Source organism: Rhizobium sp. NLR10b, from assembly GCF_019685435.1.
Lineage (GTDB): Bacteria > Pseudomonadota > Alphaproteobacteria > Rhizobiales > Rhizobiaceae > Rhizobium.
On sequence record NZ_JABDWV010000024.1, the window covers coordinates 1 to 55,834 of the forward strand.

Sequence of the window (55,834 nt, forward strand, 5' to 3'; positions counted from 1 at the left end):
GCGCCTCTTCCACCGAGATCTCGTCGAACGGGTTCATCGACATCTTCACATTGGCAAGCTCGACACCCGTGCCATCCGGCTTCACCCGGATCTTCACGTTGTAGTCGACAACCCGTTTGACGGGCACTAGAATCTTCATGGGGTCCTTCCTTCAGGGAAAACTGGCTTCAGAGACTTTTCTAGAAAATGCGCGCTCAGGCGCTGCTCCGATTGTCGAATGGCGACATGGATACGCGTTTTTCCTCCAATTTCAACGCTCGCATGACGCAGGCAGGCGATTTGACGGGCAATATATGGACGTTTACGTTCACGTCAATATCGCTATGAGCGCCGACCCCAGGGGAAGCGCTGCCCTATCCCGCCCCCCGTTCCGGCGGCGATGCTCGGAACGGCGCCGGGACTGTTTCTCACGGCCCGAGGTGTGACGATCTCCCGGTCGAAGAGCGGCACGCCGGACCGGCGCAAGACGAGGATTAAAATACCTCCGGCAATGATGCCGCCGACATGCGCGCCCCAGGAAACATCGCTTTCGGGTGTGATCGCCAGCATGACGAACTGCTGCCCGATCCACAAAAGCAGCGGCACGAAAGCCGGCAGGGGCAACGGCACACGGAAGAAGACCAGCACCCAAACCCTGACGCGCGGATGCAGCATGACATAGGCGGCAACCACGCCGGAGATCGCTCCCGATGCGCCGACCAGCGGCGCTTGCGACGTCATGCTGAACAGGCCGTGGCAGAGCGCGCCGGCGGCTGCGCAGGCGAGGTAGAACATCAGGAAGCGCAGATGCCCCATCGCATCCTCGACATTGTCGCCGAAGACCCAGAGGAAGATCATGTTACCGGCGAGATGCCAGAAGCCGGCGTGGACGAAGGCATAGGTGAGATAAGTCAGCGGTTCCGGCACGATTTCGAGCCCCGGCGCCAGCACCGCATCGCCGAAGACGATGGCCGGGATGTAACCGAGCCCGACTGTTGTCGCCTGGGCTGCCTGCTCGCTCTCTAGGCTGGTGAATAGCCAGATTGCGACATTCAGCGCGATCAGCGAGAGGGTCACCCACTGGACCTTGATATATTTCAGCGTATTGGCGTCGTGAAGTGGTATGAACATAAAGGCCCCCCGGCGATCGTCGTCGCGGCGAACCTATCGGTTTTTTCCGGGAACCCAAAGCACATCTGCTTGGCCCCGGTCATTTGCATGGCGCGCAGCGACGAAGAGGAAATCCGAGAGCCGGTTGACGTATTTCCTCGCCGACTCGCTGACGATTTCGCCGTCGGTGTGGGCAAGCGCTACCATCAGACGTTCGGCGCGCCGGGCAATCGTACGGGCAAGGTGCAGATATGCGGCAGCGGGGCTGCCGCCCGGCAGGATGAAGGATTTCAGCGGCTCGAGACCGGCGTTCAACTGATCGATATCGCTCTCGACGCGGGCGACCTGAGTCTCGATGATCCGCAGTGGTTCGTAGGCCGGCGTCTCACCGATATCCGGTGTGGCGAGATCCGCGCCGAGATCGAAGAGATCGTTCTGGATCGACATCAGCATGGCGTCGAGTTCGGGCAAGCCTGATGTGTGCAGCCGCGCCAGGCCGATCGCGGAATTGGCCTCGTCGATCGTGCCATAGGCTTCGACCCGCAGATCGTCCTTTGTCCGACGCGGGCCGGACACCAACCCGGTCGTGCCGTCATCGCCGGTTTTGGTGTAGATCTTGTTGAGTTTTACCATGTCGCACCGCCTAGCGGGAGGATTGTCGTTCCACCCCGACCTCCGTCATGCTCGGGCTTGACCCGAGCATCCAGATCGCATCGATCAGAGGCCGTGGCATAGATCCTCGGCTCAATGCCGAGGATGACGGAGAATGGAGTTGGCCCTTTCGCCAAACTTGATGCTGCGTGAAGAGACACCCCATCCGGGATCACGTCTCCTTGGTCATTCCCACTCCTCATCACACCAACCACTCCATAGTTTCCGTCAGCTCGGACGGCCGCCGCCGGTCAGCCAGAGCGTGATCATAATCAGGACGACGGCGATTGCCTGCAGCAGGACGCGAAGCTGCATCAGCTTGTTGGAAAGGTTGGCATCACCGCCCTTCATCATGTTGAAGAGGCCGCGGATCAGCACGAGGGCGACGATGCCCATGACGATGATCGCAAGGATATAGGTGGCCGTGGACATGGTATTCAGCTTTCTCGGTCAATCGGTCCAGCGCATCAGATTGTAGAAGAGGTCTGCCGGAAGCAGTCGCTTCAGGAGCATGCCCTGTTTAGCCGGAGTCGTTACAGGATAATGTGGCTTTGGTCTTTTCGAGTTCAATGCTTGTTTCAATACGGAGTAGACCGCGTCGGGGCCAAGTTTGTGGCGGTTGACCGGCCCCGATCCGTCGAGCCTCGCCAACTGTCTGGCATAATCTGCTGCGTGCGGCGAATTCTCGAGATCGATGTTTTCCCTGATCTTTGCGAGCGCGTTGGCGGTGAAACGCGTGGCGATCGGCCCAGGCTCGATCAGGCTCACATGGATGCCGCTGCCGTAAAGCTCCATACGCAGGGTGATGCTGAGCCCCTCGAGCGCAAATTTCGAGGCGGTATAGGCACCGCGATAGCGATAGGGGACCAGGCCGAGAATGGAGGAGCATTGCACGATCCGTCCGTGACCATGTTTGCGCATCGAGGGGATGAGCTGCCGCGTCAATTCGTGCCAGCCGAAGAAGTTCGCTTCGAACTGTGCGCGCAGCGCCGCCGTCGACAGATCCTCGACGGCGCCAGGCTGGCCGTAGGCACCATTGTTGAAGAGCGCGTCGATGCGGCCGCCGCTGCGGCCGAGGGCCGCGCCGACGAAGTCGGAAATCGTCTCGGCCCTGGCATAATCCATCACGAAGGCCTCGATGCCGTCGGCTTCCAGTGCCGGCAGATCATCCGCCTTGCGCACCGTCGCAAAGACACGCCAGCCATCGGCCTTCAGCGCCCGGGCGCAGTAAGCGCCGATGCCGGAGGAACAGCCGGTGACGACGATTGTGCGCTGTTCCGCCATGGAATGATTCCTGTACAAAATGAGACTCGTTTCCCATATTCGGCCAGAGGATACAATCTGGAAGCCGGGGACGGAATGCGGAAGGTGCTGCGCACGATCTACGACGTGGTCTACGACGCGATCTGTCACATGGTCGAGGATGACGGATTTGCAATGGCGAGCCACGTGGCGCTGTCGAGCCTGCTTGCGGTTTTTCCCTTCCTGATCTTCGGCACGGCGCTTGCAAGCTTCCTCGGCGCCGATCAGTTTTCCTCCACCGCCATCCATCTGATCTTCGACACCTGGCCGGAAGCGATCGCCAAGCCGCTCGCCGACCAGGTGCTGCAGGTCCTGACCATTCAGCGCGGCGGGCTGCTGACGGTCTCGGTGCTGGCGGCTGCCTATTTCGCCTCGAACGGCGTCGAAGCGCTGCGCATCTCGCTCAACCGTGCCTATCGGGTGCAGGAAACGCGGCCGTGGTATTTCACCCGCCTCGCCAGCCTCGGCTATGTGCTGATTGCCGTCATCATCTTCGCGGCGATCAGCATTCTGCTGGTGGCCGTGCCATTGGCTCTCGACTATGCCAGGAAATGGCTTCCGCTGTTTGCCGATACGCTCGACATCGTCTTCAGCTGGCGCATCTACGGCACGCTTGTCGTGCTCACCGTCGGGCTGCTCGTCATGCATCTGTGGCTGCCGGCCGGTAAGCGGCGGGTGTTCGACGTCATTCCCGGCGTGCTGCTGACGCTGCTTCTGTGGCTCGCCGGCGCGCTGGTCTTTGCCTATTATCTTGCGACCTTCGCCAATTATACGGCGACCTATGCCGGTCTCGCCTCGGTGATGATCGTGCTGATCTTCCTCTACATGGTCGGCGTCATCTTCATCATCGGCGCAGAGATCAACGCGGCGCTGATCAAGTTCCGCGTCTTCCGGATGTTCTCGCACACGCTTTCGATCGTCGGCAGAGAGCGTGCCGAACGGCGGTCAGAGCCCGACAAGGCGGCGAATATCGGCCCCTGACATGCCCTGGGCACGCAATTCGGCAAGGCCGCTGTCACCTTCGCTTTTCGAAAGCTTGCGGCCATCGGCGTCGAGGATGAGACGATGATGGTGATAGAGAGGCTGGGGCAGACCGAGCAGCACCTGCAGCAGCCGGTGGACCGACGTGGCGTGGAAGAGGTCGAGCCCACGCACGACATGGGTGACGCCCTGCAGCGCATCGTCAACGACCACCGAAAGATGATAGCTCGAGGGTGCATCCGAGCGAGACAGGATGACGTCTCCCCAGACCTCGGGTTCGGCGGCGATCTCGCCCGTCCTGCCGTCGCCGGTTTCGGTCCAGAACAGCAGTTCGCCGATCAGGTCGAGCGCCTTGCGCATATCGAGCCGCCAGGCATGTTTTTTCCCGGAGGCAAGAATATCCCGCCATTCGGCCTCGAGCCGCTCGCGATCAATCGGCGGGTAATGTGGCGTGCCATCGGGGTCGCGCGGCCAGGATTGGCCCGTTGCCTCGTAGGCGGAGACACGTGCCTTCACCTCGCCGCGCGTCAGGAAGGCGGGGTAGACCAGGCCGCGCTCGATCAATGCGTGGAGCGCCGCCTGATATTCCGGGAAATGTTCCGACTGCCGCCGCACCGGGCTTTCCCAATCGATAGCAAGCCAGTCGAGGTCCCTCAGGATGCCGGCCTCAAATTCGGGGGTGCAGCGCGCCTGGTCGATATCCTCGATGCGCAGCAGCAGGCGGCCATTTTCGGCTTCGGCCATGTCGCGGTTCAAAAAGGCCGACAGCGCATGGCCGAGATGCAGCGGTCCGTTCGGACTCGGCGCAAAACGAAAGACAGGCTTTTGACGCTCGCTCGTGGTCATGCTTTCTTCTGCCACGGATTTTGGTTTCGAACCACTGGGAGGACGCGTGCAGATCATCCGTAACGACGATGACGTCAGGCTGGGGCTCGAAGCATTGCTGCGCCTCGACCCTCGCCTTGCACCAATCGCGGCGGATGCAGGGCCTGTCCCATTGCGGTTGCGTGAACCCGGCTTTGCCGGCCTTGCCCATATCATCGTCTCGCAAATGGTCTCGCGCGCCAGCGCCGAGGCGATCTGGCGGCGGATGCTGCCGGCGGACGGGCCGTTGACGGCCGAAGGCTACGTGCTGCTTGCGCCGGAAGCATGGCGGGAATTCGGCCTGTCGCGCGCCAAGGCCGACACGCTGTCGCGGATTGCTGAAGCGGTTGTCTCCGACCGCCTCGATCTTTCCGGCCTCTGCCTGAAACCGCCGGACGAAGCGCTTGGTGAACTCACCGCCTTAAAGGGCGTCGGTCCGTGGACGGCGGAGGTCTATCTGATGTTCTGCGGCGGCCATGCCGATGTCTTTCCAGCCGGCGATGTGGCGCTGCAGAATGCCGTCGGTACCGCGCTTGGACTTGCGGCGCGGCCGCAAGCCAAGGCGCTTGCCAGGCTCTCGCAAGTCTGGTCGCCATGGCGCTCGGTGGCGGCGCGGCTTTTCTGGGCCTATTACGCCACGAAAATGCGGCGCGACATGCTGCCGATCGGCTGATCGGCAACACTCTTCAAATTGCCTTTATCCTCTGAATTTATTGGACTTCACAATCCTGTAACAACCGGCCTAATATACAGATGCAGATGCCGAATCGATCAGGAGAGTCCCTTGACGATTGCAGTCTCCCCGCAGGCCCTGCCGGCGCTCGTCCTGAACGCTGACTACCGGCCGCTGAGTTATTATCCCTTGTCGCTCTGGTCCTGGCAGGACGCGATCAAGGCGGTCTTTCTCGACCGTGTGAACATCATCGCGGAATATGAACATTCGGTTTCCTCACCGAGCTTTTCGATGCGGCTTCCGAGTGTCGTGTGCCTGAAGACTTACGTTCAGCCATCGCGCAATCCGGCTTTCACCCGGTTCAACGTCTTCCTGCGCGACCGGTTCGAGTGCCAGTATTGCGGCTCTCATGACGATCTGACGTTCGACCACGTCATCCCGCGTGCCCATGGCGGCGAGACGACCTGGGAGAATGTCGTGGCAGCCTGCTCGCCCTGCAATCTGCGCAAGGGCAGCAAGCTTCCGAAGCAGGCGGGCATGTTCCCGGCGCAAAAGCCCTACCAGCCGACGGTGCAGGATCTGCACAATAACGGCCGGCTGTTTCCGCCCAACTATCTGCATGAAAGCTGGCTCGACTATCTCTACTGGGATACCGAACTGCAGCCCTGATCGGCTCGCCTCACGCAGATTTGCGGACGCCGACGAAGGCGAAAGCTGCCAGCAGAATACCGGCTATCACGTTCCAACCTGCAAAAGACAGGCCAAGCACCCGCAGCGCTGCATCGGTGCAGGATGGACCTTTGATCGTATTGAGCTCGGTCAGCAGATCGCCGGCATTGCTCGTCATGCTGTTTGCGGTCGTCGAGCAGGTCGCCGGCCCCGGCCAGAAATGCCATTCCACGCCGGCGTGATAGACGCCCATGCCGGCCGTCACCAGCATCAGGATGCCGGCCGCAAGCAGCATTGCCCGGGAAATCCAGTTCGGCAGACCGGCAAGCTCGCATATGGCGGCGAGAATGGCGATCGGGATGGCATAATAATAGGGCTGGCGCTGCAAGAGGCAGAGTGCGCAGGGAATATAGCCGCCGATATATTGGAAGCCGAGCGCGGCGCCGACCACCGCCGCCATGCCGATAGCGAGCAATGTCGAATAGGTAAAGCCGGGGCGGACGAGCGGCGAAGAGATGGCAGTCATGGCGGAACTCCGCAAGATGGGCCTAGTGAGCGAAAGAGCGGTAGCCGACATATAGCACGATCACGGCCCCGGCACCGATGCCGACGATCTGGCCGAGGCGCTTTTCGATGAAATGCCGGATCGGCTCGCCGTAGCGGCGCAGCAGCCAGGCGAGGAACAGGAAACGCGCGCCGCGCGCAACGATCGCCGAAACGATGAAAAGACCGAGATTGACGTGGATGACGCCGGACAGGATGGTCACGATCTTGATCGGCGGCAGATGTGCGAGACCTGATGTGACGAGCAGCAACAGGATCCACTCGTAGGTGACATAGGCCTTCATCTGCTCAAAGGCATCGAGCTTGCCGTAGAATGCGAGAACCGGCCGCGCCACCGTCTCGTAGGCGTAAAAGCCGAGCGCCCAACCGGCGATGCCGCCGAGCACGGAGGCGACGGTCGCGATCAGCGCATAGCGATAGGAGCGTTCCGGCTTGGCAAGCGCCATCGGCAGAAACAGCACATCGGCGGGGACGAGAAAGACGGAGCTTTCGACGAAGGCGATGACGGCGAGCCAGACTTCGGCCGATTTGCGCGAGGCCAGAGACATGGTCCAGTCGTAAAGTCTGCGAAGCATTCCATTCCTTTCCTATTGCGGTGCAAAAAGCTTTAGGGGTCGTATGCGGCGCTGTAAATGCTCGCCCGTGTCCTTCGTGCCACCGTCGTCTAAAAATTTTGTGATGCGGAGGCGTCGCCGCCTCTCCCAAGATTTCATGGGATTGCGAATCGGCCATTCTAGGGCAAGGTTTACGTGGTCGACGTGCAGGGTGGCATGAGAATGTTCAAAGTGATTGAAGGCGGCCTTGGGCGGGCCGTGCAGATGAATGACCGGGCCGAAGCGGGTTCGGGACCGAGCCGGGAAGATGTGCGCCGGGAAGCGAACCGGCGGCTCAAGGAAAGTGGTTATCACCCGTCCCGCATTCGGGAATTTGCCACCGGCGTGCCGATGCTGGCCTCCCTGAGATACCTGTCGATGCAGATCGATTTCGCGGCCGAGACCTTGTCGCGGCTCGACCCGATCCCGGACGATTTCCGCTCTGACGGCTATTGGCCGGCGGGCTGAGACGATCGCCGCGTCAGGATAGATCCATCGACTTTTCCCATTGCTGACGCAGGACGTTCATTTCGGTGCGTTTTTGCGCCATTTCGCTGACGACGGCGCGCAAGTTGGGATGATGCGACATGAACATATTGAAATCGCGCCGCTCGAGCACCTCGAACTGACAGAAGTCGACGGCGATGACGTCTGCCGTGCGCCTTCCGCCGCTCAGCAACGCCATTTCCCCGAAGAAGGCGCCCGGTTCCAGGCGGATCGCACCGCTGGCGAGACGTACTTCGACCGCGCCTGAGGAGATGAAATACATGCTGTCGCCGCGATCGCCGCGACGGATGACGCGTTCGCCTGGTGGAGCCGACTTCGCCTTGAAGAGCAGCAGCAGCTCTTCCTGCGCATCTTCCCCGACCTGAGAGAACAGCGGAAAGGTTTCGATCAGCTGCTGCATCTTCAACTGATGCTGGCGTTCTCGTTCCTCGCCGAGCGCCCTGATTTTTTCCAGTTCTTTGCCGAGCGTCTTCTGCCTCTTTCTGCCGAAATTTTCGAAGAGCGAGGGCCATTGCGCATGGATATGTTTCTTCAGGCCCTCGGTTGCGATGATCACGATCGGGTTGAGTGTGATCGACAGGATCGCTGCGGCAAGGATCAGATCCTGGCCTTCATGCGGCAGAAGCCCGAGCGAGACGCCGAGGCCGGCAAGGATGAAGGAAAATTCGCCGATCTGGGCAAGGCCGCCGGCCAAGGTCAGCCCCATGCCGATCGGATATCGCAGCATCATGACGATGGCGAAGGTGATGACGGCCTTGCCGAGAATGACGAGCGCCAGGGCGCCGATCACGGCCAACGGTTGGCGAACCAGGATCGAGGGGTCGAAGAGCATGCCGACCGAGACGAAGAACAGCACGGAGAAGGCGTTCTGCAAGGGCAGTGAATCGGCCGCTGCTCTGTGGCTGAGCTGGGATTCGCTCATGACGACGCCGGCGAAAAAGGCGCCGAGTGCAAAGGAGACACCGAAAATCGCCGCCGAGCCGAAAGCGATGCCGAGCGCGATTGCCAGCACCGTCAGCGTGAAGAGTTCGCGCGAGCCGGTGCGGGCGATCATCGTCAGCAGCCAGGGCACGATACGGGGGCCGAGGAAGATTGCCATCGCGGCGAAGGCCAGCACCTTGAACAAGGTCAGTCCGATCGTCAACACCAGCGGCAGCTCACCGAGGCCGTGATTCGTATCAACGGCGTGGCCGCCGAGAAGCTCTGCCAGCGCCGGCAGCAGCACCAGCGCCAGCACCATCACCAGATCCTCGACAATCAGCCAGCCGACGGCCACGCGCCCGCTCGGCGCATTGACGAGATTGCGCTCCTCCAGCGCCTTCAGGAGTACGACCGTACTCGCTACCGAGAGGCTGAGCCCGAACACGACGCCGGCGCCGAGGCTCCAGCCCCAGAGCGTGCAGAGGCCGATACCCAGCAGAGTGGCCAGAATAATTCGGCCGATCGCGCCCGGCACGGCGATCCCGCGTACGGCAAGCAGGTCGGAAGCGGAAAAATGCAGGCCGACGCCGAACATCAGCAGGATGACACCCATTTCGGCAAGCTGGCCGGCAAGGGCGGTATCGGCGACGAAACCTGGTGTGAGTGGCCCGATCAGGATGCCGGCCATCAGATAGCCAACGAGCGGCGGCAGTCGCAGCCGGTCGGCGCCATAACCGAGGACCGCCGCGAAAACAAAACTGACGGCGACCGTCGCGATGAGTCCCACTTCCTGATGCACGTCTGCCCTCGCCTGATGGTAACGGCGCCACCTTGGACGAAGCGCAAGCAAAATTAAATAGTTGATTTGCGTTTTGCGGCTGCTCTCGGAAGCGTCGGCTTGGTCACGAACAATAAATTCCGCGTCCACTCCAGAATGACAGGTTTGCCGCCTATGTCGGAACCACTTCCCTTTTGCTTCGTTGGCCCTTTAGACAAGGAGAAACGACATGCGAAAGATCATTCTGAACTGTGCCGTGACGGCCCTTGCCGCCTGCTCGTTTGCAGCGCCTGTTCTCGCCGACAGCGTCTATGTCAGGGAGCGTTCGTATGACGATGACTATCGTTACGAGCGGGAGCGGCCCGGCATCACCATCAGTGAGCGCGGCGTCACTCTCGGCGCTGTGCGCGAACGTGAGCACCGCCGCTACCGACATGATGGCTGCGAAACCAGGAGCGTCACCCGTCAGACCGATGAAGGCGAAGTAACCCGGACGGTTAGGCGCTGCTATTGACGAAGATTCGCGACAAAGACGAAGCCCGGCTCCCGCAAGCCGGGTTTTCGCGTTTCGAATGGCACGCACGCGCAATACGGTGGTGGAAGTGATCAGGCGGTGTTATGGGCACCCTTTCGTTCGAAGCGCATTTTCGGCGCACAGAACCCCGCACAGGAATTTTTCAGTATGATTGAGCTTACCCCATCCCAGATCGTCGCACTTAAACTCGCCAAGGCCGGAGATCTCTATCCTCAGCCGGCAAATAAATGGACGCATCAGAACGCGACGGTGACCTACGCAAAGACCGACCGCTGGAAAGAGCGGCCGCAGAAGGTGAAATCGGTCACGGCTAAGACGCTGGGCGAGTTGAGAGAGCCGGGCTTCCTCGAGCGGCGGCATCTCGACGATGACGCATCAAAAGATGTCCACGGCATCACGATGGCCGGCAAGATGTGGCTGCTGAAGAACAAGTAGTTTCGGGCAGATGTGAATTCGTTCCGTGCTTCCGCGTCAGCTTGATGATGCGGAGGCGTGACACGATTGTATTCGGGATAATGGTGCCGCTAAGCGGAGCATAATCGAACCAGTCCGCCTTCGTTCCTGACGGAACTGCGGCGCGGCTGCATCCGCCTCAATGCTCTCTTCGGCTCGCCGACCGAAGCTCACAGAGCGGAGGCTGGTGCCCCATGCCGGGGTCAGGTTGCCGACCCGACATCAATGATTTCAACGATTTAAGCTTTCAAGCGTAATGAGCGGTGTAGCAGGTTGCTGTAGCAGGTTCAACTGCGCGGCGAGATTCGCCCGTCGTTGATAGCTGTGCAGGAACCTCTTGCCGGTTAATGTCCAATCCCAAGTTCAAACAAGTAATTGTTGCTAAACCAGTCGTTGTTAGAGTGGGGCGAAAGCAATGGGGTCGCATGTTTTCTCCTTACGACAATAAACCAAAACCTTTGTTCACTCGCCTGGAGACTGGTTCGGGTGCGGGCGATCAGGCCTATTGCGTAGGCTTCGAACTCGAGGCATGGCGTTGCGAGGCCTACGCTGATCACATGATTGAATGGATCATCGATTACGCGTTGAAATCAGATGAAATAAAAACTCTCTCTCACGGGAATACCTACCTTAAGCTGCGACAGGCAGCAGCTCGCATCTACAAGAGCGAAGCATATGAAAAGCGTGGGGAGATCGGAGAGATATCTTTACATGCAATTTGCCGCGAGTTCTTCGGGACCATCCCCTTTGCACCACGGGTGTTCTATCTCTCCGCGTCCAATGAAGTTGTGAAGTCGTTCGACATGGTTCACGTCCGATACGAGGGGGCGAGCGTAGAGCTATGGCTCGGAGAAGCCAAGTTTTTCAAAAAACGGGACAAGGCAATAGCGAGCGCGCTGGAGTCCGTGACTAAGCATATTGATCGGGGCTTCCTGAAAAACGAAAAGCTCATACTAGGACCTCAGGTCTCTACCGATATTCCGCATTTCGAAAAAATTAGGGATATATTATCTGAGGAGGTCTCGCTTGATGTGCTGTTTCAGAAAGCTATTTTCCCAATCTTAATTGCTTCCGACAGTGCCTCCACGAACTCCAACAAACAACTGGGCGAAAAATACGCTGCTGACGTCGCGGTGGAATTAGCTTCTCTATCGCAAGCTATCGCAAACTCCGGACTTAAATCGACGATCAAAATCCTGTTGATCTATATCCCGTTGGGATCGAAAGATCAGCTTGCGAAGGCGTTCGACATCCGTTTGAAGGGACTAAGCCCTTGAGCACACCCATTGCTGATTGGAAACGGTTGCCAAACCTTGAGGGTGGCGCTCTCAGGGCGGAGGTTTTCAAGGCCATCCAGAGGGCATCGCAATTAATACAGACTGGGGAGAAAGATGATCCGGCAATACTTGAAGCCGTGCCCCGATTAGTTGAATTGCTGAGCATGAGGTCTGATGAACTCGCAAGCTTTAAAGAGGTTGTAAGCGGATTGGCTAGAGCTAGTGGGCTCTGGAATTACATCGACAAAGACAACGCGGACACACCCGACACGTTAGTAGCTGAAGCTGTTACGTCCGATGAGCTTGGCGGCATCACCTTCCATCGAGAACAAGTCGTCGCGTTAAATACGATCTTAAGCGGTAAAAATCTTATCCTCAGCGCGCCGACAAGCTTCGGTAAGAGCTTACTCATTGATGCCTTACTAATCACCGGGCGGTATAGACGTGTTGCGATTGTATTGCCGACGATTGCACTGTTGGATGAATTTCGCCGGCGTTTGCTGAGTCGTTTTCGCAACAGCTTTCAACTTATAATGCACCCGTCGGAAGCGCCCGGAGGGGGGCCAGTCGTCTTTCTGGGAACGCAGGAACGCCTTATACATCGCGAGGACCTCGGGCAGCTCGATCTCGTGGTTGTGGACGAGTTTTATAAGCTTGATCCGCTGCGGAAAGATGAGCGTAGCGTGGCTCTAAATGCTGCCGTCTATCGATTGCTCCGGCGATCAAAGCAGTTCTTTTTCTTAGGCCCCAACATTGACAATGTAGCAATTTCTGACAATGCGCGATGGCGTTTTGAATTTTTGAAGACCAGGTTTTCGACCGTCGCCGTTGATACTTTTGATCTCCAAGCTGTCCCGAACAAGCGGCAGCGTCTGTTTGACGAAATTGGCGAAGAGGATAATTGGCCTGCGCTCGTCTTCGTTTCGTCGCCCGACAGGGCCAACAGCTTAGCCTCGGAGCTGGCCGATGAAATGGCCGTTTCAGACCTGAGCTCGGAGTTTGCTGAGTGGCTCTCCAACAATCTGGGGCCGAATGGACTGCTTAGCCGGTCCGTTCATTTCGGGTTCGGCGTCCATCATGGCAGAGTGCCTAGAGCTGTGGCTGCCAAGATGGTCAGGATGTTCAATGAGCAGAAGCTGCCCGTTCTATTTTGTACCTCGACCCTCATCGAAGGAGTAAATACCGCAGCAAAGACGGTGATGATCTACGATAAGAAGATAAACCGAGCAGACTACGATTTTTTCACGTTCGCTAACATCCGGGGGCGAGCTGGGCGGCTGGGCCAACATCACATCGGTCGCGTTCTTGTCTTTAATGAGGTCCCTGCACAGGAAGCCCTGGAGGTCGCGCCGACGGTCTTCAACGAGGACGAGGAACTGCCAGATGAGTATATTGTTTACATGGAGGATAGAGAGGCGGCGTCTCGATCTGAGGAGCGTGTCCGAGACCTTCGGCGGCAACTTGAACTTGATGATGCCGAGCTTCGGTTGTTATCGCCGATAGGGCTTGAGAGCGCCCTTGAACTAAAAGCGTACACCAGGACGGCACTCGAAGACGGAGACGACCTAGTTTGGACAGGCGTGCCGCTTTATAGGCAAATTGAAGCGTGCCTGAGTGTTATTAACCGCGTTCAAAAGCCACAAGCTTTTGGTGCTTGGTCGACTGCTCAGCTCACTTTCTATATTGACCAGCTTCGTCGATCACGGTCGATGCGTGCTTTCTTGTTGGCACGCGACCGCGACTACAAAGGCAAACCTGAGGGACACGACTCAATCTTCAAGTTTATGCGGGCCTGCGAGTATGGCCTTCCTCAGTACTTTACTGCCCTTGAAATTTTCGTCAGGCAAATACAGCCACTCGCGGATTACAGCTTGTTTATTGGCTCTCTAAGCAGCTGGTTCCGTCCTGAGGTATTGAAGGAACTGGATGAGGAAGGTGTTCCAATTCAAATTGCAGAGCGCTTCTACCTGCACGATGATAGCAAGACAGCACTCACCAGCAGGTTAGAAACAGCTATTGCTGCCAGCGATGAGCGGCTCTCTCCGTTCGAGAGGCAATGGTTATCCGACGTTCTGATCGCGCGCTGAACGTGCGCGGCGGGACGAACTAGGTGCCCGATGTAGATCTCGGCTCTACATTCGTCTCGCTTGATGGGCTGCGAAGTTTGTCGTCAATCGAGTGGGTCTTTGTCAGGAGGCACTAGCCATTGTTCACCAGCAGCCTTCCGAGCCTCGAACCCTGATCTGGTCCGCAGGTCAATCAGCTTTGATTCCACCCGTCCGCAGCGTCAGCCTAAACGATGGACTTGCGTTTCGGGTTGTAGCACTTCTTGTGAACCATCGGTTTTCGGTACTCGGCCCTTGCGCTGGGTAGGCGTACTGGCGTCCATAAGGTTTCTTTTGAGGGGGGCGTTGGGCCGCAGCCGAAAAACAACATAATCAGGGTAAGACAAACGGGCGTCAGATATTATGACCATGTCTGAGCCGATACGCGCTTCGCCAGCCGAGCCAGCGTAGAGCGTGAGCAGCCCGTGGCGGCAACGATGGTGTTCCAGCTCATGCCGTTTTCTAGCATCTTGACGATGCCGGCGTTACGCTCTTCGTCTTCGGGACGACCCTTGTAAGCTCCTCGCGCCTTGGCGGTAACAATGCCCTGAGCCTGCCGCCGTCTGCGGTCCTCGTAGTCTTTTCGGGCAATGGCTGCCAGCATGTCGAGCATCATTCCATTGATGGCATCGAGCATGCGGCTCTGGATACCGTCCTTGTCAACCGTGGCCATCATCCAAGAGGTGGGGAGGTCGAGTGCAACCACCTTCACCCTGCGGCTCTGTATCGCGGTCTTGAGGCGTTCCCAGTCCTCAGCATTCAAGCGGCTGAGACGGTCTACCTGCTCCACGAGAAGGACATCGCCGGGATGGCAGTCGTTCAGGAGGCGGAAAAGCTCAGGGCGTTTCAGCGAGGCACCGCTTTCATTCTCCACGTAGCTGGCAGCAATCTTCAGCCCACGCTCCTCAGCGAACCTGAAAAGGTCATCTCTGGCGCGGTTGGCATCTTGGTCTTTGGTGCTGGCACGAAGGTAAGCGCGGACATGCATTGAAACCACCTCAGTTCGTTTAGGGTGGTTCGCTTATCAATGGTTCGATTTAGGTTGTCAACTCATATTAATCGAACCGCCGTGATGATGGTTCGCAAGAGGTACACTCAATTGATACCGCCATCGTGTACCTGCCCGAGCGTCGCAACTCGATTAGCCAGCGCGACGCCTGCAGGCGTCAAGCGCAGCCCTGCCTGACGAGAGTCGAAAGGGTCACGCACTTGGGCAATCAAGCCGAGCCCAGGCTTCCCATGCCTGTTTACATCCCCCAGCGCCATTACATTTCGCGAGACACCTGCCTGACTGGTTCCCATTAATTTCAGCAATTCCCTTTGCGAAATGCCGGGTTTCATCGCGATTATGAGGAAGATCGAAATCGTCTGCATGGGAACGTCCGGGAAGAGTTCGCGTAGCTTTTCGACGAACCGGAATAGTTTGATGAGAATGGGCCGAGGATCGTCCGCGACGGTAGCTTTATTCATCTGTGGTTTCCTGATGTGGGTTTGGTATCAGGAGCTTCAACAGGTCGGTTGAAACTCCGCCGCGACAGGCACAACAGCCAAGTCATCAGTCGGTCCGAATCGTATCGAGCCAGCGAGTCAGCTGCAACTATTTGGAATCAAACGACAATTTTTCAGTGACATCAGCGATCGGCCTGTGGAATTACAGGGTGCAGCGGGGGGAACTGCCGGTTCCCAATATCTGATTTGATCTCAGAAATTTTTGCTGCGGATATTTCGCCCTTCGGCCTGCCTCTGGATAACCCGATGACCATGGACGATGGTTGCTGTGAGGGTAGGCAGGCCGAGGAGAAAGTGCGTGTCCCCAACGTTTCCTTAGTGTTGTTTCTGGTTCTTAGCGGCTTCGGCCCTAAGACGCGCTGCACCCTGTTCAGTAATCAGCGCGACGGGGCCGAAGGTGTTGCCTCGGTCGTGCACCAAAGAATCGATGAACGGGACGCCGAGCGCTGCGAGCGTCGACCGGAAGTCGCCATCTTCCTCCGGCTGAAGGCCTGCGTATTCGGCTATGTCCTTGGCAATGAAATGGGAAGCGCGGTCGATCTCCACGAAGCGGAGACGCATTGGCGGAATCGTCTCGTCGTGTGAGACGATAAACATGGCATTGATGCGGGGATGTTGCATAAGATTACTCGTTGCTGTGGTGAGCTGCGATGGAGTTCAGCGGCGCGGAAGAGCGTCTCGCCGTAGTTTCTTGTCGTACTGGTCGATGCCTTCGCCCATGATCCTGAGACCAGCATCGAAGAAGGACGGCTTGGCTGCTCGCTGGACCGAGTTGATGCGATCCTCTGCGTTCGAGCGGATGCCCTTCATTTCGTTGTTGAGCTGGGCCAGGGTCCAATCGGTGTTCTGGTCGATGCGGTTGTTCGCGGTCGCGGCGCGGCCATCAAACTCGGCCAGCAGGGCGTCGACCGATAGGCCCGACACACCGCCCTCGCCGGCTGCGACAGCCGCTGTTGCTTTGGCCTTGTTGGCCTCGCGGTAATTGTCAGCCTTCTCAGCGCCGGCCTTCTCCTGCTCCTGCAGCATGCGCTGCTGGGTCTGGAACATCTGATCCCTGGCGGTCTGGTTGGCCCGCTTGGCGTTATCGGCGTAGAGCCGGTTCTGCTCGTTCGCGGCCTGAGACTGCGCCTGAAAGCTGACGACTTGCTGAGCTGCGCCGATGGCTAACCCGATCATGGAGACGGGGTCACACATTGCTTATCCTCACAAATTCGTAGAAGGGCAGGTTTCCCGGCCCCAGTGCGTTGACAGTCCTCAGGAACTTGAAGCCGAGCCAGCGGAGCCACAGGAGGTGGACCGTATTGCGCTGATCGACGAAGTTGGTGAGGACCGGAAAATCTTGGTGAAGGGTCTCAAGCCACCGCTTGGAGTGGCGGAGAAACCGTATCTTGTTGGGTTTGATCTCGTCACTACCGAGGAGCCAGACATATCCCACCTCGATCTCGGAGGACGGGCAGACGCCAAACATGGCAACAGGCCTGTCGTCGTCGTTGATGATCGTGATGCAGTCCTTCGAGAGCCTGAGGCCGTCCTTAAGGGACTGCTCAGCGCCAGCAGAGCCAGCAGCCTGCAGTTCCCTCAGGTCAGCTTCACGAAGCCTCGGGGCTAGATAGGTCACGTCCTCAGGAAGCGAGCGACGTGTTTCCAGCATCACAGCCTCTTTGAACGGATGAGGCCTGGGAAGTTATCGACGATAGAACACACCAAGCCTTGGAAACGCTATGCAATACCAGCCAGAGCAGCTTATCGAGGCCGTCTATGGAGACCATGTGGACTGTCGACGCTTCTCGTGAGGCATTGGGCACCCGTGCGGTCATCTTCTGATCGTTGGGCACAGCCCTGATATGCTTCGAACCACCGTAACGAGGGTTGAGAACACCAAGCGCTCGGCAGACGTCAACGGCGGCAAACCAAGGTTGGCCATCGATCATGGCAATGCGTATGGGAGTGGATTGGTAGGAAAGTATATGGACGTTGTTCAACGGTAGGGGGCTGCCGTGGCCGCTAATCGCGGGCGGTTCGCTGTGCATGGTTGGTTCTCATGGTTTGTGGTGTGTATTCAGCGCGGTGTGGTTGAAGACCGGCCCTCTTGCCAGCAGGACAATGCGAAAAGAGGACCGGTGGCCACCACAGCCACGAGAACGAATGGCTCAGCTCCTGTCTGAGCCGAGTCAGCGCACTCTCAGGTGTCGAGGGTCCACGGATGGACTGCGCTGGGAATCGATAACTTAGGCTTCCCTTACAGGTTCACCTTAAGGTCTCTTTAGGGTGGGGTTCTGGTGCGTAAGGGTTCTATCCACTTCCATCCATCATAAAGATCATTCGGAGAGAGACCTCTTTTCATCAGCCCCCTCTCCTCATCCTTTATTCTTGGTCTTCCCCTCTCGGGGTTCTCCTTAAGGGAGGGGTAATTGAATAGGGTCATGGGGTTCTCCTTAAGTGGGGGGTAATTGATTTGCCCTCAGGCGGTCTTGGATACCCCACCTCTACCGGCGGCTGCCCAGTCCACTAGATGGACCCGCGAGACTCCGCTATCGTCCCCGCGTTGCTCTCGCCGGCCCGCTTATCGCGGCGATTGAGGGAAATGGCCAAATAGCATCGCCCGATCCAGAACTGATGGTCGCTGCCTTCACTAAGGCGGTCATAGAAGCGGTCGAGGATGCGCCTCTCTTCGATCTCGAAGTACGCCTCGAACCACCGTGTCCGTTTGAAGTACCGCATTTTCATGGTGTTGCACTATGCCCCAGTTGTTCTTTGTCCCGAACGGAACGACACCGTTAGACTCCCCGCCCGAACTGTCGTCAAGAGAAAAAGAACGATTAATTTCAAGCATTTAATCCACTGGTGCATTGATCGAGACAGGAAGGGGCTACTATCAATGTGTTAGCGGTGGCACCGGTGGATTGGTCGATGAGAAGATTCTTTAGGTGGCTTCCTCACCTCAACAGCCGTCGTAATTTTTGTTGCCACAGGCGGTGATCGTGTAGGTCCCGCCTCTCGGGACAACGAAGCACTGATCTGAGCTTCGGGTCCTTGCGATTCCGCGCATAGGCGCAGAGGGTTTTGAATTGTATCTTGCTGCACTGGCGCGCAAAGTTTGCCCGAACGTTTTCAATCCATGCGCCGTTTCACTGAACATCATTGCAATGTTCTTCTGCTAATCAGCCTGCATCGTGGTGAACGGGCCGCCCAGCTCTCGCTAGACGACCCGCGGTGCGGGATTGTATCGAGCGGCTACAGCGATGACCCAACATCATCATCGGTCTCGTCGTCAAGTTTTAGACGGCGGCCATACGTCTTTACGGCAAGTAGGTGGCTATTAGGTTCCTCGCACTCCAATGGCGCCTATTGTGATCCAGCCTGTCCTACTTGGAACTTGTCATGCTGCCGCTTTAAACTCCCGCACCTATTGGTATCCCGCCAAGAGCATTGGTTTGAACACTAATTTCCTGCCAATTCCGCCGGCGCTTGGTAGCCTCCGCCTTTGGTGAGCAGCGCCCACACAACTCTCGCAGTCTTGCTGGCGAGCGCGACTGCGACCACTCTGAGTGGGCGCCTGTCCATAAGCCTCCGCAGCCATCCAGAGCGTGTGCCGAACCGGCGAGCCGCGCTAAGCACAGCCATAGCGCCAATATAAAGAAGTGAGCGTAGCTCACCGTTCCCCATCCTCGAGATTTTGCCCAATCTCAGCCTTTCGCCGCTCGAATTCTGCCTTGGCGTCAGGCCGAGCCACGCCGAAAAGTGGCGAGCGGATTTGAAGCAGCCAGGATCAGGCACGTAGGCTTGAATAGCGGATGCTGTCAGTGTTCCAACACCAGGAATGGTCGTCAGCCGGCGATGATCCTCATCCTGCTTTGCATGTGCTGCGATCTGATCGTCAATGCGCTGAATTCGCGCTGTAAGTGTCTCGATCTCTGCTAGGATTTCGTCGAGCATGAGGCGCACCGCCGGAGGAATGCGAGCGTCGCCTCGTTCGGGAAGTGCAGCAACAAGTTTGCCGAAGTTCGCAATGCCGCCATCTGCAACGAGGCCGAACTCTGCCATATGACTGCGCAGCGCGTTGACCGCATTTGCTCTTTGTCGGACAAAGAAGGTCCGCGTGCGCAGAACCATTGTCGCCCCTTGCTGCGCTGCCGTCTTCACCGGAACGGAGCGGATATCAGGTCGTTTCATCGTCTGAGTGATGGCTATCGCGTCGCCCGCATCTGTTTTCCCGCGGGTAACAAACGGCTTCACATACTGCGCCGGCAGTATTCTGACCTGATGTCCTAAAGCGCTGATCTCTCTGGCCCAGTGGTGAGCACTTCCGCACGCCTCCATTCCCACGATGCAAGGAGGAAGTTTCTCGAAAAACGGAAGCACCTCGGCGCGACGAAGTTTCCGATTGAACAGTGTTGTCCCTTGTGCGTCCGCGCCGTGGGCCTGGAATACCTGCTTGGCGAGGTCCAATCCGATAGTTGCGATTTCACTCATTGAGTGTTCTCCTGCTGATGTTGCGGCAGGAATATGTGCTCACGCCATGTACGCTATGTGACCGATCGTGCGCCGCGTCGTAAAGACACGGGCTCAAGCAGGCCACTGCTGTAAATGCTGCAAATGCTGTAAATGCTGTAAGCTGTAAGTGCGGTAAATCAGAACTACTTCGCTTGTGGCCTCGGCCTGAAATTGGAGATTTCCGATGCCTTCCCTTATGGTTACAAAGAAAGGAGAACTCACGCTGGGACGCGATTTGTTGGCGCACCTTGGTGTCAGGCCGGGGGAGCAGATTGAAGTGGAAAAGCTTCCGGGCGGCGAACTGCGGATGAGGGCCGCTCCGCCAACTGGCACCATCGATGATTTCATCGGGCGGCATGCTGGCAAGACGAGTGAGCCGTTGACCATTGAAGAGATGAACGAAATCTCGGCCGCGAGCTGGACGGCCGCCAAGAAGGATGTCGGCCAATGACCAATGTTGATGCATGCTCGAAGGCGCGCAGCCTAGAGCGGAGCAGCCACTCGCGTAAACTCGCTGAAATTCTTACGAAGGTGGCGGATATCTTCGCATCCCATGCTGAGGCCGAGCAATGGCTGGAGCGCCCAGCCATCGGGCTCGACCAGCGCCGCCCAATCGATCTTCTCGGGACGCCCGGCGGCGTCGAATTAGTTGAAGATCAACTCGTTCGTCTCGAATACTGCGTCTATGCATGACCCATTGCCGATCGGCAATATTCGGTCGTCGCTCCCTCGGAGAATGCCTCATCTCAATCGGCTCCGCCTGGGCATCTCTGGCGCTGGCGGAAAGGTCATCTTCATCTCAGGCATAATTTCAGCGCTGGCCGACTGCGTGAGCATCGTAGTTCTCCAGTACTAAAGCTTTCAGGGCGGCCGCTCGTCGATGTTCTTTAGGCCCGCCGTGAGCCACTGATCATTCTTAGTAAATTACCTTCTAAGTCGTTGCTGATGAGCTATCGGCATGACAACGCCGCCTCGCAAGCCTGCCAAGCCGCTGCTCGGTGATGCCGACGCGCCGCCTCGCAGCCGCTGAAATCGGCAGCCAGACCCCGCCCAGCCGCAACTTCCCTTCGACCCGATGCCCTAACGTGTCGAGCCGTGCTTGGCGCTGCTGAAGCAGAAACCGCCAAAAGGACCGGAATGGCTTTTCGAGGTGAAATGGGACGGCTATCGCGTCCATGTGCAGATCGAACGTGGCCACGTGCGAATACTTAGGCGCGGTGGGCATGACTGGACTCACCGCTTCCCTGTAATTGAAGCGGCTGCCAAAGTTCTCCCTTGGCCTGCGTAGACGACCTGGAAGGCATCATCGCGAAGGATCGCAACACCTTGGTCCTCGGCTTAGAATAAAGAGGCCCGCGGTTGAATACGAGAGCGGATACAAGACGTTGTTCGGCTCCAAGCCGCCCTAGTTGCTGAATCGAATAAATCGGCTGGACGGTTGAAGGAAAGCTTCGTCACGCGGCCTACAAAGGTTGAGAATGGAGGAGGACAATGCAGCAGTTTATGAGGCCGGTTAAGTTCAACTGCCCATTTGCCATTGACTAGACGATTACCTCAATATGTTCCGCAAGAGCTTTATCCTGTACAGACGTCCATCCCGTGACATCCTTGTCCATTACGAAAAGAAGACGCCTTTCTCTTTCAATTCTAAAGCTATTGGGCTTCGTAAAGACCGAGGCGGCCTCCGTAGCTTCGATCAGCTCGTCGAGGTGATTTACTGCGATAGCCTCCAGGGTGGCCTTTTTCAGATCGCCCGATCCATGTACGCCAAGGAATGTATCGGGAAAATGACTCACGCCTTTGACCACCTTGAGGTCTGAATAATTGACGTCTCGAACCGCGAATCGCTTCGCCCCGATACGCGATGCGATCTTTTGGGCAAACTCAGTCACCCGATTGATCCGCAGCAGCCTGCTGCCAAACTTTTTATGACGGATGGCTCGTTCGCTTTTGCGGGCGTCGGATGATGCGCATATTACGAGGGAATTGAAGCCCGACCCCGATAACAATTCAGCGAATCGAGCGGGCGAATCAAGGTGGACCATCCCCAGGCCTTCGCGAACGTCCATTGCATTCACATTTTCAATATTATGATAGAACTGAAGAGGGTTGAGCCGGATGCTTCCATCGATCCAGAACTTCACTGCGCTATCGTCTGTGAACTTGTACGCTACGTCCGCCTCGGCAATCGGAGGAGCTTCTGTAGGCGTTATGGATACCCGTTTGTTAGGAAGATAGCCGCGCTCGTTGATATCGTCGTCATATCCAAAAAATGCCTCTGCGCCCTGCAGAATTTGCCTGTCAGTCAGAAATGCGTTGTCTTTGCCGATAATGATAGACTTCAGGAGGAGTGACCGCCCTGCGTTTGAGAGCTTAAAACCGCGGTCCGCTATAAATTCTACCGTCATCTATTCTCACTCAGGTCTTGTGTTGACGACATCAGCAGCTTGTGGCCGCCCGCGGCCGTAAACAGAAGGACCGCAGTGGAATGACTGCGGCCCCGTTCTCTCACCCGCTAGCGAAAGGGGCGGTGAGGCTCCTTACAGCTCACTGGGAACGGGCTGTACAGGGACCTTAGTGTGGCTAAGCAAACCTGCAAGGTGCCGATTCTGACTGCATCTGTGGATTGCTGTGGAGGAGACCATCGTGGACTATTGCTCAAGGGCAGGCCGCACGTCTGCCCCGGGCGTTTGGTCTATCCCGAATGCCTTCTCCATCGCCCGCTTCAACCTAACGCGCTTCACAACGTCTGAACCGTAGTGCTTCTCGCTCGCCCCCATGTTTAGATGCCCCAGTATGGCTGCCTTGTCCGTAGGATGAACGCCTGCAAGGTCGCATTTATCCGCCATGTTGTGGCGTAGCGAGTGTACAGCGTGAAGAGTCTCGGTACTGACTTTCCGCAGCCACTTCATTAAGGACTGTGAGGCTGTGTTTGGTCCCACAGCGCCTGCGTACCGTGGAAACGCGAATTGGCTAGCCCCTGCGCTCGCGATCACGTCACGCGCCGCTGCGAGAGCGTCGCCCACCAAAGGAACGTCTCGCTTCGAGGAGGCGTTCTTGAGCTGCCTCCCCGAGTGCGCAATGATCTTGATATGAGGCGTGTCTCCGTCCACAACGATGTCAGACACCCTTAGACCGGTGATCTCAGCAAGGCGACATCCTGTACCCTCCAGCAATCGCCATATGGCTTTGAGGTCGGGATTGGCCTTATCAAGAATGAGCTTTCGCGTTCCGGCCACAACGCTTGCAGGCAGAGGGTCGCGTACCTCCTTGTCCGACACAAGGCTCTTGGGCAGCTCAATACCAGCGAACGGGTTATCCATGCTCCTCAGTTTTTTGTCCTTGTAGAGCGAAAACACACCCTTCAAGTCGTTTAAGTCACGCCGCACCGTGGACGGCTTGATGCCTTCCTTCGACAAGAGGTAATCGCGGACTTTGTAGGCGTGATCAATGGTCCAATCTGGAAGTGCAGGTATCTCGCCACTGAGAGCCGCCTTCACCTGCCGCATCATGGCCTCTAGGCGTGTCTTGCGCTTCTTCTGCGCAAACTCACTGCCTGAAACTCTTTCCCTGATGTAAAATAGCTTCGCGTCCTCAAGCGTCGGCTTTTCCTTCAAAGCGGGTTTTGCGGCTGCTGGCGCGGCTTTTGGGATCTCCACCACAGCGCCTGTGTTCCGCTGGCGACGAACCTCATCAGCTTTGATACGAGCTTTGTAGATTTCCCTGACCACCTTGGCCCAGCTCGGAGAACTTTCGCTAAGGCGAAAATCGACGTTGCTCCACGTTAAAACCTCTGAGGCCTCGTCCAGCATGAACTGCGAAATTCTTCCACGTGCAAAGTCATGCCGGTTGTCCGCGTCCAAGGCTTCTAACCAATCAGCATCATCATCAAAGTCTCGCCCCTCAAAACCGCCTTCACGGGTCTCATCATCCTCCTCCAGAAGGTGAACGAAATAGGCATCGTAGATGGATTTGAGCTGTCCTTCACTAAGCACTTCGAGAGGCGGTTCCAGCGTCTTTGCCTGCCGTCGCCTTGCTGCCTCGAACATGTCTGTGATCTCAGCACTCTCCTGCCGCAGCCGGTCAACGGCAGTACGCCTGTCCTGAGTGCGGAGAGATTTCCAGATTTCAGCCTTGCCAAGCGACTCACGCAGGTCTGCGGGTACCGGTGCGCGGAGATAATAAGTCCTACCCCTAAGGGTCATCCAAGGATAAATAGTCACGTCTTCCATGCCTCGCGCTGTAGCAGTTTGCTGTAGCAGATGGAAGCTCAAGCCGTTGAAATCAAAGCAAGTAATTGATGTCCTTGCTGATTTTTGGTGCCCCATGCCGGGGTCGAACCAGCACTTCTTTCGAAACTCGATTTTGAGTCGAGCGCGTCTACCAATTCCGCCAATGGGGCAACGGATACGGACGGGCGGCTGTCTAACATGCGAGCGCCCGCGCGCGCAAGACGGGCCGGCGAAGTTATCGCAATGAAGCGTTGGAAGATCCGGCCTGGTCTCGAGGCCGGATCCTGTTTCATATCAGTGGGCGGCGGCAGGGGCCGGGTTGGTCAGGCCGGACTTCTTCAGTGTGATCGCCAGGATCGAAGCCAAGAGGCAGAAGGCGCCGGCGACGAAGAAGGCGGGCAGGTAGCTCGACAGCTCCGTGCGCGACAGGCCGGCGCCATAGGCGGCGGTGGCGGCGCCCAGCTGATGGCCGGCAAAGACCCAGCCGAAGACGAGGCCGGCCTTTTCGCGGCCGAAGCGGTCGGCGGCAATCTTGACGGTCGGCGGCACGGTGGCGATCCAGTCGAGACCGTAGAAGATCGCGAAGATCGAGAGGCCATAGAAGCTGAAATCGCTGAAGGGCAGGTAGAGCAGCGAGAGACCGCGTAGGCCGTAATACCAGAACAGCAGCCAACGATTATCGAAGCGGTCGGAGAGCCAGCCGGAGCCGATGGTGCCGAAGAAATCGAAGATGCCCATGACGGCAAGCACGCTGGCGGCTGCCACCGGCACGATGCCGAAATCGCCGCAGAGGGTGACGAAATGGGTCTGGATCAGGCCGTTGGTGCTGAGGCCGCAGATGAAGAAGGTCGCAAACAGGATCCAGAAGGTCGAGGTCGTCGATATTTCGCGGAGCGTGGTGATCGGCGTCATCAGCGCAGCGCCGAGCGTCGTGCGGGCCGGCGCTGGCGCGACATGGGCTTCTCCCAGCGACGGCAGGTTCACGTCCGACGGGCGGTCACGCATGAAGAGAAGGACGAGAAGCGCGGCAACCATGATCATGGCGCAGACGAAGAACACGGTGGCACGCCAGCCGTAGCGTTCGGTGAGTTCCGCCATCAGCGGCAGGAAGACGAGCTGGCCGGTTGCCGAACTCGCCGAGAGCATGCCGACGACAAGGCCGCGGTGCTTGACAAACCAGCGCGTCGAAACCGTTGCCGCCAGCACCATGGCCGTCAGGCCGGTGCCGAAGCCGACGACGATGCCCCACAGCGCCAGCAGATGCCAAAGCCTGGTCATGAACAGCGAACCGATGAAGCCCGCGCCAATCAGCGCCAGTGCAAAGACGATGACCTTTCGCACGCCGAAATAATTCATGAAGGCGGCGGCGAACGGACCTATGAAACCGAAAAGGATCAAGCGGATCGCCAGAGCGGAGGAAATCTGCGACGTTTCCCAGCCGAACTCATCCTGGAGCGGCTTGATGAGGACGCCGGGGGCGCCCATGGCGCCTGCCGTCACCAGCATGGTCAGGAAGGTCACGGCAACGACGACCCAACCGTAGTGAATGTTGCGCCGCGCAAGGGAGGAGGCAAGAACTGCTGAAACCATGAGGGGATTCCATTCGAATTCAGGTGGAGAAGATACAGAGCCGATTTACATGATGATCATCATATTTCTTGCTTATTGATGATGGACATCATATATTTTGTCAAGCGACGATTTCTGGAGATGAAGATGCGGGTCAGCCGCGAAAAATTTGCCGAGAACCGCGAGAAGATACTCAGTGTTGCCGGCGTGCTCTTTCGCGAGAACGGTTTCGACGGCGTCGGTGTCGTCGATATCATGAAGGCGGCGGGGCTGACGCATGGCGGCTTCTACGGCCACTTCAGTTCGAAGGACGAGTTGGCGCTTGAGGTCAGCCGCAAGCTGATCGACAAGGTCGAGAGGCGCTGGAAGGAACATATTGCCGAGTCTCCCGACCGGCCGCTGCAGGCACTTCTCGACCATTATATTCACTGGCGCACGGTTGACGATCCGGGCGGCAGCTGTGTTTTCGCGACTTTGATTCAGGAGGTGAGCCGCAGCCACGGCGCGATGCGCGCCGTCTTCAGCGACGGGCTGTCCGTATTGGTCGACACACTTGCCGATATCGTTCCCGGAAAGACCGACGACGAGCGCCGCGCCAATGCAGCGACGACGCTCTCATCGATGATGGGGGCCGTTATTCTCGCCCGCGCCGTCGAGGACAGGGCGCTTGCCGAGCAGTTTCTGGTGACGATGCGTCGGCAGCTCGATCCCGCCGGCGGTTACTTGAAGCCGGCGACGGCGTGCGGGACATAGGGGGCTTCCAGGGCCGCGATTTCCTCGGCGGTGAGTTTGACCGAGAGCGAGGCAACGGCATCGGTCAGGTGGTTCGGTTTGGATGCGCCGATGATCGGCGCGGTCACCACGCTCTTCTGCAGGATCCAGGCGGTGGCGACCTGGGCGCGGGAGATGCTGCGGGCTCTGGCGATTTCGGCGACGGCATCGACGATCTTGCGGTCGGCATCGATGGACTGCGTGTAGAGCGTCTTGCCGAATTCGTCGGTTTCGCTACGCGCCGTCGTCTCGTCCCAGTCGCGGGTCAGACGGCCGCGGGCCAGCGGGCTCCAGGGAATGACGGCGATCTTCTGGTCTGCGCAGAAGGGCAGCATTTCGCGCTCTTCCTCGCGGTAGAGCAGGTTCAGGTGGTCCTGCATGCTGACGAACTCGGTCCAGCCGTTCAGCCGGGAGACGTAGAGCGCCTTGGTGAATTGCCAGGCATACATGGATGAGGCGCCGATATAACGTGCCTTGCCCGATTTGACGACGTCATGCAGCGCTTCCAGCGTTTCCTCGATCGGCGTCGTATAGTCGAAACGATGAATCTGGTAGAGATCGACATAGTCGGTGCCGAGGCGCCGCAGGCTATTGTCGATCTCGTCGAAGATCGCTTTGCGCGACAGACCGGCACCGTTCGGGCCCGGCCGCATGCGGTTGAACACCTTGGTCGCAAGCACGATGTCTTCGCGCTTGGCGAAGTCTTTGATGGCACGGCCGACGATCTCCTCCGAAGAGCCGTTGGAATAGGTGTTGGCGGTGTCGAGGAAATTGATTCCGAGGTCGATCGCCTGCTTGATTATCGTCCGGCTTTCCTCTTCCCGCAGGCTCCAGGCATGATTGCCGCGGCCGGGATCACCGAAGGTCATGCAGCCGAGGCAGACTTTCGAAACTTCGAGCCCGGTCTTTCCGAATTTGACGTATTCCATGAAACGCTCCAAGACTTGAGATAACCCCGCGCGGCGTTTCATGATCTAGTGCGCAACTGCGAAAGTCGCAGGGGCTGAATGAACAATCTGCGGACTACGCATACAATGGTGTGTGATCGGCTCGTTTTTCTCTGCAGCTTGCGTATCCGCGCCGCACGGTGTTAGCTGCCGCAGCATTCACCGGAACTCGACTATGCGACTGCCGTCCCTTGATCGTTATGACGATCTCTGCCGTGATTTTTCCTGGCGGATTCCGGAGGATTTCAATATCGGCCGCGCCGTCAGCGACGAATGGGCGGTGCGAGATCCGGGACGCGTCTGTCTGGAGCATTTCAGCCCGGACGGCGACGATCTTTCGCTGACCTATGGTGAACTTTCCGCGGCCTCTTCGATGTTCGCCAATGCGCTGGCATCGCTCGGCATCAAGCGTGGCGATCGCGTCGCTCTGCTGGTGCCCCAGTCCTTCGAGACCGTGATTGCGCACGTCGCAATCTATAAGATGGGCGCGATCGCCCTGCCGCTGGCGCTGCTGTTCGGCGTCGAGGCGCTTGAATATCGGCTCAGAATCTCAGGCGCGGCGGCAATTATCACCAATGATTTCGGCCTTGATCGGGTCCGGCAAATCCGCGATCGCCTGCCGGAACTGCGACATGTGATCAGTGTCAGCGGCGCTCGCGACGCCCTCTCCTTTGCCGATCTGACCGCCTCGCATGCGCCGGTCTTCGAGGGAGAGAAGACAACGCCCGACGATCCGGCGCTGATGATCTTCACCTCGGGCACGACAGGGCCGCCCAAGGGCGCATTGCATGGCCACCGTGTTCTGCCCGGGCATATTCCCGGCATGCAGTTCGCCCATGAAGGGTTTCCCAAGGCGGGCGACAAGGTCTGGACCCCGTCCGACTGGGCCTGGGCCGGCGGTCTTCTCAACGCGTTGCTGCCGAGCCTTCTGCTCGGCGTTCCCGTCGTCTCGTCGCCGGCGCAGAAATTCGATGCCAACACGGCCTATCGGATCATGGCGGAGATGAAGGTGCGCAATGCCTTCATCCCGCCGACGGCGCTGCGGCTGATGCGGTCGGTTTCCGATCCGCGGTCGAAATATGATCTGGTGTTGCGCACCATCGGCTCGGCGGGAGAAGCGCTCGGCCGCGAGACCTATGACTGGGCGCGGCGCACGCTCGACATCACCGTCAACGAATTCTACGGCCAGACGGAATGCAATTTCGTGCTGTCGTCGAGTGCTGCCTTTGGCGTCACCAAGGCGGGCGCCATCGGACGCGCGGTGCCCGGCCATCGCGTCGCGATCGTCAGCGAGGCCGGTGACGAACTGCCGGCGGGCGAATCCGGTCAGATCGCCATCGCGAGTCCCGATCCCGTGATGTTCCTCGGCTATTGGAACGATGCGGCGGCGACCGCGCGAAAATTTCTTCACGGCTGGCTGCTTACCGGTGACATCGGCCGGCAGGACGAAGACGGCTACGTCACCTTTGAAGGCCGTGACGACGACGTCATCACCTCGTCCGGGTATCGCATCGGCCCGGCCGAGATCGAGGATTGCCTGATCGGCCATCCCGCCGTGCAGCTTGCCGCGGCCGTCGGCAAACCCGATGCGGTGCGCACCGAGATCGTCAAGGCCTACATCGTGCTATCACCCGGTCATTCGCCGAGCGAGTCGCTGGCCGCCGAAATCAGGGAATGGGTGAAGATGCGGCTTTCGATGCACGAATATCCGCGCGAGGTGGAATTCGTCGAGTCATTGCCGCTGACGACAACCGGCAAGGTCATCCGCCGGCTGCTGCGAGAGAAAGCTGCGGCTGAGGGCTGAGCGCCGCCCGGAGATGCTTTAGCCTCGGCCGGTGAGCGACATGATCTTCTCGCGCAGCATCTTCGCCATGTTGCGCGTGCTGCGGTACATGTGGAGCTGGGCGGCGGCCTGGCGCATGTCGCGGTCGCCGTTCTGGGTCAGGCCGATGACCAAAGTTCCCATCTCCTCGCGCTCCTGCCACAAGCGACTCATGATCGGATGGTCGGAGACGGCACAGGAATCGGAGCGCACGATATTGGCGTCATCGAGATGCCATTCCGTGAGTTCGCTCATCAAGAGCTTGCCCGGCGAATAGCGGGCATAGTTCTCATCATAGGCGGTCTTCCAGGTATAGGCCTCGCCGCCCATCATCAACACCACGATGGCAGCGATCGCTTTGCCGTTGAGATCGATCGTGTGGATACGCACGGCGTCGACGGCGGCAAGGTTCGACACGGCCTCGCGCGCGAATGCGGTATGGTAGCGATCGGTGACGAGAGCGCTTCGCCGTTTGCCCTTCCAGCCGCCAGCCTCCATCGCCAAGAATTCCTCGAAACGGACGTGGACGTCGCGCGGCTGGCGGGCGACGGCATAGACCGCCGTTCCCTGTTCCTCCAGCAGGCGCCACTGGCGGCGCATCTCACGCATGTGCGACGAGGAGATGGTTTTGCCGAGATAGGCGGGCGCCTCTTCCTCACTCTGCAGCATCGGGCGCTGATAGGGATTGGTCACGGTGAGCGGAAGGTTGCGGCCGAGCGCCACGGCCTTGAGCATGCGCACGAAAATGCCGTTCAATCTCAGGTCCGGCAAGACCAGTGTGCTCGGCAGGTTGAGATCGGGAGCGATCAGCCCTTCGAAGAAATTGTCGAGGGTTTCGGCCGCATCTTCGCTGTCGACGAGCGGTGTGCCGAGCGGACCGAAGCTGTTCGACCAGCCGCGGATGATCGAGGGGCCGACGGCAAAGCCCGGTCTGTCGACCGAAAACGGCAGGAGGAAGCGCATGCGGCTGCGGCCGGCGCTGTAATCGCGGATCAGGGCGAAATTTACTTGCCGGTCTTCGATCCGCGGCATGGCGGGCGCAAGGAAGCGGCCGGAGAAAAAGACGTTCGGTTCCATCGCTCGGTTGGAAAGGAAGTCGAGCTCGTCCTGAAGTTCGTAGCCGAGCTTGCCGGGATAGAGGCAGAGCTCGCGCCCCGGCCGGCCGATCTCGGCGCGGGCCTCGGCCTGCGGCGCTTCAAAATGCAGCGCCGCGAGCTCATGGATCATGCGGTTGCTGATGCTGTCGGTGCTTTCGGTGACGGGTGGTAGGCGCACCATCTATCGAACTCTCATTTCTGGCGTTGCGGCGGAGGGGCTGGCGAAGGCGAAGAGGACGATGCCGAGCGTGCGGCGCACGGCGACATGCAGGAGGATAGCCTCGACTGCCATGGCCGAGGCGGTGGCGACGGCGGTGCCTTCGATGCCGTAGTGCGGGATCAAAGCAAGGTTGAGGCTGACATTGGCGGCCAATGCGCCGGCATAGAGAGCCACACAGAGGTTCTGCTTGCCCGCCATCATCAGCAGCGTTTCGGCCGGGCCGACCAGTGACTTGGCAAGGATGCCGGCGAGCAGGATCGCCATGACAAGATAACCTGACGTGAAGGCGCCGCCGAACAGCGACAGCAGCAGGTGGCCGGCCGCGAGCACGACGAGGCCGACTCCGAACGCCGGCCAGAAGGTCCAGCGGGCGGCGTCGGCGGCGGCCGCCGCCAGTTGAGCGTGGTCGCCTTCGGCAATAATCGAGGAAAAGCGCGGGCCGGAAGCGGCCTTGACGGAGAAATTGATGAAATGCACCAGCGCCATGGTCTTGGCGGCGGCGAAATAGATAGCGACGTCGTGCGGTTCAAGGAAAATGCCGACGACGACGACATCTGAATTGGTGAGCAGGAAACTCACGCCTTCGATCAGGAAGATCGGGAAGGCTACACTGAGCCAGGCGAGGAAATCGATCTTGCGCGGACCTTCGTCATAGTGCCGGCGAAGACGATAGAGTGTCGCGCCATATTGGCCAAGCGCGGTGACGAAGGTGGCGGCAAGCGCCGCCTGCATGGCCGTGACGGCCGTATGCTCTGCGCCCATCGCAATCGCGATCAGCATGAAGGCGATGATGAGGACCGGCCGGACGATATAGACCGGGCTCAGCGCCATCACCGGCCAATGGTTCGCCCGCGACGTGCCTTCCAGAATATCGCCAAGCGCGATCATCGGCATGGCAAGCAGGCCGAGGAAGATCGGGATGAGGTAATAGGCTTCGATCCTATCGCCGAAGAAATGCAGCCCGATCATGCCGGCGGCGAGCATCACTGTGCCGGAAAGCATCGCAAAGATGCGTGCCGTGCCGGTCAGGCCGCGGATTTCGTCGAAGGCGCCCGCCGCCTTGTACTGCGGCAGAAAGCGGACGATCGCGGTGTGGAAGCCAAGGCAGGAGAGATCGCCGAAGACGACGATCAGCACCCAGACGAAAACGAAGATGCCATATTCATATTCGCCCATCAGCCGTGCGAGCACGATCTGGGAGATAAAGGCGAGCGCGGCGCTGAGGATACGGATCGAGAAGGCCGTCAGCGCCATCCGCCGGGCGGCCGCTTTTTCGCCGCCTTCGGTGAGCATGGCGGCAAACATGCGCAGCGTGCGGCCGCCGATCGGGCGCAGGCCCGCGGGCAGCAGTTTCTCCGCTGTTTCTATGACCGCCATGATGAACACGCAAAACTCTAAAGGTCAGGCAAATCGCCCCCGAAGTCTTGACAGAACAGGGTTAAGAAACGGTTCCGGATCGGGCTGCCATCAAGCTATGAAGATCGGGTTCTCGGCGCTGCCGCAGAAAAGAAAAATGCCGCCCGAAGGCGGCATTCCAGCTTTTCGCGATTTGCCTCAGACCTGCTCGAAGGCACCGTGGCAATGCTTGTATTTCTTGCCGGAACCGCAAGGGCAGGCCTCGTTGCGCCCGACCTTGCCCCAGGTGGCGGGGTCGTCCGGATTGCGGTTCTCGGGTGAGACGATGACTTCAGAGGCCTGGTAGATCGGGGCGAAATCGTCCTCTCCGGTCGTCGGATCGAGATGATGGGCCTGCATCAGCGGCGGTTCCGGCTCAGCGGGCGCCTGCTGCACCAGCTCGACGCGCATCAGCTGGGCGGTGACCGCCTCGCGCAGATTATTGAGGAGGCCGGTGAAGAGTTCGAAGGCTTCGGACTTGTATTCCTGCAGCGGATCGCGCTGGGCATAGCCGCGGAAACCGATGACGGAGCGTAGATGGTCGAGGTTGACGATGTGCTCGCGCCAGAGATGATCGAGCGTCTGCATGACGATCGAGCGTTCGACATAATGCATGATGTCGTCGCCGAAGCGCTCGGCCTTTTCGGTAAAGGCGGCATTGGCGGCTTGCGTCAGGCGCTCGCGAATGTCGTCCTCGCCGATGCCTTCTTCCTTGAACCACTCCTCGATCGGCAGATCGAGGTTCAGGATATTGGCAACGCCGGCCTTCAGGCCGACGGCATCCCACTGTTCGGCATAGGCGCGCTCGGGGATATGCTTCTCAACCAGATCCTCTATCACTTCGCGGCGCATGTCGGAGACGGTCTCGGAAATATTGGTCGATTCCATCAGTTCGAGGCGCTGCTCGAAGATCACCTTGCGCTGATCGTTGAGAACGTCGTCATACTTCAGCAAATTCTTGCGGATATCGAAGTTGCGGGCTTCGACCTTCTTCTGCGCGCGCTCGAGCGCCTTGTTGATCCACGGGTGGACGATCGCCTCGCCTTCCTTGAGGCCGAGCTTGGTCAGCATGCTGTCCATGCGATCGGAGCCGAAGATGCGCATCAGATCGTCCTGGAGCGAAAGGTAGAATTTCGAGCGGCCGGGGTCGCCCTGACGGCCAGAGCGGCCGCGCAGCTGGTTGTCGATGCGACGGCTCTCGTGGCGTTCGGTGGCGATGACGTAGAGACCGCCGGCGGCGAGCGCCTTCTGCTTGAGCTCCTTGATCTCCTCGACGATCGCCTGGATCCTGGCGTCGCGCTCCGGACCGGCTTCGAGTTCGCCGAGCTCGCGCTCGATGCGCATATCCAGGTTGCCGCCGAGCTGAATGTCGGTGCCGCGGCCGGCCATGTTGGTGGCGATCGTAACGGCGCCCGGCACGCCGGCCTGGGCGACGATATAGGCTTCCTGCTCGTGATAGCGGGCGTTCAGCACCTGGAAATTGTCGAAGCCCTGCTTGCGCATGCGCTCGGCGAGCAGCTCCGACTTCTCGATCGAGGTCGTACCGACGAGCACCGGCTGGCCGCGCTTGTGGGCATCGAGGATTTCGTCGATGATCGCCTTGAACTTCTCGTCGAAGGTCCGATAGACCTCGTCGTCCTCATCGATACGCTTGATCGGCAGGTTGGTCGGGACTTCGATAACGTCAAGATTGTAGATATTGCCGAATTCCTCCGCTTCCGTCTGCGCCGTGCCGGTCATGCCGGCGAGCTTGTCGTACATGCGGAAGTAGTTCTGGAAAGTGATCGATGCCAACGTCTGGTTTTCCGGCTGGATCTGCACCTTTTCCTTGGCTTCGAGTGCCTGGTGCTGGCCTTCCGAATAACGCCGGCCCGGCATCATGCGGCCGGTGAATTCATCGATGATGACGACTTCGTCGTTGCGGACGATATAGTCCTTGTCGCGCTGGAAGAGCTTGTGGGCCTTCAGCGCATTGTTGATGTGGTGGACGATTGCGACGTTCTCGATGTCGTAGAGCGCGTTACCCTTCAAGAGGCCGGCCTGACGCAGCAGGTTTTCCAGCTTCTCGGTGCCCTCTTCGGAGAAGTTGGCGGAACGCTGCTTCTCGTCGATCTCGTAATCGCTGGGCGCGAGCAGCGGAATGAAGGCGTCGATCGTATTGTAGAGTTCCGAGCGGTCGTCGAGCGGACCGGAGATGATCAGCGGCGTGCGCGCTTCGTCGACGAGGATTGAGTCGACTTCGTCGACGATCGCGAAATTGTGGCCGCGCTGGACCATCTGGTTCTTCTCGTACTTCATGTTATCGCGCAGATAATCGAAGCCGAGCTCGTTGTTGGTGGCATAGGTGATGTCGCAGGCATAAGCCGCGCGGCGCTCCTCGTCGGAAAGGCCATGAACGATGACGCCTGTGGTCATGCCGAGGAAGCCGTAGACACGGCCCATGGTCGCGGCATCGCGCTGGGCGAGATAATCGTTGACGGTGACAACGTGCACGCCCTTGCCGGAAAGCGCGTTCAGATAGACCGGCAGGGTGGCGACGAGGGTCTTGCCTTCGCCGGTCTTCATCTCGGCGATCGCATTCGAATGCAGGATCATGCCGCCGATCAGCTGTACGTCAAAAGGTCGCAGGCCGAGAACGCGGCGTGACGCCTCGCGCACGACCGCAAAGGCGGGAATCAGAATGTCGTCGAGCGTCTTGCCCTCGGCGAGAAGAGCGCGGAATTCGACGGTCTTTGCCGCGAGCTGCTCGTCCGTCAGCGCCTTCGTCTTCTCTTCGATGGAGTTGATCGCGGCGACGTTCGGCTGGTAGGACCGCACGCGGCGATCATTGGACGACCCAAATAACTTGCGGGCTATACCGCCAAAGCTGACCATGTGACTGGTCCTTTCTCAATATTCATCCGCGACGTTTCTTGTCCGCGGCCCAGCCGAAAATCAGGCGCACGCCTTGAAACGCCCGGAAACTGTTCTGGACGCGAGGTTGCGTGACAGATAAGAGGGGGGTCGAATGATGTCAACGGATTTGGCGGATACAGAAAGGCCACAATCCGGTGTTGATGGCTATTTTGAGCTGGAACAGGCGATGCTGAAGCCGGCGATGTAACTGTGAAGGGTTATTTGATGTTGAGCACCAATAAATTCGCCGTGCTGGCGTTTGCAACTTTTGTTGCATTCCAGGCTCCGGCCCATGCAGAGGACGCTGTTGTCGCCAAGGTCGGCAATCTGGAGATCCACCAGTCTGAGCTCGATCTCGCCGTCGCCAACCTCGATCCGCAGCTGGCGCAGCTTCCGGACGACCAGAAGAAGGTCGCAGCCCTGTCCGCCGCCATCGATGTGAAGCTGCTTGCGGCCGGCGCGACGACGGAGAAGCTCGACCAGACCGACGAATTCAAGAAGCGCATGCAGTACCTCGCTGATCGCGAGCTTCACAATGCCTATTTCAAGAAGCACGTCGTCGACACCGTAACCCCTGACGAAATCAAGGCTCGTTACGACAAGGAAGTCGCAGCCCTGCCGAAGCAGGAGGAAGTCCACGCCCGCCACATCCTGGTCAAGACCGAGGACGAAGCCAAGGACATCATCAAGCAGCTCGACGCCGGCAAGGATTTCGCCGAACTCGCCAAGGAAAAATCCACTGATCCGAACAAGTCGGAAGGCGGCGATCTCGGCTATTTCTCGCGCGGCCGTATGGTGAAGGAATTCGAGGACGCGGCCTTCGCGCTCGAGAAGGGCGCCTATTCGAAAACGCCCGTCAAGACCGATTTCGGCTATCATGTCATCAAGGTCGAGGACAAACGTGACGCTCCGCCGCCGCCTTTCGACCAGGTGCAGGATCAGGTTCGTCAGCTCGTCATGCGCGACAAGTATCTTGCCCTCCTCAATGAGGCCAAGTCGTCTGCCAAGATCGAAATTTCGGACGAGACGCTGCGCAAGGGTTACGACGAGGCCAACAAGCAGCCGGAGCCGGGCAGCGAGCCCGCCCAGCCGGCGCCGAAGCAGTAATATTCGCATCAGGGCCCGGTTCTTCCGGGCCCTTCCTTATCGTTGTTGTCGCATTTCCGGACGGCGAGCCGGTTCGTTCAGTCGCCGGGGAATGCCCATTGGCAGGTTTCATCATGTCCGGTTCCGTTTCGCCGCTCGCCCCGAAATCCTTCGTTCCGATGCCTTCGCTGCGCGGCGTGCGCATGGCGACGGCGTCGGCCGGCATCAAGTACAAGAACCGCACCGACGTGCTGATGATGGTCTTCGATAAACCGGCATCGGTCGCGGGCGTCTTCACCCGTTCCAAATGCCCCTCCGCGCCAGTCGATTTCTGCCGCGCGAACCTGCCGCACGGCACTGCGCGCGCCGTCGTCGTCAATTCAGGCAACGCCAATGCCTTTACCGGCATGAAAGGCCGCCAGGCGACCGCGCTGACGGCGAAGTCGGCTGCGGCGGCCGTCGGCTGCCGCGAAAACGAGATCTATCTGGCATCGACCGGCGTCATCGGCGAGCCGCTCGATGCCACCAAATTCGCCGGCGTCCTTGACAGGATGCAGGCCGAGGCGACCGGCGATTTCTGGTTCGAAGCCGCCAAGGCGATCATGACGACCGATACCTATCCCAAGGTTTCGACCCGCAGCGCCGAGATCGGCGGCGTGGCCGTGACGATCAACGGCATTGCCAAAGGCGCCGGCATGATTGCGCCCGACATGGCGACCATGCTCTCCTTCGTCGTCACTGATGCCGATATCGCGTCCGAAGCGCTGCAGGCGCTTCTGTCCGACGGCGTCGGACCGACCTTCAATTCCATGACCGTCGACAGCGACACGTCCACCTCCGATACGCTGATGCTGTTTGCGACGGGGGCTGCGGCTGCGGACGGCCAGCCCCGCATCGAACGCGCCGACGATCCGCGCCTTGCCGCTTTCCGGGCCGCCCTCAACGAAGTGCTGAAGGACTTGTCGCTGCAGGTGGTGCGCGACGGCGAAGGCGCCACCAAGATGCTCGAAATCACCGTAACGGGCGCCGAGAGCGATGCCGCCGCCAAGCGCATCGCACTGTCGATCGCCAATTCGCCGCTGGTCAAGACGGCGGCCGCCGGCGAAGACGCCAATTGGGGCCGTATCGTCATGGCTGTCGGCAAATCCGGGGAGATGGCGGATCGCGACCGGCTCGCCATCTGGTTCGGGGATATCAGGGTCGCCGTCAACGGCGAGCGGGACCCGGATTATTCCGAGGCAGCCGCCTCAAACGTGATGAAAGCGCAGGATATCCCCGTTAAAGTCGATATCGGCCTCGGCACGGGGTCGGCAACCGTCTGGACCTGCGACCTCACCAAAGAATATGTTGCAATCAATGGCGACTATCGGAGCTGATCGTCCATTGGTCCAGGCATCCATATCTTCAAAGAATCTGCCCTTGGTCCGCAGGCTGGAGGCCGTCGGCTTTCGCGCCTGGCCGGCGGCGTCCGTGCAATATGACGGCAGCTGGCAGGTGCGGCTGACGGCGGGCCACCCGTCTAACCGGCTGAATTCCATCGTGCCGCTCGACCCCTCGGACCATCGCGATGTCGAGATCCGTCTGGAAAAGGCGAGCCGGAAGTTCGAGGCCTATGGTCGCGCCGCCGTGGTCCGCCAGACGCCGCTCGCCTCGCCGGTGCTGATCGAGCTTCTCAGCGCCCAGAACTGGACACGGTTCGACGAGACCGTGGTGATGACCTGCGATCTCGCCGGGGCCGAGTTGCCGGATACGCTCGATCATCTGCCGACCCATGATGTCGGCCGTTTCGTCGATGCCAACCTGGCGGTCGACAGGGCGCCGCTGAGCCTGAAGCCGGCGCTTGCCGAAATCATTTCGGCGATCAAGCCGCCGTCGGGTCTGTTCATGATCGAGAACGCCGTGGAGGGACCGCTCGCGACCGTGCTCTGCGTCCAGGACAACGATCTTGCCGGCATCATGTCGCTTTCAGTTTGCGAAACCAGGCGGCGCGAGGGACTCGGCACTGAAATCTTGACCTCGGCATTGCGCTGGGCGCGGATGCGCAGCGCCCGCTCGGCCTGGCTGCAGGTCAGGCTTTCCAATCGCCCGGCCATCGCGCTCTACGAGCGCCTCGGTTTTCGCGACGCCTATCATTATTGCTATTGGCAGCGAGAGTCGCGATGAGCGAGGCAGGCCGAAAAATATTGCTGGTCGCCGCCTGTGCGCTGATCGATGCCGACAGGCGTATCCTATTGGCACAGCGTCCGGAGGGAAAGTCATTGGCGGGGCTCTGGGAGTTTCCCGGAGGGAAAGTCGAGCCCGGCGAGACTCCGGAGGAGACGCTGGTGCGCGAGCTCGAGGAAGAGCTTGGAATCAAGACTAAGATCGCCTGCCTGGCGCCGCTCACCTTTGCCAGCCATTCCTACGAGACGTTCCACCTGTTGATGCCGCTCTATATCTGCCGGCGCTATGAGGGGATTGCTGAGGGCCGTGAGGGGCAGTCTTTGAAATGGGTGCGTGCGCAGGCGCTGCGCGACTACCCCATGCCGCCCGCCGACGAGCCGCTTATCCCGATGCTGCAGGATTTTCTTTAAAGCGAGTCCCGTTGAATTTGATCGGTGCGATGCGCTTTGGATTTTATCCATTGCATATCGTCATCCTGGAACCGCTGCACGCTTCCAAGCAACATGCATTAGCATTAGCTGATTATTATTGCGCCGCGGCGTTTTCGGCTGTGGATATTAATGGATCGTTTAACACCTTCTGCCAAAGATCGGCCTCAATCAAGCATCTGGCGTGCGTGTATTAAAAGGCTTGACGTCATGGACGATGATTTCTGGAAAGCTGTCCGGGAAAAGGAACGGGCTTCGTCTGCCTCGCGCAGGACGGGGGCGCTCAATATCGCCCTTCTGTTCGGCACGGCTGTGGTCGCGCTGACGCTGATTCTGACACCCATGCTTGCGGATTCCTCGAAGAAAAGCGTCTTTGCCAGCGCACCGGTCGATTTCGACACAATCACGACCGGATCGATTCCGAAGAACGAAAGCGGCAAGCACTATACGATTCGTCGTAGCGTCCTTCAGGATACGCCCGGCTCGGTCTGCGTCGTCCAAGGCTACGGCGTCGGCGCCGGTTGCTGAAGCCGGTTGCTTGGAATGGCGGTCATCGCCCGGTGGTCGTGGAGTTGATGGTTGCAGGCGGTTCACGCAGAAGGTTGGGTAATGCGTCTTTGGAAAGCATTTCTTGCAGATGACACAGGCGCGACGGCGGTCGAATACGGCCTGATCGCCGCCATCATTTGCACAGCACTTGTCTCGGGTCTCGGCATCTTCACCGGCAGCCTGCAGAACGTCTTCAACGTGGTCACCAACAATATCACCGTCAATTGACGAAGCTGTCGACGATCACTGCCTGAGCTTGTGTTCGTCCACTTTCAGAGCGTCGGCAAGACGTGCTTTGGCCGAGCCCGGCTGGAGCGGTTTCTGCTGGCTCTCGTGCGGAGCCCATCCGGAGACATAGATGATCGAGAATGTCGCGCGAATGCGTCCGTCGGGATCGGAATGGCGCTCGGCGTAGATCTCTGCGGCGCGCAGGAAGAAGGCGCGCGTCAGCGGCATGCGACTGCGGGCTGCTAGCGGATTGTTCATGCCCATCGCCCTGAGATCGCGCATCAGCGGGAAGAGCGAGTCATATCGGACCGTATAGTTCTCAGCGTCGATCACCGGAAGGGTGAAGCCGGCGCGCTGCAACAGACTGCCGATATCGCGCACATCGGCGAAAGGGATGACGCGCGGGCTTGCGCCGCCCGTCATCTCGACCTCGGTTGCCAAGAGTACGTCGCGCAGTTCCTGCAGCGTGCCGGCGCCGGGAATGGCCGCCAGGAACAGGCCGTCCGGCTTCAGGGCACGACGAATCTGGACGAAAACGCCGGGCGTATCGTTGGTCAGATGAAGGTTGAGCGGCGCGAGGATGAGATTGACTGATTGCGGCGCAAGCGGCACCTCCTCGAGCGTCGCCTCGACAAAAGTTTCGCCCGGGCCCGCATAGGCCTTCTCGCTCTCGACGCGGATCATCGTGCCGATCTTGCCCGTCGCCATTGCCGCGCGGGCGGGTGCACCGGTCGTGCCATGCAATTCAACGGCGGTTTCGAAGCGCCGCTCGACGACATCAAGTCTCTCCGCCATTTCCTCCGCCGCGATGTCGAGCAGGAAAGCGGCTTTCAGGTCGTTGTTAACAAGCGCGCGATGGCGATGTGCGGCGATCAGGGCTCTGTCGAAGATCGTTTCCATGGGGATGTCCATAGTCCCGGCTCGCTGCAGCGGCAAGGCGATTTTCCTTTCGAAGAGAACAGGCTAGTCTCGACCCTATGAAACGGATCCATTCCGAATGGACGACAGATTTGCTCCGGGCGCATCTCCTGCGACCGTTTTCGGCGCTTGCCGATTTTCTCTATCCGCCCGCATGTTCCGTCTGCGGCATTTCGACCGGCGGCCATCGCGGACTGTGTGCGAAATGTTGGTCCGGCATCCGCTTTATCGAGCGGCCCTATTGCGAAGTGCTCGGCATTCCCTTCTCGCATGATCTCGGCGCCGGCATCCTCAGCGCCGAGGCGATCGCCAATCCGCCGCCTTTCGACCGGTTGCGGTCAGCGGCGACACATGACCACGCCGTCCGAGATCTCGTTCACGGATTGAAATATCGCGATCGCACCGATCTGGCGCCGATGATGGCCGGCTGGATGCTGCGTGCCTCCGACGGCGCGGTAGAGAGCTGCGATGCGCTGATCCCGGTGCCGTTGCACCGCACCCGTATGCTATCCCGTAAATTCAACCAGGCTGCCGAACTTGCCCGCCATGTGGCGAGCCTATCGGGCAAACCGCTGCTTGCCGCAACGCTCATCCGCGTCAAGCGCACCAGTCAGCAGGTCGGCCTCGGCGCCAAGGCGCGCGAGGACAATGTCAGAGGTGCTTTCGCGATTGCCAAAGGCTGCGAGAACGACGTCTTCGGCAAGCGTATTGTGCTTGTCGATGATGTCTACACGACAGGCGCGACAGTCGCCGCCGCCTGCCGGACGCTGCGGAAGGCGGGTGCGGCCGAGATAACGGTTTTGACCTTTGCAAGGGCTCTCTCCGAGCCTATATGACAGAAAATACCCGGCATCCGTCTGGAGATATCATGGTACCCGTCACGATCTATACACGGCAGTTCTGCGGCTATTGCAGCCGCGCCAAGTCCCTTCTCGAACATAAGGGTGTCGACTATGTCGAGCACGACGCGACCTATTCGCCGGATCTTCGCCAGGAGATGATCGGCAAGGCGAACGGGCGCACGACGTTCCCGCAGATCTTCATCGGCGCCGAACATGTCGGTGGCTGCGACGACCTCTTCGCACTTGACCGGGCCGGCAAGCTCGATCCGATGCTGGCGGCTTGAGGAAGAACCGATGAGCTTCAAGGCCGCCGCCGTTCAGATGTGCTCCGGGGTCGATCCGGTGAGGAACGCTGCAGCGATGGCGCGGCTGGTGCGCGAGGCTGCGGCCCGAGGCGCCACCTATGTGCAGACGCCGGAAATGACCGGCATGCTGCAGCGTGACCGCGCGGCGGCACGCGCCGTGCTTGCCGACGAGACGCGCGATATTATCGTCAAGACGGGCTCCGAGCTTGCCAGCGAACTCGGCATCTACATGCATGTCGGCTCCACCGCAATCGCGCTTACCGATGGCAAGATCGCCAATCGCGGCTTCCTCTTCGGTCCTGACGGGCGGATTCTCAATCGCTACGACAAGATCCATATGTTCGACGTCGATCTCGACAATGGTGAGAGCTGGCGCGAAAGCGCGTTCTATACCGCCGGCTCGGAAGCCCGCGTTCTGTCGCTGCCCTTTGCGGAAATGGGTTTTGCTATCTGCTACGACGTCCGCTTCCCCGCACTTTTCCGCGCTCAGGCCGTTGCCGGCGCCGAGGTAATGACGGTTCCTGCCGTGTTCACCAAGCAGACCGGCGAGGCGCATTGGGAAATCCTGCTGAGAGCGCGGGCGATCGAGAATGGCGTTTTCGTCGTTGCCGCGGCGCAGGCCGGCCGGCACGAGGATGGGCGGCACGAGGACGGCCGGGAGACCTTCGGCCACTCGATGATCATTGATCCCTGGGGGACGGTGCTGGCCTCGGGCGGCGCAACCGGCGAGGCGGTCATCGTCGCCGAGATCGATCCAGGCGCGGTCAAGGCCGCCCACGACAAGATCCCGAACTTGAGGAATGGCCGGGAATTCTCTGTCGAGAAGATCGCGGGGGCAGTCGCAGGAGGCGTCGCCGCTTGATCCGTTATTCCCTTACCTGTGACAATGCCCATGAATTCGAAGGCTGGTTTTCAGAAAGCGCCGATTTCGACCGTCAGGTCGCGAGCGGGTTCCTGACCTGCCCAGTCTGCCATTCTGCCGCCGTTTCCAAGCTCCTGATGGCGCCTTCGGTGTCGACCGCGCGCAAGAAGGATGAGAGGCAGACGCTGGCGATGGACGCCATGCGCCGGGAGGCCCTGGAAAAGCTGAAAGAGGCGGTCGCGGCCGTCAAGGCCAATTCCGAAGACGTCGGCGCGAAGTTCCCCGAGGAAGCCCGCAAGATCCACTATGGTGAGGCGGATGCTCGCGGCATCATCGGCCAGGCGACAGTCGACGAGGCACAGGCTCTTGTGGAGGAGGGTATCGAGATCGCCGCCATTCCGGTGCTGCCTGAGGACGTAAATTGAAACAAAGTCAGGACACCTGGTCTTCTTGAATGTTGGCGGGAGCGGCCGCTGACATGTAAACGGCGTATTGCCTGCGGGAACTATGCGGGCCGCTTCGCCAGCAACATATAGTTCACATCCATATCTTTGGACAGGTTCCACTGGTTGGACAGCGGATTGAAGAAGACGCCGGTGCGGTCGGTAATCTCAAGGCCGCTTGCCGTGAGCGGCTTTTCCAGCTCTTCCGGGCGCACCAGCTTCTCATATTGATGGGTGCCACGCGGCAGCCAGCGCAGGATGTTTTCGGCGGCGAAGATGGCAAGTGCTGCTGCCTTCATCGTGCGGTTGATGGTGGCGACGAAGATCAGGCCGCCGGGGCGGACCATCTTTGCGCAGGTCGTCATGAAGAGTTCGACGTCGGCGACGTGTTCGACCACTTCCATGTTCAAGACGATATCGAAAGTCTCGCCGGCGTCGGCAAGTTCCTCGGCGGTGATGGCGCGATAGTCGACCGAAACCCCGGAAGCCTTCGCGTGGGTCGAGGCGATGCCGATATTCTTCTCGGAAGGATCGGCGCCGACGACGGAGGCACCCATGCGGGCGACCGGTTCGGACAGTAGACCGCCGCCGCAGCCGATATCGAGCGCACGCAGGCCTTCGAGCGGGCGGGCGCTTTTCGGATCACGGCCGAAATTCTCGCAGGCCTTGTCTCTTATGTAGGCGAGGCGGACGGGGTTGAATTTGTGCAGCGGCTTGAACTTGCCGGTCGGGCTCCACCATTCCGCCGCCATCGCCGAGAAGCGGTCCACTTCGCCCTGGTCGATCGTGCTCCTGGCGCCTTCCGTCATCGTCCTCTCCTTCGTTCGTGAAATGTGAAGTCGGACGATCGGGGGCATAAGTCAAGGGGCGGAGGTCAGGAGGCAGACAGGCGCGGGACCGCACGGCAATTGCTTTTATCGCGCGCGCTTGCCTCACCCCGCCAAACTCGCTAAGAGACGCCGCAACTTGAGGCCTTTGGGGGCCTGGCTTTTGGAGCGGTTCCAGAATGGGATCTGGCTCTCTCGCTAACCGGTCACCCCTGGGTCTCGTTATGCCGGGTCCGATTTTCCGCTTCCCGGCGCCAGACGTGGTAGAGGCATATGGCACGCATCGTAATGAAATTCGGCGGCACGTCCGTCGCTGACCTGGATCGCATCAAGAACGTTGCCCGCCACGTGAAACGCGAAGTCGATGCCGGCCACGAGGTCGCAGTGGTGGTCTCGGCCATGTCCGGCAAGACCAATGAGCTGGTCGGCTGGGTGCAGGGCATGCCGAAGGTGATCGGCGCCAATTCTCCCTTTTACGATGCGCGCGAATACGACGCGGTGGTCGCTTCCGGCGAGCAGGTAACGTCTGGGCTGCTTGCGATCGCATTGCAGGCGATGGATATCAATGCGCGCTCCTGGCAGGGGTGGCAGATCCCGATCCGAACCGATAATGCGCATGGCGCGGCCCGGATTCTGGAAATCGACGGCTCCGATATCATCAAGCGGATGGGCGAGGGACAGGTCGCCGTCATCGCCGGCTTCCAGGGATTGGGGCCTGACAACCGCCTCGCCACTCTCGGGCGCGGCGGGTCGGACACGTCAGCCGTCGCCATTGCCGCGGCTGTCAAAGCGGATCGCTGCGATATCTATACCGATGTCGACGGGGTCTACACGACCGATCCGCGTATCGTGCCGCAGGCGCGCAGGCTAAAGAAGATCGCCTTCGAGGAAATGCTTGAGATGGCCTCGCTCGGCGCCAAGGTGCTGCAGGTGCGTTCGGTCGAGCTTGCCATGGTGCACAAGGTGCGTACCTTCGTGCGCTCGTCTTTCGAAGATCCCGATGCTCCGGGCATGGGCGATCTGTTGAACCCGCCCGGAACGCTGATTTGTGACGAGGATGAAATCGTGGAACAGGAAGTAGTCACCGGCATCGCCTATGCCAAGGATGAGGCTCAGATCTCGCTTCGCCGTCTTGCCGACCGGCCGGGCGTCTCCGCCGCGATCTTCGGGCCGCTTGCCGAATCTCATATCAATGTCGACATGATCGTCCAGAATATTTCCGAGGACGGATCGAAGACCGACATGACCTTCACCGTGCCGTCAGGTGACGTCGAGAAGGCGATCAAGGTGCTCGGCGACCATAAGGAGAAGATCGGCTACGATGTCGTGCAGAACGAATCGGGGCTGGTGAAAGTCTCGGTCATCGGCATCGGCATGCGCAGCCATGCGGGCGTCGCTGCCACCGCGTTTCGCGCTCTTGCCGAAAAAGGCATCAACATCAAGGCGATCACCACCTCCGAGATCAAGATTTCCATCCTGATAGACGGTCCCTATGCAGAACTCGCTGTCAGGACTTTGCATTCCTGCTACGGTCTGGATAAGAATTGATTCCCAGTGGGCGGCCTGCCCCTTCAGGTTGAGGAGACGAGGGCCAGCCTGCCGGGACTGAGTGCGTTGTTTCGGGAGCTTGAGACGCCATGAGAGACCTTTCCGGCGGTCCGCGCGTGCTGCTCAGGCGGCTGCGCGAGTTGATGGCAGAGCCGCTGGAGCCGCAGGATCGCCTCGACCGGATCGTCCGCCAGATTGCCAGCAACATGGTGGCGGAAGTCTGCTCCGTCTATGTGCTGCGCGCCGACGGCGTGCTCGAACTCTACGCGACCGAAGGCCTCAACCGCGAGGCGGTGCACCTGGCGCAGCTGAAGATGGGGCAGGGCCTCGTCGGCACGATCGCGGCCTCGGCGCAGCCGCTGAACCTTTCCGACGCGCAGTCGCATCCGGCTTTCCGCTACCTGCCGGAGACGGGCGAAGAAATCTACCATTCCTTCCTCGGTGTGCCGATCCTGAGAACCGGGCGCTCGCTCGGTGTTCTCGTCGTCCAGAACAAGGCGAGCCGCAACTATCGCGACGAGGAAGTGGAAGCACTCGAAACGACGGCGATGGTGCTTGCCGAGATGATCGCCACCGGCGAGCTCAAGAAGATCACCAAACCGGGCCTTGAACTCGACCTGACGCGTTCGGTGACGATTGACGGCGACACCTATAATGACGGCATCGGCCTCGGCTATGTCGTCTTGCACGAGCCGCGTATCGTCGTCACCAACCTGCTGAACGAGGATGCGGAGAAGGAAATCCGCCGGCTGGCGGAGGCCATGGGGTCGCTGCGGATCTCGATCGACGACATGCTGTCTCGCCGCGACGTGTCGATGGAAGGCGAGCATCGCGAGGTGCTCGAAACCTATCGCATGTTCGCGCACGACCAGGGCTGGGTGCGCAAGCTCGAGGAAGCGATCCGCAACGGCCTGACGGCGGAAGCGGCGGTCGAAAAGGTGCAGAGCGACACCAAGGCGCGAATGATGCGGCTGACCGACCCTTATCTGCGCGAACGCATGCATGATTTCGAAGATCTGGCGAACCGGCTGCTCAGGCAGTTGACGGGTTATACCGGGCGCACGACCGCCGAAGGTTTCCCCAATGATGCGGTCATCCTGGCGCGCGCCATGGGGGCGGCCGAGCTGCTCGATTACCCTCGCGCCAATGTCCGTGGACTGGTGCTGGAAGAGGGGGCGGTGACGAGCCATGTGGTGATCGTCGCCCGCGCCATGGGCATTCCCGTCATCGGCCAGGCAGCGGGTGTTGTCGCGCTCGCCGAGAATGGCGATGCCGTGATCATCGACGCCGACGAAGGGCATGTGCACCTCCGGCCGATGGCCGATCACCGGCGCTCCTACGAGGAAAAGGTGCGTTTTCGCGCGCGGCGGCAGGAGCAGTTCCGGGCGCTGCGCGCCATCGAGCCGGTCACCAAGGATGGCCAGCGGATTTCGCTGATGATGAATGCCGGCCTGTTGGTCGACTTGCCGCAGCTCTCGGAATCGGGTGCGGAGGGCATCGGTCTCTTCCGCACCGAGCTGCAGTTCATGATCGCCTCGACCATGCCGAAGGCGGAAGAGCAGGAGCAGTTCTACCGCAATGTGATCAAACAGGCGGCAGGCCGCGTCGTCACCTTCCGCACGCTCGATATCGGCGGCGACAAGGTGGTGCCTTATTTCCGAGGCCACGAGGAGGAAAATCCCGCACTCGGGTGGCGCGCCATCCGGCTGTCGCTCGACCGGCCGGGATTGTTGCGCACCCAGCTGCGCGCCATGCTGAAGGCATCGGCCGGCACCGAGCTGAAGCTGATGGTGCCGATGGTGACCGAGGTTTCCGAGCTGAAGATGGTGCGCGAACTCCTGCAGAAGGAAGTGCAGCATCTGTCGCGCTTCGGGCACGGGTTGCCGCGCAAGCTGCAATTCGGAGCGATGCTGGAGGTGCCCGCGCTGCTCTGGCAGCTCGACGAGCTGATGGAGGCGGTCGATTTCGTGTCGGTCGGTTCCAACGACCTTTTCCAGTTTGCCATGGCGGTCGATCGTGGCAATGCGCGGGTGTCTGATCGCTTCGACCCACTCGGCAAGCCGTTTTTGCGGATCCTGCGCGATGTCGTGCGCGGGGCGGATCGGAACAAGACGCCGGTGACGCTTTGCGGCGAGCTTGCCGGCAAGCCGCTTTCGGCAATGGCGCTTCTCGGCATCGGCTTTCGGTCGATCTCGATGTCGCCCGCCTCTATCGGCCCGGTGAAGGCGATGTTGCTCGGGCTTGATGTCGGGGCCCTGGCAAAGGTGATGGACGAAGTGCTGGACGATCATCGCAGCACGGTGCCGATGCGCGAGGTGCTTGCCCGCTTCGCCGAGAGCCACAATATTCCCCTTTAGGGAAATACAAGAAGAATCGGAGTGCAGGGTGGCAAAGCTTCCCGTTGAAAAAATGCGCGAGCTTGAACGCCGTTTCGGCGAGATCGAGGCGCGCATGTCGGCCGGTCCGGCCGCCGATGTCTATGTGAAGCTCGCATCCGAATATTCCGAGCTGCAGCCGGTCGTGACGAAGATCCGCGCCTATGAGAAGGCTGGCGCCGAGCTTGCCGATCTCGAAACGCTGCTCGAGGATAAATCGGTCGATCGCGAGATGCGCGATCTTGCCGAACTCGAATTGCCCGAAGTGAAAGCGCGGATCGAGGCGCTGGAGCAGGAAATGCAGATCCTGCTTCTGCCGAAGGACGCAGCCGACGAAAAAAGCGCGATCCTGGAAATCCGCGCTGGCACCGGCGGCTCGGAAGCTGCCCTTTTTGCCGGTGATCTTTTCCGGATGTACGAGCGTTTCGCGTCGGAAAAGGGCTGGAAGGTAGAGGTGCTCTCGGCAAGCGAGGGTGAAGCCGGTGGCTACAAGGAAATCATCGCGACGATCACAGGCCGAGGGGTCTTCGCCAAGTTGAAGTTCGAATCCGGTGTGCACCGGGTGCAGCGCGTACCGGAGACCGAAGCAGGCGGGCGCATCCATACTTCGGCCGCGACGGTGGCGGTGCTGCCGGAAGCCGAGGAGATCGACATCGACATCCGGCCGGAAGACATCCGCATCGATACGATGCGCTCGTCGGGCGCAGGCGGCCAACACGTCAATACGACGGATTCGGCGGTGCGCATCACCCATCTGCCGACCGGCATCGTCGTCACCAGCTCGGAAAAATCACAGCATCAGAACCGCGCCAAGGCGATGCAGGTCTTGCGCTCCAGGCTTTACGATGCCGAGCGGCAGCGGGCCGATAGCGAGCGCTCGGCCGATCGCAAGAGCCAAGTCGGCTCCGGCGATCGATCGGAACGCATCCGTACCTACAATTTCCCCCAGGGGCGCGTCACGGACCATCGCATCAATCTGACGCTTTACAAGCTCGACCGGATGATGGAAGGCGAGATTGAAGAGGTCGTCGACGCGCTGATGGCCGATTATCAGGCAAGCCAGCTGGCGCAGCTCGGCGAACAACTATGAGTGCTACGGTCGCCGATATGCTTGCCGAAGCGCGCCGTCGTTTCACAGAGGCGGGCATTGTCGATCCGGTGACTGATGCGCGGCTGCTTGTCGCTGGCCTTTTGAAACTGTCGTCGACGGAGCTTTTGACGCGGTCGACTGAGAGGCTTTCTTCCGATCAGTCGGAGACAATTTCGAGGGCCCTGGAACGCCGGCTCGGCCATGAGCCGGTGCATCGTATTCTAGGCGAGCGGGAATTTTATGGCCTGCCGCTTGGCTTGTCGGCGGAAACTTTGGAGCCGCGTCCGGATACGGAAATCCTGGTCGATACGGTGCTTCCTTATCTGAAGGATCTTGCAAAGCCGCAACGCCATCTCCATATTCTTGATATCGGAACCGGGAGTGGAGCGATATGCCTCGCGCTCTTGAGCGAATGTCCCGAGGCGTCAGGTATCGGCAGCGACATATCGGCTGATGCACTTAGGACGGCGAAGTCAAATGCAGAAAGAAACGGGTTGCAGGATCGTTTTCAGGCCGTGCAGTCGAAATGGTTCGAGAACATCCAGGGCTCATTTCACGCGATTGTCTCAAATCCGCCCTATATTGCCTCCAATGTCATTCACGATCTCGCTCCCGAAGTGACGAAATTTGATCCGGTTGCAGCGCTGGATGGCGGCCCGGATGGGCTTGACGCTTACAAAGCCATAGCCAAGGATGCGGCAAGGTTCATGAGGCCCGACGGGGTTCTCGGACTGGAAATCGGCTACGATCAGCGAAACGATGTGACGGCGCTCTTCGAAGCGAAAGGTTTCAGGTGCCTCAAATCTGTGAAGGATTATGGTCAGAACGACAGGGCGCTCGTTTTCGCGCTCGCGTAAAAGGCGATAATTGCGGCATCGGGGCGGACATTATTGCTATTGCGAAGAAAAGGCTTGGATTTCCGAGGGAAGCAATATAGGTTGCGGGCACGTGTTGGGCAGATAGGAATGAACGAGATTCGTTCGGTACTTGGTTTGCCTCGGGGGTCCGCTCTTTTAAACGAGAGTTTCAACGGTTAAACACGACCCAACGCGTGAATCAGTCAAACTGACTTGAGAACCAAGCGGCAGGTCGGCGCAAAGGCGCAGTATGCTCGCGGCACAAAGGTCCTGACCCGGTTTTCCGGTCATGGCGGTTGGTGCCATGTATCCATCACAAACAGAGAATTCAGGTGAACGATCTATGAGGCCAGGACAGCAAAACAAGCGCGGTCGAGGGCGTGGTAACAACAATAACAATGGCGGCGGCGGCGGAAATAACAATAACAACAATTTCAACCGCAAGGGCGGCAACCCGCTGACCCGGACCTATGACAGCTCCGGCCCCGATGTGAAGATTCGCGGTACTGCACAGCATATCGCCGAGAAATATGCGCAGCTTGCCCGTGATGCCCAGAGCTCCGGCGACCGTGTGATAGCCGAGAATTATCTTCAGCACGCCGAACATTACAATCGGATCATCGCCAGCGCTCAGGCGCAGATGCAGGAGCGGTTCCAGCGCGACGATCGCAGCGACTACAATGACCGCGACGCGGCGGATCGCGACAGCGACGACATCGATACCAGCGACAATGATGGCGACGATGTCGTCGTCGTCCAGCCGCCGCAGAGCAGGCAGCATCAACCGCAGGCACAGCCAAAGCCAGCGCCGGCACCCGTTGCGGCGCCTGCCCCGGCACCCCAGCCCGAAATCATCGACGGAACCGGCCCGCAGCCGGAGATCGAAGGCATTCCCGCCGAGGTCGCCATGGACGAGGAAGGCTCTGCCGGCCAGTCACGCGAACGCCAGCCCCGTCGTCGCAGCCCCGGCAATCGTCCCCGTCGCCCGCGTCGGGGCGCAGACGGCGATGCAGCCTCCGAAGGCGAGGGGGCTTCCGCCGAGGCGCCGGTTCTGGCGGACGCCGCATCGGAATAAGGATCTGGCCGCTCCCTTCGGAGAGAGCCGGGTGCTCTGCCATCTGTTCGGATTTCCTTGGAAATCCCCGGCCTTCGTGCCGGGGATTTTCGTCTTACGGGGTCTTTAAACTCCCGGAACAGCGTACCATATTCTCCTCGACTGCTTCGCCCAAATCCCAGACGGGCCAAGCGCGGCCTGCCTTTTCAGGGGGTCGATCTCAATCATCGGTCTGCGCCTCGTAAGGGCAGGGCGATCAATGGAGGTAGAATATGAATATCGAGAAATATTCCGAGCGGGTGCGCGGTTTCATCCAGTCGGCCCAGACCTATGCGCTGGCGCAGGGTCATCAGCAATTTTCACCCGAACATGTGCTCAAAGTTCTGCTCGATGACGATCAGGGCATGGCGGCCTCGCTGATCGAGCGTGCCGGCGGCGATGCCAAGGCTGCTCGCCTTGCCAATGACGCGGTTCTTGCCAAGTTGCCGAAGATATCAGGCGGCAACGGCAACATCTATCTGGCGCAGCCGCTCGCCAAGGTGCTTTCGACCGCCGAGGAGGTGGCCAAGAAAGCCGGCGATAGTTTTGTCACGGTCGAACGTCTGCTGCAGGCGCTGGCGATCGAATCCTCGGCTTCGACCTATTCGACGCTGAAGAATGCGGGCGTGACAGCCCAAGGCCTCAACCAGGTCATCAACGATATCCGCAAGGGCCGGACGGCGGATTCCGCCAGTGCCGAGCAGGGCTTCGATTCACTGAAGAAATTCGCCCGCGACCTCACTGGCGAAGCCCGCGAGGGCAAGCTCGATCCGGTGATCGGCCGCGACGACGAGATCCGCCGCACCATCCAGGTCCTGTCGCGCCGCACCAAGAATAATCCGGTGCTGATCGGCGAGCCGGGCGTCGGCAAGACGGCGATCGTCGAAGGTCTGGCGCTGCGCATTGTCAACGGCGACGTGCCGGAATCGCTCAAGGACAAGAAGCTGATGGCGCTCGACATGGGCGCCCTGATTGCCGGCGCGAAATACCGCGGCGAATTCGAAGAGCGGCTGAAAGCGGTCCTCAATGAGGTCCAGGCGGAAAACGGCGAGATCATCCTGTTCATTGACGAGATGCACACGCTGGTCGGCGCCGGCAAGGCGGACGGAGCGATGGATGCCTCCAATCTTTTAAAGCCTGCCCTTGCCCGTGGCGAACTGCATTGCGTCGGCGCAACCACGCTCGACGAATATCGCAAACATGTCGAGAAGGATCCGGCGCTTGCCCGCCGCTTCCAGCCCGTTGTCGTCGACGAACCGACGGTCGAAGATACGATCTCGATCCTGCGCGGACTCAAGGAAAAATACGAGCAGCATCACAAGGTTCGCATCGCCGATGCGGCGCTGGTTGCGGCCGCGACGCTGTCCAACCGCTATATCACGGATCGCTTCCTGCCCGACAAGGCGATCGATCTGATGGATGAGGCCGCCGCGCGACTGCGCATGCAGGTGGATTCCAAGCCGGAAGAGCTCGATGAACTCGACCGCCGGATCATTCAGATGAAGATCGAGCGCGAGGCGCTGAAGAAGGAAACCGACGTTGCTTCCGCCGACCGGCTGAAGCGGCTGGAGACTGAACTCACCGCGCTTGAAGAGGAGGCCGATGCGCTGACGGCCCGCTGGCAGGCGGAAAAGCAGAAGCTCGGCCTTGCCGCCGATCTCAAGAAGCAGCTCGATGACGCCCGCAACGAACTGGCGATTGCCCAGCGCAAGGGTGAATTCCAGCGCGCCGGCGAGCTCACCTACGGCGTCATTCCCGATCTCGAAAAGCAGCTGGTCGAAGCCGAGAAGCAGGACGGCGAGCGCGGCGCGATGGTGCAGGAGGTGGTCAGCCCCGACAATATCGCCCATGTCGTTTCCCGCTGGACCGGCATTCCGGTCGACAAGATGCTGGAGGGGGAACGCGACAAGCTGCTTCGGATGGAAGACGAGCTGGCGAGATCGGTGATCGGCCAGGGCGATGCGGTTCAGGCCGTGTCGCGCGCCGTCCGCCGCGCCCGCGCCGGCCTGCAAGATCCGAACCGGCCGATCGGCTCGTTCATCTTCCTCGGCCCGACCGGCGTCGGCAAGACGGAGCTTACCAAGGCGCTCGCCCGCTTCCTCTTTGATGACGAAACGGCGATGGTGCGCATGGACATGTCGGAATATATGGAAAAACACTCCGTCGCCCGGCTGATCGGTGCACCTCCCGGCTATGTCGGCTATGACGAAGGCGGGGCGTTGACGGAAGCCGTGCGTCGTAGGCCCTATCAGGTCGTGCTGTTCGACGAGATCGAAAAGGCGCATCCCGACGTCTTCAACATCCTGCTGCAGGTGCTTGACGATGGGCGGCTGACGGACGGTCAGGGGCGGACGGTCGACTTCCGCAACACGATGATCATCATGACCTCGAACCTCGGGGCCGAATATCTGACCCAGCTCAGGGACGGCGACGATAGCGATACGGTTCGCGAGCAGGTGATGGACGTCGTGCGTGGGCATTTCCGGCCGGAATTCCTGAACCGCATCGATGAGATCATCCTCTTCCATCGTTTGAAGCGTGAAGAGATGGGTGCGATCGTCGACATTCAGTTGAAGCGGCTGGTGGCCTTGCTCTCCGAACGCAAGATCGTCATCGATCTCGACGAGGAAGCCCGGCACTGGCTGGCGAACAAGGGTTACGACCCGATTTACGGCGCAAGGCCGCTGAAGCGGGTGATCCAGAAGTTCGTGCAGGACCCGCTGGCCGAGCAGATCCTGTCGGGTCAGGTGCCGGACGGATCGACTGTCAAGGTGACGAACGGTTCGGACCGGTTGCAGTTCACAACGCGGCAGACGGTAAGCCAAGCGGCTTAAATTGGTTACAGGGAAATAAAATGGCGGCTTTGGCCGCCATTTTCGTCTTGAGATTACTTGCTCGCCACCTGATCCGGCGTCTGGTTGTTCAGCAGCGTATCGATACGCTTTCGCTCGTCTTCGAATTTCGCCAGCGGCTCGCCCTGCAGCGATTTGCCGCCCGGCAGGCGGATGCGCAGCGGATCTACCTTGGTGCCGTTGACGATCAGCTCGTAATGCAGGTGCGGGCCAGTGGATTCACCCGTCGTGCCGACCCAGCCGATCACCTGGCCCTGACGTATTTTCGCGCCGGGAACGACGCCTTTGGCGATGGCGCTCTGGTGATTGTAGGAGGATTCATAGCCGTTGGCATGGCGGATGATCGTCTGGTTGCCGTAGCCGCCGGAATCCCAGCCGGCTTTTTCGACCGTGCCGTTGCCGGCGGCGATGATCGCTGTGCCACGCGGTGCCGCCCAATCGACGCCGGTATGCATTCGGGCGAAACCGAGGATCGGGTGGCGGCGCATGCCGAAGCCCGATTTGAAAATGCCGTTCGGAACCGGATTGCGCAGCAGGAACTGGCGGATGCTCTTGCCGTTCTCGTCGAAATAATCGACCGTACCGTCGTCGGGATCCTGGAAACGATAGAAGCGCGTCTGCGTATCGCCGAAACGGGCGTTGACGTAGAGCAGTTCGGAATCCTCGGTCGCCTGGCCGGTGCTGTCGGCGACGGAGAAGAAGGCTTCCAGCTTATCGGTCGGTCTCAGCTGCGCCTGGAAATCGACATTGCTTGCGAGCAGCTTGATGATCAGCGCGGTCATGTCCTTGGTCATGCCATAGGAAAGGGCGGCACGATAGATGCCGTCATAGACGCGCGGCAGGTTCTGTCCGGGCGGCGGAGCGAAGGTATTGTCATCGAAGGCCGTGGCGATCGCATCCAGCATCGGCGGCTCGCTACCGGGCACATACTTGCCCTTGTCGTCGAGAGCCACGGTGACGAGATGGCGCGTGCCGCGGTAGACGCTAGCCCGGATGATCTTTGCCTGTTCGCCCTTCTGGATGATGCCGATGCGCAGCACGTCACCCTTTTCGAGATCGCTGGCGCCGAGTTGCTGCGAGATATAGTTGGCAATGCCATCGGCATATTGCTGTGGGTAGCCTGAATCCGTCAGCGCCTTGGCGATCGGTGTATCCGCGCGCACCGGAAGGACGTCGTCGGCGAATTCTTCGGTCTGCGGCGTGATTGATTCCGGCGCAGAGACCGTCATGTTCTGCTCGAGCACGCGGGCGGACAGGCCCGCGGTCAGATCGACATCGGTTTCCTCGTTGGAGAAACGACGTGGATCGACGTAGTAGAGGGCCGCGAGCTGCGTATTGCCGTCGGTCAGCACGGAGCCGTTGGAGCGGACGTTTTCCTCTACCTCCTCGAGCGACAGGCCAGAGGCCATTTTCATACCGGTCTTGGCGGTCGGGAAGGGAACGGTCTTCAGGCTGACTTCGGATTCAACGTCGGAGCCATAGAGTGCGCCGGTGCGGCTCTGCGGAGCGGGCTGCGGTTCGTCGGCGGAAAATATCGCCAGGGGATCGAAATCGGGGTAGTCCTCTGTCGTCACATGGTTGGCGGCCAGCGTCATCTTCACATGGGCGAAGGGCTGGCGGCGCACGACTTCCTTCTCGCCGTCATGGACGACGGTCGATACTTCCATGATCGCCCGGTCCGAAGGTTTCGCGGCGATCGCAGGAGCGATCAGCCGGCCGCCGCGGACCACGGTCGTGTCTACATGGGCCTCTGCGGCAGCACTCGCATAGGCCTCTGCAGGGATCGCCAGCTGCTGACGGCCATCAAGTGCGGCAAATAGCGCGACGCCCATCAGAACAGACGATGTGATACCGGTGAGGAACGTGCCCGAGAGCCAGCGCAGGGAAACTTCGCGCTTGTCCGGCGCACGCCTGCCGTCGGCCAGAAGCGGAGGCTCGTTGCCCAACGAGCGGATCATCATTTTCTCCGTCATCATGGCAGTTGGGTCCGCGTCCTTACATTTGACGTCTCTGGGAGCATGTCTCGGCCATCCTGGCTGGGGCAAAAGATGTGCATATTTTGGGCACTGAAGTCAAATCGTGCACTGGAAAGGCAGCCTAACTGCGTTTGCCTGTGTGAATCATGTGTCCGTACAGACCAGCAGATTGTGATCATGTCGGGGCGCGAGAGACGAAAGAGCACTCTTTCCACGAAAAGTCGACGAATGTTTACTTCTCCGGCTCGGTGGAGGCGGCTCAGAATCCGGGAAATGATCGCACTGACAGGCTCCACAGAAACTTCGCCTGAAAAAACAATGACTTGAAAGAAAAATGATTTTTTTCGAAAAGGGCAGTTGACTTAGAAAAGGGGAAGGTTCTATAAGCCCACTCACTGAACGAGGGCGGCGGCGCTGCTGGCGACGAAGTCTTTCGTTCTAAAGAAACTCAAGCGGATTGGCGATTGCTGGTTTGTGTT

Annotated in this window: 52 protein-coding genes, 1 tRNA gene and 3 pseudogenes; 30 read left to right on the forward strand and 26 right to left on the reverse strand. The window is 59.7% G+C overall.

Annotated features, from left to right (window positions below; translation table 11 throughout):
• The 5 genes and pseudogenes from HJB91_RS28165 to HJB91_RS28185 form a co-directional block, all read right to left on the reverse strand.
• Window positions 1-139, reverse strand: a pseudogene (locus tag HJB91_RS28165) (electron transfer flavoprotein subunit beta/FixA family protein); the annotation flags it as partial.
• 182 nt (window positions 140-321) lie between these two features.
• On the reverse strand, window positions 322-1,110 hold the full coding sequence (locus HJB91_RS28170) for a rhomboid family intramembrane serine protease (RefSeq protein WP_210632873.1): 789 nt from the start codon (window positions 1,108-1,110) through the stop codon (window positions 322-324).
• Window positions 1,111-1,143: 33 nt separating this feature from the next.
• On the reverse strand, window positions 1,144-1,722 hold the full coding sequence (locus tag HJB91_RS28175) for a cob(I)yrinic acid a,c-diamide adenosyltransferase (protein ID WP_210632872.1): 579 nt from the start codon (window positions 1,720-1,722) through the stop codon (window positions 1,144-1,146).
• Window positions 1,723-1,968: 246 nt separating this feature from the next.
• Complete coding sequence (locus HJB91_RS28180) at window positions 1,969-2,172, reverse strand: twin transmembrane helix small protein (protein ID WP_210632871.1); 204 nt, start codon at window positions 2,170-2,172, stop codon at window positions 1,969-1,971.
• An 18-nt stretch (window positions 2,173-2,190) separates the two neighbouring features.
• Window positions 2,191-3,024, reverse strand: coding sequence for an SDR family oxidoreductase (locus tag HJB91_RS28185; RefSeq protein ID WP_221156582.1), 834 nt, complete (start codon window positions 3,022-3,024; stop codon window positions 2,191-2,193).
• Window positions 3,025-3,099: 75 nt separating this feature from the next.
• On the opposite strand from HJB91_RS28185, the gene HJB91_RS28190 reads away from it, so the two are divergent.
• On the forward strand, window positions 3,100-4,023 hold the full coding sequence (locus HJB91_RS28190; protein WP_210632869.1) for a YihY/virulence factor BrkB family protein: 924 nt from the start codon (window positions 3,100-3,102) through the stop codon (window positions 4,021-4,023).
• On the opposite strand, the gene gluQRS is transcribed toward HJB91_RS28190, so the two are convergent.
• The gene (gene gluQRS, locus HJB91_RS28195; RefSeq protein ID WP_210632868.1) at window positions 3,988-4,869 is read right to left on the reverse strand and encodes a tRNA glutamyl-Q(34) synthetase GluQRS; all 882 of its coding nucleotides are present in this window, start codon (window positions 4,867-4,869) and stop codon (window positions 3,988-3,990) included. The two genes, HJB91_RS28190 and gluQRS, sit on opposite strands and share 36 nt — an antisense overlap.
• On the opposite strand from gluQRS, the gene HJB91_RS28200 reads away from it, so the two are divergent.
• Both HJB91_RS28200 and HJB91_RS28205 read left to right on the forward strand, forming a co-directional pair.
• Window positions 4,868-5,560, forward strand: a complete 693-nt coding sequence (locus HJB91_RS28200) for a DNA-3-methyladenine glycosylase (RefSeq protein ID WP_210632867.1) — start codon at window positions 4,868-4,870, stop codon at window positions 5,558-5,560. The two genes, gluQRS and HJB91_RS28200, sit on opposite strands and share 2 nt — an antisense overlap.
• Before the next feature lie 111 nt (window positions 5,561-5,671).
• Entirely contained in the window at window positions 5,672-6,229 is a 558-nt protein-coding gene (locus HJB91_RS28205; protein WP_064710619.1) for an HNH endonuclease, read from the forward strand.
• A 10-nt stretch (window positions 6,230-6,239) separates the two neighbouring features.
• On the opposite strand, the gene HJB91_RS28210 is transcribed toward HJB91_RS28205, so the two are convergent.
• Both HJB91_RS28210 and HJB91_RS28215 read right to left on the reverse strand, forming a co-directional pair.
• Window positions 6,240-6,755, reverse strand: coding sequence for a disulfide bond formation protein B (locus HJB91_RS28210; protein ID WP_221156583.1), 516 nt, complete (start codon window positions 6,753-6,755; stop codon window positions 6,240-6,242).
• Between the two features lie 22 nt (window positions 6,756-6,777).
• The gene (locus HJB91_RS28215) at window positions 6,778-7,368 is read right to left on the reverse strand and encodes a YqaA family protein (protein ID WP_210632865.1); all 591 of its coding nucleotides are present in this window, start codon (window positions 7,366-7,368) and stop codon (window positions 6,778-6,780) included.
• Between the two features lie 195 nt (window positions 7,369-7,563).
• Here HJB91_RS28215 and HJB91_RS28220 point away from each other — a divergent pair, with 195 nt between their 5' ends.
• A complete protein-coding gene (locus HJB91_RS28220; RefSeq protein WP_210633038.1) occupies window positions 7,564-7,854 on the forward strand; it encodes a hypothetical protein in 291 nt (96 codons plus the stop codon).
• Between the two features lie 13 nt (window positions 7,855-7,867).
• On the opposite strand, the gene HJB91_RS28225 is transcribed toward HJB91_RS28220, so the two are convergent.
• Complete coding sequence (locus HJB91_RS28225; protein WP_210632864.1) at window positions 7,868-9,613, reverse strand: cation:proton antiporter; 1,746 nt, start codon at window positions 9,611-9,613, stop codon at window positions 7,868-7,870.
• Window positions 9,614-9,821: 208 nt separating this feature from the next.
• On the opposite strand from HJB91_RS28225, the gene HJB91_RS28230 reads away from it, so the two are divergent.
• From HJB91_RS28230 to HJB91_RS28245, 4 genes are all read left to right on the forward strand, one after another.
• Window positions 9,822-10,106: a hypothetical protein gene (locus tag HJB91_RS28230; protein ID WP_210632863.1), complete on the forward strand. Its 285-nt coding sequence runs from the start codon at window positions 9,822-9,824 to the stop codon at window positions 10,104-10,106.
• Window positions 10,107-10,274: 168 nt separating this feature from the next.
• Window positions 10,275-10,562 carry a hypothetical protein gene (locus HJB91_RS28235; protein ID WP_221156584.1) on the forward strand — a complete coding sequence of 96 codons (288 nt, stop codon included), beginning with the start codon at window positions 10,275-10,277 and terminating at the stop codon, window positions 10,560-10,562.
• Window positions 10,563-10,927: 365 nt separating this feature from the next.
• Window positions 10,928-11,857 carry a DUF1837 domain-containing protein gene (locus HJB91_RS28240; protein WP_221156585.1) on the forward strand — a complete coding sequence of 310 codons (930 nt, stop codon included), beginning with the start codon at window positions 10,928-10,930 and terminating at the stop codon, window positions 11,855-11,857.
• Complete coding sequence (locus tag HJB91_RS28245) at window positions 11,854-13,944, forward strand: DEAD/DEAH box helicase (RefSeq protein ID WP_221156587.1); 2,091 nt, start codon at window positions 11,854-11,856, stop codon at window positions 13,942-13,944. The genes HJB91_RS28240 and HJB91_RS28245 overlap by 4 nt, the downstream gene beginning before the upstream one ends.
• 379 nt (window positions 13,945-14,323) lie before the next feature.
• On the opposite strand, the gene HJB91_RS28250 is transcribed toward HJB91_RS28245, so the two are convergent.
• Complete coding sequence (locus HJB91_RS28250; protein ID WP_221156589.1) at window positions 14,324-14,950, reverse strand: recombinase family protein; 627 nt, start codon at window positions 14,948-14,950, stop codon at window positions 14,324-14,326.
• 107 nt (window positions 14,951-15,057) lie between these two features.
• Window positions 15,058-15,432, reverse strand: a complete 375-nt coding sequence (locus HJB91_RS28255) for a MarR family winged helix-turn-helix transcriptional regulator (protein ID WP_221156591.1) — start codon at window positions 15,430-15,432, stop codon at window positions 15,058-15,060.
• 285 nt (window positions 15,433-15,717) lie between these two features.
• Here HJB91_RS28255 and HJB91_RS28260 point away from each other — a divergent pair, with 285 nt between their 5' ends.
• Complete coding sequence (locus tag HJB91_RS28260) at window positions 15,718-16,056, forward strand: hypothetical protein (protein WP_221156594.1); 339 nt, start codon at window positions 15,718-15,720, stop codon at window positions 16,054-16,056.
• Between the two features lie 72 nt (window positions 16,057-16,128).
• Here the strand turns inward: HJB91_RS28260 and HJB91_RS28265 are convergent, their stop codons facing one another.
• The 4 genes from HJB91_RS28265 to HJB91_RS28280 all read right to left on the reverse strand — a co-directional run bounded on the left by HJB91_RS28265 (window position 16,129) and on the right by HJB91_RS28280 (window position 19,944).
• Window positions 16,129-16,665 (reverse strand): hypothetical protein, encoded by a 537-nt coding sequence (locus HJB91_RS28265; RefSeq protein WP_221156595.1) that lies wholly within the window; start codon window positions 16,663-16,665, stop codon window positions 16,129-16,131.
• A complete protein-coding gene (locus HJB91_RS28270; protein ID WP_221156597.1) occupies window positions 16,658-17,122 on the reverse strand; it encodes a hypothetical protein in 465 nt (154 codons plus the stop codon). Before HJB91_RS28270 ends, HJB91_RS28265 begins: the two co-directional genes overlap by 8 nt.
• Window positions 17,094-17,501: a BRO family protein gene (locus HJB91_RS31310; protein WP_221156599.1), complete on the reverse strand. Its 408-nt coding sequence runs from the start codon at window positions 17,499-17,501 to the stop codon at window positions 17,094-17,096. The genes HJB91_RS28270 and HJB91_RS31310 overlap by 29 nt, the downstream gene beginning before the upstream one ends.
• Before the next feature lie 1,411 nt (window positions 17,502-18,912).
• Entirely contained in the window at window positions 18,913-19,944 is a 1,032-nt protein-coding gene (locus HJB91_RS28280) for an IS110 family transposase (RefSeq protein ID WP_221156601.1), read from the reverse strand.
• 205 nt (window positions 19,945-20,149) lie between these two features.
• On the opposite strand from HJB91_RS28280, the gene HJB91_RS28285 reads away from it, so the two are divergent.
• From HJB91_RS28285 to HJB91_RS28295, 3 genes and pseudogenes are all read left to right on the forward strand, one after another.
• Window positions 20,150-20,416 carry an AbrB/MazE/SpoVT family DNA-binding domain-containing protein gene (locus tag HJB91_RS28285; protein WP_221156603.1) on the forward strand — a complete coding sequence of 89 codons (267 nt, stop codon included), beginning with the start codon at window positions 20,150-20,152 and terminating at the stop codon, window positions 20,414-20,416.
• 8 nt (window positions 20,417-20,424) lie between these two features.
• Window positions 20,425-20,658 (forward strand): annotated as a pseudogene (locus HJB91_RS28290) (antitoxin Xre/MbcA/ParS toxin-binding domain-containing protein); the annotation flags it as partial.
• Window positions 20,659-20,923: 265 nt separating this feature from the next.
• Window positions 20,924-21,241: pseudogene (locus tag HJB91_RS28295) on the forward strand (ATP-dependent DNA ligase); the annotation flags it as partial.
• A 265-nt stretch (window positions 21,242-21,506) separates the two neighbouring features.
• Here the strand turns inward: HJB91_RS28295 and HJB91_RS28300 are convergent.
• From HJB91_RS28300 to HJB91_RS28315, 4 genes are all read right to left on the reverse strand, one after another.
• The gene (locus HJB91_RS28300; protein ID WP_221156607.1) at window positions 21,507-22,373 is read right to left on the reverse strand and encodes a hypothetical protein; all 867 of its coding nucleotides are present in this window, start codon (window positions 22,371-22,373) and stop codon (window positions 21,507-21,509) included.
• 243 nt (window positions 22,374-22,616) lie between these two features.
• Entirely contained in the window at window positions 22,617-24,197 is a 1,581-nt protein-coding gene (locus HJB91_RS28305) for a DUF6538 domain-containing protein (protein WP_221156609.1), read from the reverse strand.
• A gap of 85 nt (window positions 24,198-24,282) precedes the next feature.
• Window positions 24,283-24,367 (reverse strand) — tRNA-Leu (locus HJB91_RS28310).
• Between the two features lie 124 nt (window positions 24,368-24,491).
• Window positions 24,492-25,787: an MFS transporter gene (locus HJB91_RS28315; protein ID WP_221156611.1), complete on the reverse strand. Its 1,296-nt coding sequence runs from the start codon at window positions 25,785-25,787 to the stop codon at window positions 24,492-24,494.
• A 126-nt stretch (window positions 25,788-25,913) separates the two neighbouring features.
• Between HJB91_RS28315 and HJB91_RS28320 the strand changes: the two genes are divergently transcribed.
• Window positions 25,914-26,519, forward strand: a complete 606-nt coding sequence (locus tag HJB91_RS28320; protein WP_210632860.1) for a TetR/AcrR family transcriptional regulator — start codon at window positions 25,914-25,916, stop codon at window positions 26,517-26,519.
• On the opposite strand, the gene HJB91_RS28325 is transcribed toward HJB91_RS28320, so the two are convergent.
• Window positions 26,486-27,466: an aldo/keto reductase gene (locus HJB91_RS28325; protein WP_210632859.1), complete on the reverse strand. Its 981-nt coding sequence runs from the start codon at window positions 27,464-27,466 to the stop codon at window positions 26,486-26,488. The genes HJB91_RS28320 and HJB91_RS28325 overlap by 34 nt on opposite strands.
• Window positions 27,467-27,659: 193 nt before the next feature.
• Between HJB91_RS28325 and HJB91_RS28330 the strand changes: the two genes are divergently transcribed.
• Window positions 27,660-29,288, forward strand: a complete 1,629-nt coding sequence (locus tag HJB91_RS28330) for an AMP-binding protein (RefSeq protein WP_210632858.1) — start codon at window positions 27,660-27,662, stop codon at window positions 29,286-29,288.
• An 18-nt stretch (window positions 29,289-29,306) separates the two neighbouring features.
• Here the strand turns inward: HJB91_RS28330 and HJB91_RS28335 are convergent, their stop codons facing one another.
• The 3 genes from HJB91_RS28335 to secA form a co-directional block, all read right to left on the reverse strand.
• Window positions 29,307-30,584, reverse strand: coding sequence for a GNAT family N-acetyltransferase (locus HJB91_RS28335; protein WP_210632857.1), 1,278 nt, complete (start codon window positions 30,582-30,584; stop codon window positions 29,307-29,309).
• On the reverse strand, window positions 30,585-32,000 hold the full coding sequence (locus HJB91_RS28340) for a lipopolysaccharide biosynthesis protein (RefSeq protein WP_210632856.1): 1,416 nt from the start codon (window positions 31,998-32,000) through the stop codon (window positions 30,585-30,587).
• Between the two features lie 177 nt (window positions 32,001-32,177).
• Window positions 32,178-34,892, reverse strand: a complete 2,715-nt coding sequence (secA, locus tag HJB91_RS28345; protein ID WP_221103912.1) for a preprotein translocase subunit SecA — start codon at window positions 34,890-34,892, stop codon at window positions 32,178-32,180.
• A 246-nt stretch (window positions 34,893-35,138) separates the two neighbouring features.
• Between secA and HJB91_RS28350 the strand changes: the two genes are divergently transcribed.
• From HJB91_RS28350 to HJB91_RS28375, 6 genes are all read left to right on the forward strand, one after another.
• Complete coding sequence (locus HJB91_RS28350) at window positions 35,139-36,020, forward strand: peptidylprolyl isomerase (RefSeq protein WP_210632854.1); 882 nt, start codon at window positions 35,139-35,141, stop codon at window positions 36,018-36,020.
• A gap of 113 nt (window positions 36,021-36,133) precedes the next feature.
• Window positions 36,134-37,375: a bifunctional glutamate N-acetyltransferase/amino-acid acetyltransferase ArgJ gene (argJ, locus tag HJB91_RS28355; protein WP_221147780.1), complete on the forward strand. Its 1,242-nt coding sequence runs from the start codon at window positions 36,134-36,136 to the stop codon at window positions 37,373-37,375.
• Window positions 37,356-38,162: an N-acetyltransferase gene (locus HJB91_RS28360; RefSeq protein WP_221156614.1), complete on the forward strand. Its 807-nt coding sequence runs from the start codon at window positions 37,356-37,358 to the stop codon at window positions 38,160-38,162. Before argJ ends, HJB91_RS28360 begins: the two co-directional genes overlap by 20 nt.
• Window positions 38,159-38,572: an 8-oxo-dGTP diphosphatase MutT gene (gene mutT / locus HJB91_RS28365; protein WP_221156615.1), complete on the forward strand. Its 414-nt coding sequence runs from the start codon at window positions 38,159-38,161 to the stop codon at window positions 38,570-38,572. The genes HJB91_RS28360 and mutT overlap by 4 nt, the downstream gene beginning before the upstream one ends.
• A gap of 228 nt (window positions 38,573-38,800) precedes the next feature.
• Complete coding sequence (locus HJB91_RS28370; RefSeq protein ID WP_064697586.1) at window positions 38,801-39,118, forward strand: hypothetical protein; 318 nt, start codon at window positions 38,801-38,803, stop codon at window positions 39,116-39,118.
• A gap of 81 nt (window positions 39,119-39,199) precedes the next feature.
• Complete coding sequence (locus tag HJB91_RS28375) at window positions 39,200-39,367, forward strand: Flp family type IVb pilin (protein ID WP_020922387.1); 168 nt, start codon at window positions 39,200-39,202, stop codon at window positions 39,365-39,367.
• Window positions 39,368-39,382: 15 nt separating this feature from the next.
• Here HJB91_RS28375 and HJB91_RS28380 read toward each other — a convergent pair whose 3' ends face one another.
• Window positions 39,383-40,267, reverse strand: coding sequence for a methyltransferase domain-containing protein (locus HJB91_RS28380; RefSeq protein WP_221156617.1), 885 nt, complete (start codon window positions 40,265-40,267; stop codon window positions 39,383-39,385).
• A 77-nt stretch (window positions 40,268-40,344) separates the two neighbouring features.
• On the opposite strand from HJB91_RS28380, the gene HJB91_RS28385 reads away from it, so the two are divergent.
• Genes HJB91_RS28385 through HJB91_RS28400 form a run of 4 tightly spaced genes read left to right on the forward strand, consistent with a single transcriptional unit; the run spans window position 40,345 to window position 42,719 of the window.
• A complete protein-coding gene (locus tag HJB91_RS28385; RefSeq protein ID WP_221156619.1) occupies window positions 40,345-41,121 on the forward strand; it encodes a ComF family protein in 777 nt (258 codons plus the stop codon).
• Window positions 41,122-41,153: 32 nt separating this feature from the next.
• Window positions 41,154-41,411, forward strand: a complete 258-nt coding sequence (gene grxC / locus HJB91_RS28390) for a glutaredoxin 3 (RefSeq protein WP_221147783.1) — start codon at window positions 41,154-41,156, stop codon at window positions 41,409-41,411.
• A gap of 10 nt (window positions 41,412-41,421) precedes the next feature.
• Window positions 41,422-42,294, forward strand: a complete 873-nt coding sequence (locus HJB91_RS28395) for a carbon-nitrogen hydrolase family protein (RefSeq protein WP_210632848.1) — start codon at window positions 41,422-41,424, stop codon at window positions 42,292-42,294.
• On the forward strand, window positions 42,291-42,719 hold the full coding sequence (locus HJB91_RS28400) for a DUF1178 family protein (RefSeq protein WP_085779603.1): 429 nt from the start codon (window positions 42,291-42,293) through the stop codon (window positions 42,717-42,719). The genes HJB91_RS28395 and HJB91_RS28400 overlap by 4 nt, the downstream gene beginning before the upstream one ends.
• An 80-nt stretch (window positions 42,720-42,799) precedes the next feature.
• On the opposite strand, the gene ubiG is transcribed toward HJB91_RS28400, so the two are convergent.
• The gene (gene ubiG, locus HJB91_RS28405) at window positions 42,800-43,546 is read right to left on the reverse strand and encodes a bifunctional 2-polyprenyl-6-hydroxyphenol methylase/3-demethylubiquinol 3-O-methyltransferase UbiG (RefSeq protein WP_210632847.1); all 747 of its coding nucleotides are present in this window, start codon (window positions 43,544-43,546) and stop codon (window positions 42,800-42,802) included.
• A gap of 291 nt (window positions 43,547-43,837) precedes the next feature.
• Here ubiG and HJB91_RS28410 point away from each other — a divergent pair, with 291 nt between their 5' ends.
• From HJB91_RS28410 to clpB, 6 genes are all read left to right on the forward strand, one after another.
• Window positions 43,838-45,112 carry an aspartate kinase gene (locus HJB91_RS28410; protein ID WP_064686444.1) on the forward strand — a complete coding sequence of 425 codons (1,275 nt, stop codon included), beginning with the start codon at window positions 43,838-43,840 and terminating at the stop codon, window positions 45,110-45,112.
• 89 nt (window positions 45,113-45,201) lie between these two features.
• On the forward strand, window positions 45,202-47,469 hold the full coding sequence (gene ptsP, locus HJB91_RS28415; protein WP_210632846.1) for a phosphoenolpyruvate--protein phosphotransferase: 2,268 nt from the start codon (window positions 45,202-45,204) through the stop codon (window positions 47,467-47,469).
• Window positions 47,470-47,497: 28 nt separating this feature from the next.
• Complete coding sequence (gene prfA / locus HJB91_RS28420; RefSeq protein WP_210632845.1) at window positions 47,498-48,577, forward strand: peptide chain release factor 1; 1,080 nt, start codon at window positions 47,498-47,500, stop codon at window positions 48,575-48,577.
• Window positions 48,574-49,434 carry a peptide chain release factor N(5)-glutamine methyltransferase gene (prmC, locus tag HJB91_RS28425; protein WP_221156621.1) on the forward strand — a complete coding sequence of 287 codons (861 nt, stop codon included), beginning with the start codon at window positions 48,574-48,576 and terminating at the stop codon, window positions 49,432-49,434. Before prfA ends, prmC begins: the two co-directional genes overlap by 4 nt.
• Before the next feature lie 343 nt (window positions 49,435-49,777).
• The gene (locus tag HJB91_RS28430; protein WP_210632843.1) at window positions 49,778-50,509 is read left to right on the forward strand and encodes a DUF4167 domain-containing protein; all 732 of its coding nucleotides are present in this window, start codon (window positions 49,778-49,780) and stop codon (window positions 50,507-50,509) included.
• Between the two features lie 251 nt (window positions 50,510-50,760).
• A complete protein-coding gene (clpB, locus tag HJB91_RS28435) occupies window positions 50,761-53,361 on the forward strand; it encodes an ATP-dependent chaperone ClpB (protein ID WP_210632842.1) in 2,601 nt (866 codons plus the stop codon).
• Window positions 53,362-53,414: 53 nt separating this feature from the next.
• Here clpB and HJB91_RS28440 read toward each other — a convergent pair whose 3' ends face one another.
• On the reverse strand, window positions 53,415-55,355 hold the full coding sequence (locus HJB91_RS28440) for a M23 family metallopeptidase (RefSeq protein ID WP_210632841.1): 1,941 nt from the start codon (window positions 55,353-55,355) through the stop codon (window positions 53,415-53,417).
• Between the last annotated feature and the right edge of the window lie 479 nt (window positions 55,356-55,834).

Coding starts and splice junctions, on each gene's coding strand:
- clpB (WP_210632842.1), top strand. CDS start 50,761: ATGAATATCGAGAAATATTCCGAGCGGGTGCGCGGTTTCATCCAGTCG.
- HJB91_RS28330 (WP_210632858.1), top strand. CDS start 27,660: ATGCGACTGCCGTCCCTTGATCGTTATGACGATCTCTGCCGTGATTTT.
- HJB91_RS28340 (WP_210632856.1), bottom strand. CDS start 32,000: ATGGCGGTCATAGAAACAGCGGAGAAACTGCTGCCCGCGGGCCTGCGC.
- HJB91_RS28180 (WP_210632871.1), bottom strand. CDS start 2,172: ATGTCCACGGCCACCTATATCCTTGCGATCATCGTCATGGGCATCGTC.
- HJB91_RS28215 (WP_210632865.1), bottom strand. CDS start 7,368: ATGCTTCGCAGACTTTACGACTGGACCATGTCTCTGGCCTCGCGCAAA.
- HJB91_RS28175 (WP_210632872.1), bottom strand. CDS start 1,722: ATGGTAAAACTCAACAAGATCTACACCAAAACCGGCGATGACGGCACG.
- argJ (WP_221147780.1), top strand. CDS start 36,134: ATGTCCGGTTCCGTTTCGCCGCTCGCCCCGAAATCCTTCGTTCCGATG.
- HJB91_RS28260 (WP_221156594.1), top strand. CDS start 15,718: ATGACCATGGACGATGGTTGCTGTGAGGGTAGGCAGGCCGAGGAGAAA.
- HJB91_RS28440 (WP_210632841.1), bottom strand. CDS start 55,355: ATGATGACGGAGAAAATGATGATCCGCTCGTTGGGCAACGAGCCTCCG.
- HJB91_RS28200 (WP_210632867.1), top strand. CDS start 4,868: ATGCTTTCTTCTGCCACGGATTTTGGTTTCGAACCACTGGGAGGACGC.
- HJB91_RS31310 (WP_221156599.1), bottom strand. CDS start 17,501: ATGCACAGCGAACCGCCCGCGATTAGCGGCCACGGCAGCCCCCTACCG.
- HJB91_RS28250 (WP_221156589.1), bottom strand. CDS start 14,950: ATGCATGTCCGCGCTTACCTTCGTGCCAGCACCAAAGACCAAGATGCC.
- HJB91_RS28185 (WP_221156582.1), bottom strand. CDS start 3,024: ATGGCGGAACAGCGCACAATCGTCGTCACCGGCTGTTCCTCCGGCATC.
- HJB91_RS28210 (WP_221156583.1), bottom strand. CDS start 6,755: ATGACTGCCATCTCTTCGCCGCTCGTCCGCCCCGGCTTTACCTATTCG.
- HJB91_RS28170 (WP_210632873.1), bottom strand. CDS start 1,110: ATGTTCATACCACTTCACGACGCCAATACGCTGAAATATATCAAGGTC.
- HJB91_RS28430 (WP_210632843.1), top strand. CDS start 49,778: ATGAGGCCAGGACAGCAAAACAAGCGCGGTCGAGGGCGTGGTAACAAC.
- HJB91_RS28285 (WP_221156603.1), top strand. CDS start 20,150: ATGCCTTCCCTTATGGTTACAAAGAAAGGAGAACTCACGCTGGGACGC.
- secA (WP_221103912.1), bottom strand. CDS start 34,892: ATGGTCAGCTTTGGCGGTATAGCCCGCAAGTTATTTGGGTCGTCCAAT.
- HJB91_RS28305 (WP_221156609.1), bottom strand. CDS start 24,197: ATGGAAGACGTGACTATTTATCCTTGGATGACCCTTAGGGGTAGGACT.
- HJB91_RS28395 (WP_210632848.1), top strand. CDS start 41,422: ATGAGCTTCAAGGCCGCCGCCGTTCAGATGTGCTCCGGGGTCGATCCG.
- HJB91_RS28335 (WP_210632857.1), bottom strand. CDS start 30,584: ATGGTGCGCCTACCACCCGTCACCGAAAGCACCGACAGCATCAGCAAC.
- HJB91_RS28360 (WP_221156614.1), top strand. CDS start 37,356: ATGGCGACTATCGGAGCTGATCGTCCATTGGTCCAGGCATCCATATCT.
- HJB91_RS28300 (WP_221156607.1), bottom strand. CDS start 22,373: ATGACGGTAGAATTTATAGCGGACCGCGGTTTTAAGCTCTCAAACGCA.
- prmC (WP_221156621.1), top strand. CDS start 48,574: ATGAGTGCTACGGTCGCCGATATGCTTGCCGAAGCGCGCCGTCGTTTC.
- HJB91_RS28410 (WP_064686444.1), top strand. CDS start 43,838: ATGGCACGCATCGTAATGAAATTCGGCGGCACGTCCGTCGCTGACCTG.
- HJB91_RS28280 (WP_221156601.1), bottom strand. CDS start 19,944: ATGAGTGAAATCGCAACTATCGGATTGGACCTCGCCAAGCAGGTATTC.
- HJB91_RS28325 (WP_210632859.1), bottom strand. CDS start 27,466: ATGGAATACGTCAAATTCGGAAAGACCGGGCTCGAAGTTTCGAAAGTC.
- HJB91_RS28270 (WP_221156597.1), bottom strand. CDS start 17,122: ATGCTGGAAACACGTCGCTCGCTTCCTGAGGACGTGACCTATCTAGCC.
- HJB91_RS28385 (WP_221156619.1), top strand. CDS start 40,345: ATGAAACGGATCCATTCCGAATGGACGACAGATTTGCTCCGGGCGCAT.
- gluQRS (WP_210632868.1), bottom strand. CDS start 4,869: ATGACCACGAGCGAGCGTCAAAAGCCTGTCTTTCGTTTTGCGCCGAGT.
- HJB91_RS28255 (WP_221156591.1), bottom strand. CDS start 15,432: ATGAATAAAGCTACCGTCGCGGACGATCCTCGGCCCATTCTCATCAAA.
- HJB91_RS28320 (WP_210632860.1), top strand. CDS start 25,914: ATGCGGGTCAGCCGCGAAAAATTTGCCGAGAACCGCGAGAAGATACTC.
- HJB91_RS28370 (WP_064697586.1), top strand. CDS start 38,801: ATGGACGATGATTTCTGGAAAGCTGTCCGGGAAAAGGAACGGGCTTCG.
- grxC (WP_221147783.1), top strand. CDS start 41,154: ATGGTACCCGTCACGATCTATACACGGCAGTTCTGCGGCTATTGCAGC.
- HJB91_RS28235 (WP_221156584.1), top strand. CDS start 10,275: ATGATTGAGCTTACCCCATCCCAGATCGTCGCACTTAAACTCGCCAAG.
- mutT (WP_221156615.1), top strand. CDS start 38,159: ATGAGCGAGGCAGGCCGAAAAATATTGCTGGTCGCCGCCTGTGCGCTG.
- HJB91_RS28220 (WP_210633038.1), top strand. CDS start 7,564: ATGAGAATGTTCAAAGTGATTGAAGGCGGCCTTGGGCGGGCCGTGCAG.
- HJB91_RS28265 (WP_221156595.1), bottom strand. CDS start 16,665: ATGTGTGACCCCGTCTCCATGATCGGGTTAGCCATCGGCGCAGCTCAG.
- HJB91_RS28190 (WP_210632869.1), top strand. CDS start 3,100: ATGCGGAAGGTGCTGCGCACGATCTACGACGTGGTCTACGACGCGATC.
- HJB91_RS28230 (WP_210632863.1), top strand. CDS start 9,822: ATGCGAAAGATCATTCTGAACTGTGCCGTGACGGCCCTTGCCGCCTGC.
- ptsP (WP_210632846.1), top strand. CDS start 45,202: ATGAGAGACCTTTCCGGCGGTCCGCGCGTGCTGCTCAGGCGGCTGCGC.
- HJB91_RS28350 (WP_210632854.1), top strand. CDS start 35,139: ATGTTGAGCACCAATAAATTCGCCGTGCTGGCGTTTGCAACTTTTGTT.
- HJB91_RS28315 (WP_221156611.1), bottom strand. CDS start 25,787: ATGGTTTCAGCAGTTCTTGCCTCCTCCCTTGCGCGGCGCAACATTCAC.
- HJB91_RS28240 (WP_221156585.1), top strand. CDS start 10,928: ATGTCCAATCCCAAGTTCAAACAAGTAATTGTTGCTAAACCAGTCGTT.
- ubiG (WP_210632847.1), bottom strand. CDS start 43,546: ATGACGGAAGGCGCCAGGAGCACGATCGACCAGGGCGAAGTGGACCGC.
- HJB91_RS28380 (WP_221156617.1), bottom strand. CDS start 40,267: ATGGAAACGATCTTCGACAGAGCCCTGATCGCCGCACATCGCCATCGC.
- HJB91_RS28375 (WP_020922387.1), top strand. CDS start 39,200: ATGCGTCTTTGGAAAGCATTTCTTGCAGATGACACAGGCGCGACGGCG.